Origin of the sequence: Bradyrhizobium sp. CCBAU 25360, from assembly GCF_028128695.1 — a bacterium.
Lineage (GTDB): Bacteria > Pseudomonadota > Alphaproteobacteria > Rhizobiales > Xanthobacteraceae > Bradyrhizobium > Bradyrhizobium ottawaense.
Genome location: NZ_LBJA01000045.1, coordinates 1 through 57,671 on the forward strand (window position 1 = coordinate 1; position 57,671 = coordinate 57,671).

42 protein-coding genes and 2 pseudogenes (1 of these 44 running past the window's edge) are annotated in these 57,671 nt (G+C 62.5%); 31 read left to right on the plus strand and 13 right to left on the minus strand.

Translation table 11 applies throughout. The annotated features are described in order from the left end of the window. From XH81_RS34115 to XH81_RS34130, 4 genes and pseudogenes are all read left to right on the plus strand, one after another. A pseudogene (locus XH81_RS34115) lies at positions 1 to 456 on the plus strand (Ig-like domain-containing protein); the annotation flags it as partial. Positions 457 to 781: 325 nt separating this feature from the next. Beyond that, the gene (locus XH81_RS34120; RefSeq protein WP_049801687.1) at positions 782 to 2,485 is read left to right on the plus strand and encodes a type I secretion system permease/ATPase; all 1,704 of its coding nucleotides are present in this window, start codon (positions 782 to 784) and stop codon (positions 2,483 to 2,485) included. Next, positions 2,482 to 3,798 carry an HlyD family type I secretion periplasmic adaptor subunit gene (locus XH81_RS34125; protein ID WP_028145374.1) on the plus strand — a complete coding sequence of 439 codons (1,317 nt, stop codon included), beginning with the start codon at positions 2,482 to 2,484 and terminating at the stop codon, positions 3,796 to 3,798. The genes XH81_RS34120 and XH81_RS34125 overlap by 4 nt, the downstream gene beginning before the upstream one ends. Before the next feature lie 692 nt (positions 3,799 to 4,490). Continuing rightward, positions 4,491 to 5,066 (plus strand): transglutaminase-like cysteine peptidase, encoded by a 576-nt coding sequence (locus XH81_RS34130; RefSeq protein WP_162832238.1) that lies wholly within the window; start codon positions 4,491 to 4,493, stop codon positions 5,064 to 5,066. 48 nt (positions 5,067 to 5,114) lie between these two features. On the opposite strand, the gene XH81_RS34135 is transcribed toward XH81_RS34130, so the two are convergent. The 3 genes from XH81_RS34135 to XH81_RS34145 all read right to left on the minus strand — a co-directional run bounded on the left by XH81_RS34135 (position 5,115) and on the right by XH81_RS34145 (position 8,057). After that, a complete protein-coding gene (locus tag XH81_RS34135; RefSeq protein ID WP_028145371.1) occupies positions 5,115 to 6,116 on the minus strand; it encodes a methionyl-tRNA formyltransferase in 1,002 nt (333 codons plus the stop codon). After that, a complete protein-coding gene (locus XH81_RS34140) occupies positions 6,113 to 7,081 on the minus strand; it encodes a hypothetical protein (protein WP_049801686.1) in 969 nt (322 codons plus the stop codon). The genes XH81_RS34135 and XH81_RS34140 overlap by 4 nt, the downstream gene beginning before the upstream one ends. Positions 7,082 to 7,217: 136 nt before the next feature. Beyond that, the gene (locus XH81_RS34145; protein WP_080670318.1) at positions 7,218 to 8,057 is read right to left on the minus strand and encodes a 2OG-Fe(II) oxygenase; all 840 of its coding nucleotides are present in this window, start codon (positions 8,055 to 8,057) and stop codon (positions 7,218 to 7,220) included. 278 nt (positions 8,058 to 8,335) lie between these two features. On the opposite strand from XH81_RS34145, the gene XH81_RS34150 reads away from it, so the two are divergent. Beyond that, positions 8,336 to 8,557: a hypothetical protein gene (locus XH81_RS34150; RefSeq protein WP_028145369.1), complete on the plus strand. Its 222-nt coding sequence runs from the start codon at positions 8,336 to 8,338 to the stop codon at positions 8,555 to 8,557. A gap of 38 nt (positions 8,558 to 8,595) precedes the next feature. On the opposite strand, the gene XH81_RS34155 is transcribed toward XH81_RS34150, so the two are convergent. Then, a complete protein-coding gene (locus tag XH81_RS34155) occupies positions 8,596 to 8,940 on the minus strand; it encodes an H-NS histone family protein (RefSeq protein WP_028145368.1) in 345 nt (114 codons plus the stop codon). Between the two features lie 959 nt (positions 8,941 to 9,899). Here XH81_RS34155 and XH81_RS34160 point away from each other — a divergent pair. Both XH81_RS34160 and XH81_RS34170 read left to right on the plus strand, forming a co-directional pair. Then, positions 9,900 to 10,589: a LuxR C-terminal-related transcriptional regulator gene (locus tag XH81_RS34160; RefSeq protein ID WP_049801681.1), complete on the plus strand. Its 690-nt coding sequence runs from the start codon at positions 9,900 to 9,902 to the stop codon at positions 10,587 to 10,589. Positions 10,590 to 11,227: 638 nt separating this feature from the next. Next, positions 11,228 to 11,512 (plus strand): annotated as a pseudogene (locus tag XH81_RS34170) (hypothetical protein); the annotation flags it as partial. Positions 11,513 to 11,604: 92 nt separating this feature from the next. Here XH81_RS34170 and XH81_RS34175 read toward each other — a convergent pair. Beyond that, positions 11,605 to 11,910 carry a hypothetical protein gene (locus XH81_RS34175; protein WP_028145365.1) on the minus strand — a complete coding sequence of 102 codons (306 nt, stop codon included), beginning with the start codon at positions 11,908 to 11,910 and terminating at the stop codon, positions 11,605 to 11,607. Between the two features lie 186 nt (positions 11,911 to 12,096). Further along, positions 12,097 to 12,888 carry a Crp/Fnr family transcriptional regulator gene (locus XH81_RS34180; protein ID WP_038971042.1) on the minus strand — a complete coding sequence of 264 codons (792 nt, stop codon included), beginning with the start codon at positions 12,886 to 12,888 and terminating at the stop codon, positions 12,097 to 12,099. An 826-nt stretch (positions 12,889 to 13,714) separates the two neighbouring features. Here XH81_RS34180 and XH81_RS34185 point away from each other — a divergent pair. The 15 genes from XH81_RS34185 to XH81_RS34255 all read left to right on the plus strand — a co-directional run bounded on the left by XH81_RS34185 (position 13,715) and on the right by XH81_RS34255 (position 34,245). Continuing rightward, entirely contained in the window at positions 13,715 to 18,184 is a 4,470-nt protein-coding gene (locus XH81_RS34185) for a LuxR C-terminal-related transcriptional regulator (RefSeq protein WP_152103147.1), read from the plus strand. A 971-nt stretch (positions 18,185 to 19,155) separates the two neighbouring features. After that, complete coding sequence (locus XH81_RS34190; protein WP_028145362.1) at positions 19,156 to 20,040, plus strand: AraC family transcriptional regulator; 885 nt, start codon at positions 19,156 to 19,158, stop codon at positions 20,038 to 20,040. A 200-nt stretch (positions 20,041 to 20,240) separates the two neighbouring features. Continuing rightward, a complete protein-coding gene (locus tag XH81_RS34195) occupies positions 20,241 to 21,314 on the plus strand; it encodes an ABC transporter substrate-binding protein (protein WP_028145361.1) in 1,074 nt (357 codons plus the stop codon). 60 nt (positions 21,315 to 21,374) lie between these two features. Beyond that, positions 21,375 to 22,199 carry an ATP-binding cassette domain-containing protein gene (locus XH81_RS34200; RefSeq protein ID WP_038974191.1) on the plus strand — a complete coding sequence of 275 codons (825 nt, stop codon included), beginning with the start codon at positions 21,375 to 21,377 and terminating at the stop codon, positions 22,197 to 22,199. After that, positions 22,196 to 23,452 carry a sugar ABC transporter permease gene (locus tag XH81_RS34205; protein ID WP_271596789.1) on the plus strand — a complete coding sequence of 419 codons (1,257 nt, stop codon included), beginning with the start codon at positions 22,196 to 22,198 and terminating at the stop codon, positions 23,450 to 23,452. Before XH81_RS34200 ends, XH81_RS34205 begins: the two co-directional genes overlap by 4 nt. 27 nt (positions 23,453 to 23,479) lie before the next feature. Next, complete coding sequence (locus XH81_RS34210; protein ID WP_028145358.1) at positions 23,480 to 24,208, plus strand: SDR family oxidoreductase; 729 nt, start codon at positions 23,480 to 23,482, stop codon at positions 24,206 to 24,208. A gap of 22 nt (positions 24,209 to 24,230) precedes the next feature. Then, entirely contained in the window at positions 24,231 to 25,856 is a 1,626-nt protein-coding gene (locus XH81_RS34215) for an FGGY-family carbohydrate kinase (RefSeq protein ID WP_028145357.1), read from the plus strand. Between the two features lie 168 nt (positions 25,857 to 26,024). Continuing rightward, the gene (locus XH81_RS34220) at positions 26,025 to 27,356 is read left to right on the plus strand and encodes an extracellular solute-binding protein (protein WP_063615352.1); all 1,332 of its coding nucleotides are present in this window, start codon (positions 26,025 to 26,027) and stop codon (positions 27,354 to 27,356) included. After that, complete coding sequence (locus XH81_RS34225; protein ID WP_080670316.1) at positions 27,353 to 28,390, plus strand: ABC transporter permease subunit; 1,038 nt, start codon at positions 27,353 to 27,355, stop codon at positions 28,388 to 28,390. The genes XH81_RS34220 and XH81_RS34225 overlap by 4 nt, the downstream gene beginning before the upstream one ends. Before the next feature lie 4 nt (positions 28,391 to 28,394). Continuing rightward, entirely contained in the window at positions 28,395 to 29,315 is a 921-nt protein-coding gene (locus XH81_RS34230; protein WP_028145354.1) for an ABC transporter permease subunit, read from the plus strand. 9 nt (positions 29,316 to 29,324) lie between these two features. Beyond that, a complete protein-coding gene (locus XH81_RS34235; RefSeq protein WP_028145353.1) occupies positions 29,325 to 30,086 on the plus strand; it encodes a glycerophosphodiester phosphodiesterase family protein in 762 nt (253 codons plus the stop codon). Next, on the plus strand, positions 30,083 to 31,612 hold the full coding sequence (locus XH81_RS34240; RefSeq protein WP_028145352.1) for an alkaline phosphatase D family protein: 1,530 nt from the start codon (positions 30,083 to 30,085) through the stop codon (positions 31,610 to 31,612). The genes XH81_RS34235 and XH81_RS34240 overlap by 4 nt, the downstream gene beginning before the upstream one ends. A gap of 97 nt (positions 31,613 to 31,709) precedes the next feature. Then, positions 31,710 to 32,657, plus strand: coding sequence for a sugar-binding transcriptional regulator (locus tag XH81_RS34245; protein ID WP_197905462.1), 948 nt, complete (start codon positions 31,710 to 31,712; stop codon positions 32,655 to 32,657). A gap of 149 nt (positions 32,658 to 32,806) precedes the next feature. Continuing rightward, positions 32,807 to 33,826 (plus strand): zinc-dependent alcohol dehydrogenase, encoded by a 1,020-nt coding sequence (locus XH81_RS34250; RefSeq protein WP_028145350.1) that lies wholly within the window; start codon positions 32,807 to 32,809, stop codon positions 33,824 to 33,826. Positions 33,827 to 33,867: 41 nt separating this feature from the next. Continuing rightward, on the plus strand, positions 33,868 to 34,245 hold the full coding sequence (locus tag XH81_RS34255; RefSeq protein ID WP_028145349.1) for an NUDIX hydrolase: 378 nt from the start codon (positions 33,868 to 33,870) through the stop codon (positions 34,243 to 34,245). Positions 34,246 to 34,252: 7 nt separating this feature from the next. On the opposite strand, the gene XH81_RS34260 is transcribed toward XH81_RS34255, so the two are convergent. The 7 genes from XH81_RS34260 to lipA all read right to left on the minus strand — a co-directional run bounded on the left by XH81_RS34260 (position 34,253) and on the right by lipA (position 42,912). Continuing rightward, positions 34,253 to 35,872, minus strand: a complete 1,620-nt coding sequence (locus XH81_RS34260) for an inositol monophosphatase family protein (protein ID WP_063615351.1) — start codon at positions 35,870 to 35,872, stop codon at positions 34,253 to 34,255. A 70-nt stretch (positions 35,873 to 35,942) separates the two neighbouring features. Beyond that, entirely contained in the window at positions 35,943 to 37,247 is a 1,305-nt protein-coding gene (locus tag XH81_RS34265) for an ABC transporter substrate-binding protein (RefSeq protein ID WP_038974189.1), read from the minus strand. 28 nt (positions 37,248 to 37,275) lie between these two features. Next, positions 37,276 to 38,100, minus strand: a complete 825-nt coding sequence (locus XH81_RS34270) for a carbohydrate ABC transporter permease (RefSeq protein ID WP_028145347.1) — start codon at positions 38,098 to 38,100, stop codon at positions 37,276 to 37,278. Positions 38,101 to 38,150: 50 nt separating this feature from the next. After that, positions 38,151 to 39,080 carry a carbohydrate ABC transporter permease gene (locus tag XH81_RS34275; protein ID WP_028145346.1) on the minus strand — a complete coding sequence of 310 codons (930 nt, stop codon included), beginning with the start codon at positions 39,078 to 39,080 and terminating at the stop codon, positions 38,151 to 38,153. Beyond that, on the minus strand, positions 39,077 to 40,243 hold the full coding sequence (locus XH81_RS34280) for an ABC transporter ATP-binding protein (protein ID WP_028145345.1): 1,167 nt from the start codon (positions 40,241 to 40,243) through the stop codon (positions 39,077 to 39,079). The genes XH81_RS34275 and XH81_RS34280 overlap by 4 nt, the downstream gene beginning before the upstream one ends. A 6-nt stretch (positions 40,244 to 40,249) precedes the next feature. Next, positions 40,250 to 41,074, minus strand: coding sequence for a metallophosphoesterase family protein (locus XH81_RS34285; RefSeq protein ID WP_028145344.1), 825 nt, complete (start codon positions 41,072 to 41,074; stop codon positions 40,250 to 40,252). 869 nt (positions 41,075 to 41,943) lie between these two features. Next, positions 41,944 to 42,912, minus strand: a complete 969-nt coding sequence (gene lipA / locus XH81_RS34290) for a lipoyl synthase (protein ID WP_028145343.1) — start codon at positions 42,910 to 42,912, stop codon at positions 41,944 to 41,946. Positions 42,913 to 43,544: 632 nt separating this feature from the next. Between lipA and aceE the strand changes: the two genes are divergently transcribed. From aceE to XH81_RS34335, 9 genes are all read left to right on the plus strand, one after another. Then, on the plus strand, positions 43,545 to 46,232 hold the full coding sequence (gene aceE / locus XH81_RS34295; RefSeq protein WP_085967609.1) for a pyruvate dehydrogenase (acetyl-transferring), homodimeric type: 2,688 nt from the start codon (positions 43,545 to 43,547) through the stop codon (positions 46,230 to 46,232). Between the two features lie 23 nt (positions 46,233 to 46,255). Then, entirely contained in the window at positions 46,256 to 47,824 is a 1,569-nt protein-coding gene (locus XH81_RS34300; protein ID WP_028145341.1) for a dihydrolipoyllysine-residue acetyltransferase, read from the plus strand. An 18-nt stretch (positions 47,825 to 47,842) separates the two neighbouring features. Beyond that, a complete protein-coding gene (gene lpdA / locus XH81_RS34305) occupies positions 47,843 to 49,576 on the plus strand; it encodes a dihydrolipoyl dehydrogenase (protein WP_028145340.1) in 1,734 nt (577 codons plus the stop codon). Between the two features lie 42 nt (positions 49,577 to 49,618). Next, positions 49,619 to 50,962, plus strand: a complete 1,344-nt coding sequence (locus XH81_RS34310) for a dicarboxylate/amino acid:cation symporter (protein ID WP_028145339.1) — start codon at positions 49,619 to 49,621, stop codon at positions 50,960 to 50,962. A gap of 46 nt (positions 50,963 to 51,008) precedes the next feature. Further along, entirely contained in the window at positions 51,009 to 52,181 is a 1,173-nt protein-coding gene (locus XH81_RS34315; RefSeq protein WP_085971591.1) for an acetyl-CoA C-acetyltransferase, read from the plus strand. A gap of 122 nt (positions 52,182 to 52,303) precedes the next feature. Further along, positions 52,304 to 53,029 carry an acetoacetyl-CoA reductase gene (phbB, locus tag XH81_RS34320; protein WP_028145337.1) on the plus strand — a complete coding sequence of 242 codons (726 nt, stop codon included), beginning with the start codon at positions 52,304 to 52,306 and terminating at the stop codon, positions 53,027 to 53,029. 42 nt (positions 53,030 to 53,071) lie between these two features. Continuing rightward, the gene (locus tag XH81_RS34325) at positions 53,072 to 55,348 is read left to right on the plus strand and encodes an NADP-dependent malic enzyme (RefSeq protein ID WP_028145336.1); all 2,277 of its coding nucleotides are present in this window, start codon (positions 53,072 to 53,074) and stop codon (positions 55,346 to 55,348) included. Between the two features lie 50 nt (positions 55,349 to 55,398). Continuing rightward, positions 55,399 to 56,721, plus strand: a complete 1,323-nt coding sequence (locus XH81_RS34330) for an NAD(P)/FAD-dependent oxidoreductase (RefSeq protein ID WP_038946244.1) — start codon at positions 55,399 to 55,401, stop codon at positions 56,719 to 56,721. A gap of 76 nt (positions 56,722 to 56,797) precedes the next feature. Then, positions 56,798 to 57,671: the 5' portion of a cytochrome ubiquinol oxidase subunit I gene (locus XH81_RS34335; protein ID WP_244439114.1), read on the plus strand. 518 nt of this gene lie beyond the right edge of the window; only the first 874 of its 1,392 coding nucleotides appear in the window; its start codon is at positions 56,798 to 56,800; its stop codon lies beyond the right edge, outside the window.

Sequence of the window (57,671 nt, forward strand, 5' to 3'; positions counted from 1 at the left end):
ACGACCTCGGTCGGTTCGGTGACCACGGGAGCCGACGGCAAGTGGAGCTTCCAGACCTCCGACCTGTCGGGCAAGTCTCATGCCTTCACCGCGGAACAGGTCGACACCACAGGTCACGTGGTCGGCACCAGCTCGGGCGCGGCGATGGTCGGCTCGGGCCGCAGCGATACGCTGACCGGCACCACCGGCAACGACGTCATGGTGGGCAAGGCGGGTGCGGATACGTTCCAGTTTGCGTCCAACTTCGGCCAGGACGTCATCAAGGACTTCGCGGCCCGCGGACCTGCTCACGACACGATCGAGTTCAGCAAGAGCGTGTTCGACAGCTTTGCGAGCGTTCTCTCCCACGCGGCCCAGTCAGGCCACGACGTCGTGATCGCGACGGGGAGTGACACCCTCACGCTGAAGAACACGCAGCTCGACAAGCTGAACAGCCACGACTTCCACTTCGCGTAGGATACGGGTCAGCCGCACAAGCTGATACTCAACAACTGCCTCGGGGGATCGCTTGGGGATCCCCCGACAAAGGCATCATTAAAGGGCAGGTGTCATGACTGACGTTGGACGGCGGGGGGTGTTTCCCCCGCCTGCGAATCTTTATCGAATCCCCATTATGCATTTGTCAGGCCTATGGTCGGCCGGGCGCCGGCTGGCGGACGAGGCCGAAGCGCCGACATCGCGGCTCGTCGGCTGGGCAAGGCGCGTGGTTGAAGCCCTTCGGCAACGGATATTCGTCGGCCGTTTCCGGTCGGCGGAGGACTACGAGGAGCCGCACTCAGAGATGTCGGCATTTCTGCGGTCGTGCGGCCGGATATTCTGGGCGCTCGCGGCCTTTAGCGGGATGAGCAATCTCCTCATGCTCACCGGCTCATTCTTCATGCTGCAAGTCTATGATCGGGTGCTGCCCGGGCGCAGCATACCGACGCTGATTGCCTTGCTGGTCCTGGCCGCGGTCCTCTACCTGTTTCAAGGTGGGCTCGACTTCGTCAGAAGCAGGATCAGCGCGCGGGTCGGCCGGTACTTTGATGAACGGCTCGGCATTCGCATTTTCGACGCGCTTGTCCGCTTGCCCTTGAAGACCAGGGCCGATGGCGACGGCTTGCAGCCGGTGCGGGATCTTGATCAGGTCCGCAGCTTTCTTTCGAGCGGCGGGCCGACGGCGCTCTTCGATCTACCCTGGATGCCGATCTATCTCGGCGTTTGCTTCCTCTTTCACTTCTGGATTGGCGTCACTGCGCTGGCCGGCGCGTTGGTGTTGATCGGCATTACCATGCTCACGGAAACCAGGACGCGCGGGCCGGCAAAGGCGTCCTCGCGCCTCGCGGTCTCGCGAACGGCACTCGCGCTCGAGGGTCGACGAAATGCAGAGGTTCTGCAGGCCATGGGCATGCGGCAGCAGGCGGCGTTGCGGTGGCGCGATGTCAACGCGAAGTACCTCGCGGCTCATGAGCGGGCCAGCGATGTAGCCAACAGCCTCGGAGGCGCCTCCAAGATCTTCAGGGCAATCCTGCAGTCGCTGGTTCTTGCCGTTGGCGCAGTCCTTGTCATCAACCAGGAATCGACGGCCGGCATCATCATCGCCGGATCGATCCTCAGCGCGCGGGCGTTGGCGCCCGTCGAACTGGCCATTGCGAACTGGAAAGGGTTCGTCGCTGCGCGGCAGTCGGGACAACGGCTTAATGCTTTGCTGAAGCTTCTCCCCAGCGAGGAAGAACGGCTGGAATTGCCTCCTCCTGTTGACGCTCTCTCGGTCGAGAATCTCTTTATCGGCGCTCCGAACTCGGAGCGGCCTACCGTCAATGACGTGTCGTTCCAATTGCGGCGCGGGCAGGCGGTTGGAATCATTGGGCCGAGCGGATCCGGCAAATCGACGCTGGCACGTGCGCTGGTTGGGGTATGGCCGGGCATTCGAGGCCGGATACGGCTGGACAACGCCGCACTCGACCACTGGTCTTCTGACGCCCTCGGCAAGCACATCGGGTACATGCCTCAGGACGTGGAATTGTTCGACGGCAGCGTTGCGATGAACATCGCGCGGTTCGATCCGCAGGCGACCGCCGCCGCTGTTCTGGAGGCCGCGCATGCCGCGGGCGCGCACGATCTCATCCTCTCGTTTCCGGAGGGCTACGGCACGAAGATCGGCGAGGGGGGGGTGGCACTGTCGGCGGGGCAGCGGCAGCGCATCGGGCTCGCCCGCGCCTTCTACGGCAAACCATTCCTCGTGGTGCTGGATGAACCCTCCTCCAATCTCGACGCCGAGGGCGAGGAGGCGCTGACCGAGGCGATCCTGAACGTGCGCCGTCGCGGCGGGATCGCCGTCGTGATCGCCCATCGTCCGAAGGCGCTTGAAGCCGTCGATCATGTCTTGTGCCTCGGGGAAGGCAGGGTTCAGTCCTTCGGCAAGAGGGAGGAGGTCCTCAAGAAGGTCTTGCGAAATCCCGTGCCGCTCAAGGTGGTCGCGGAAGCTCAAGGAGGCAACCGATGAACGGCCAGCTGGTAGCGCCGGCGATGCAATCCATCCAGCGTTACATGATCGTCGGTATGATCATGTTGGGTCTGGTGACTTTTGGAATCGGCGGTTGGGCGACAACGAGCCAATTGTCGGGCGCGGTGATCGCCCAGGGTGTCGTCGTCGTGGATTCGAGCGTCAAGAAGGTTCAGCACTCCACGGGTGGGATCGTGGGTGAGTTGCGCGTGCGCCAGGGCGATCGGGTCAATGCAGGCGACGTTTTGATCCGCCTCGACGAGACTCAGACGCTCGCCAATGCGACGATCGTCACGAACAGCATCGATGAGCTGCTCGCGCGCCAGTCCCGGCTCGAGGCCGAGCGCGATGGTGCCGAGCAGGTCGTGTTTCCCAAGGTGCTGCTCGACCGAGCCAAGGAGAACAATTCTGAGGCGAGCCGTGCAATCGCTGCGGAGCGGAAGCTGTTCGACCTCCGCCGTCAGGCAAGGAGCGGCCAAAAAGCGCAGTTGCAGGAAAAAAGCGCGCAGCTGGAGAACGAGATCAAGGGCTATACGGGGCAGACCGAGGCCAAGCAGAAGGAAGTCGAATTTATCCGCCAGGAACTGGAGGGCGTGCGTAGCCTCTGGCAAAAGAATCTGGTGCCGATCACGCGGCTCAATTCCCTCGAGCGCGACTCCGCACGCATCGAAGGCGAGCGCAGCCAGTTGGCAGGCATGATTGCGCAATCGAAAGGCAAGATCTCCGAAATCGGCCTCCAGAGCATTCAGATCGACCAGGACCTGCGGACGGAAGTCGGCAAGGACCTGATTGAAACGCGCTCAAAACTCTCCGAACTGGGCGAGCGCAAGACTGCGGCGGTCGATCAATTGCATCGGATCGATATCAGGGCGCCACAGTCCGGCCGCGTCCATGAACTCAGCGTCCACACGGTCGGAGGCGTGATCTCTCCCGGCGAGCAAATCATGCTGATCGTTCCTGATGCGGACTCGCTTGCGATCGAGGTCAAGATCCCACCGAAGGATATCGACCAAGTTTATGTGGGGCAGACCGCGACGATGCGCTTTGCAGCGTTCAACCAGAAGACCACGCCCGAAATCGACGGCGAGGTCAGCATGGTCTCGGCAGATATCACGCAGGATCAGCGCGCCGGCACGAGTTATTACACGGGCCGTATCCTGCTGAAGCCCGAGGAGCTGGCGAAGCTCGGCTCCGCCAAGCTGCTGCCAGGAATGCCGGTCGAGGTCTTCATCAAGACGGCTGGTCGGACCGCGCTATCCTATCTGCTCAAGCCCCTGCACGATCAGGCGGAGCGTGCATTCAAGGAGCGCTGAGCTCGGTGCAAGCCGTAGGCAGCGCTTGACGAAACGCACGCGGGCTGGCGCCCTACACATGGGCGTCAGCGTCTCTGCGCCCACCCCCGCAGCAGATCGCGCGCTCGCCGACCGATCGGCGGGGGCGCGTGCCTGTCGTGCCGCGCTGAGATCACGGGTTGTTCAAGCGATCGCCCGCTCAGCACGTCCATCCGCTTGGCGCGCAGGGCCATCGCGACGACGAAGCCGAGTATTGAAGCTTCGGCTCCCACAATGACGAGCAGCTCAATTGGCATATGAAATCGGTCCGGCCTGCGAGGGCTGTTCTTGCGATTTGAGCATGGCGACCAATTAAATCAATAAAATAATGTTCGGTCCGAATCCGTCCGTCTCGCTCTGGGGCGGCCACGCCTGTCGCCTGTGATTGCACTTCGCGTGGCCCGGATGAAGAGGGCCTGTCTGATCGGGGCTTCTCCATCCATCCGAGTTCCTCGCTTGCAAGCGTCGCCGGCCCTGGTCGTGTCCGTCGCGGTTTAAATGCAGATATTAATTCTGTTTAATCTTGCAAATTAAATTATAATAGTTAATTTAAATAATGACGGATCGCGGCCTGCAGCGTTCGGCTGGGTCGTGCCGCGGCCCGCGTCGATTTGGCATTTGCAGGAGAGCGGCAGGTGCAACGAACCTCAGGCTCGATCGTCGCGACAGCCATCATGATCATCATCGGGGGCGTTCAATGGGCGGGTGCGGCATTGCCGGCCGTGCCGAGGGCCCCCCAAGCGGACCCTGCGCGCATCGAGCTGGGGCGTCCGGCTCTTCCCCCCCTCACTTACACCGCGTTTTGCCTGCGCTATCAGGCCGAATGCCGCCCGCGGCGCTTCTTCCGCGGCGGGCCGATCCGGTTGACCGAGAAGCGATGGGCGGAGTTGCGGGAGGTCAATCGCGCGGTCAATCTGGCGATTGAGCCCGCCCGCAACGAGCTCGGCCTTGCGGGCGAGGCGTGGACCATTAATCCCGCGCGTGGCGATTGCAACGATTACGCGGTGAGCAAGCGCCACGAGTTGCTTCGGCGCGGCTGGCCGGCGCGTGTCCTGCTATTGAGCGAAGTCGTCGTCAGTTCCGGTGAACATCATCTGGTGCTCCTCATGCGTACCAGGAGCGGCGATCTCGTCCTCGACAATCTCACGCCACAGGTTAAGCCCTGGTCGCGGACGCCCTATCGCTGGGTTCGCGTGCAAAGCCCGGGCCGTGACGGGCTGTGGGTCACGATTGGACGAGAGGGGGTATGAGGCACTGGCACGAAAGCCCTGAGCCTTCCTTGGCCAGAGCGTTTGCGTTTACTCGTGAGCGCATTTGAGCCGCTCGAGCGTAGCGAGCCTGTCTTCAAGCGCGACGATCCGGCGAAGAAGATCGAGGCGCGACAGCCCCAGGGTGGCGCGCGTCGATCCGATGGCAGAAGCGGCAGCACATGGTCGCTCGGAGTTGGGAGGAAGGACGCTGAACATGCGCAGGACGCCGTCGCCTGTCAGCACATCCACCCAGCCCTCGGAAGGTGACCGTCCCACGATCCGGCCTGGTACGCGGCCAATATAGCAGGGAGCATCAAGCCGCGGCGACGCGTTGGTGATGATGAGCCGCTGCCCGTCAAGGTGGCTGAAGGCACCTGGAAATGGCGGTGTCAGGCCGCGGATCAGCCGATCGATGGTGTCGGTAGGCTGGCACCAGTCGATCTCTCCATCTTCCGGAACACGGGCGCAGCCATAGGAGGCATTGTCGGTATCTTGAGAAGTGCCTTGGTAGCCGGTGATCGCTCGTACGACGACCCCGCCGAGCTCACGTTCCTGAATCGCGTTGAGGCGCTCGTAGAGCGAGGTGACCGTGTCATTCGCGCCGATCGGAATGGCCTGCTGAAACAGCAGATTGCCGCCATCAAGTTCCGGGATGACGAGGTGAATGCTGATCCCGGCGGTCGTCTCGCCGTTGATGATTGCCCAATTGACGTTGGCACGGCCGCGATAATGCGGCAGAAGCGAATAGTGCACGTTGACGAAGCGACACAATGCGAGAATCTGCGGCGGGATGATCCGATCGAACGAAGAGATCACAACGGCCGCCGGGCGCAGCTCTGCGATCATTTTCTGAAGCTGGTTCAGGTCCTGCATTGCCGCGACCGGGATGCCGCGGTTGTTGGCAAATGCCTTCAACGCGCTCGCGTCGGGCTGGTCCGTTCTCCGGAATATCTGGACCACGCGGCAGTGCGCAGCCAACGAGCGAAGCGCTGCGAAGCCCGTCGGTCCGTCCGCGAGGAGTACGACATCGGGCTGCGGCTGCTCCGTCATGTCACCTCCGGCCATGGTACAAGCTGGGCGAAACCGTCCTCTGTGACGGCACCGCCCCGGCGGACCCACTCGGCCGCGCGCAAGCCGCCGGTCTGCAATCGTATGATCGGCTCGGGGCCGATCTCCGACAGCAGAATGCCCATATGGCCCTGTCCGACTGATTGTGGGGGCCAGACCGCAAGACCATTGGCGGCTAGCACGGCTCGATCGACGTCGCCCCAGAACTGCACTACAACGGCGCCGTCGGGCGCGCACGCGGCCAGATGCGCAGCCTCCGCCCGGCCGATGCGCGGCGAGTCCGTTGGCTGCAACGCGACCACGAAGGCCTCCCATGCGCCAGGATGGACTGCCGCAACACTGTCGAACGTCTCGACGTTCGCCCCCAGGTTCGTCAGCCCGGTGAGCAGGGGGGCAAGGAAGTCGTTGTCGCAGAGCAGGGCGATTTTGTTACCGAGAACCGCCAGCCCGCAATCGTGCAACTGCTTCACGGCGAGCGGGCCAAGGAATGAGAAGACGTCGATGGCGGGGTGTCGCTCGTTGACGCCGACCACCCGGATTTTGCGTCGCGCGCACGCTTCGATATCCAAGTCCTCGCGACGAAACTCCCAGGCCTCGAACATCAAGGCAATCACGGCGTCGCCGCGCAGCTGGTCGATCAGCGCAGCTGTAAGCGGACGGAGGTGGCCACTGTTGGTCACGATGTCGACGCTGTGAAGCACCTCGGGGCTGATCTTTTCCAGAATCTCGATGCGGTCAGCGACGTCTAGGGTGGCTGCGATCTCGAACGTCTCTCGTTTGGCATCTGTCACAGTCCCATGGCGGCCAGGTTTCGTGAATGCGTAGACCTGCTTGGCTCCGGCCATTGCAGCCAAGACTGGGGTGACGGCATAAGCGCCAGTCGCGGCTTCGGTCAGCACAGTCATTCCCGACATGTCCAGTCCCGTTTCAGCGAGGGCGCGTTTCATCAGCATTCGCAGTCGAGCAGGTGAAAAGCCTGGCCTGCGAAGTGCTCTCTTATCCGCATCAGATCGCAATTGCGCGACTGAGGTTCCGGTCGCGGTCATTGATGGGTCCCGCTGTTGCCGCTGGAAGACGCCGGCTTCATGGTGTTCTCGACCGGTGCGCTCTGGATATCCAATCGCGTGCCGCCCGGAGCACGTTGTGGAGCGGATCGGGTAGGAGCGCGCGCACGTGATCCTGCCAGCTCATTTGCTCGATCCCCGGATCTTCGCCGGGTCGCGCTGCCCAATACCGCACGCGGCGTTCGCCCGATGCGACGACACGGCGCGTCGTCGTGTAGTAATAGGATGCGACGGAAAGGCGCATTCGACCGGGGGGACAGGAGACCGGATCCGGAAGGCCGTGGAGAGTGGCACCGTGCGTCTCCCAGAGGATCACGGTGTTGAACCGGGGAAAGATGCGGCATCCGAGCGCCGACATGTCCGCAGGCCACAATTCGAGGCTGCCGCCGTAAGCTTCGGGCCAATCCCGATTGAGATAGATGAGCAGATTGACCCGGTGGAACAGCCCGGTCGTCGGGTGAACCTCGAAATCGCGGTGAATCTTCGTGAAGCCTCCTGGGGGCGTTCGATGAACTCCCGCAAATTTGTGCGTCGGATCGGAATGAAGATCTCGAACGCCGGTGACTGCCGAAATGAATGCTCGAAAGCCGGCACTGTCCACTAGGCTCAGCAGATGCTGAGTGGCCGGCCCCAGTCCGTCCGATACCTCCTGCTTGACCAGGCGATCGGTAGTCGTGGTAATCAGGCGGGCTTCCGGGAGGGCGGCGCATTCGGCCGCGACCATGTCCAACAGCTTCTCGGGAAAGGCATCGTTGAGGACAACGTGCGGCCAAGGTCTTGCAGCTGCGTATTCGGCGCGCAGGGAGCTGGCTCGCGCAAGGAGGCCGCTCAACGAGTGAAGCTGGAAATCAACATGCAATTCCGCAGACTCCGGCTGCAGCGCTTGGAGTCAGGGCCCCCAAGTCCGCCTGCAAATTAAATGTTATTATTAATTGGCTTTGGATTAAATGTCAAAATAAACCGTGAGCTGAATGTTGGGCTCTGTTGCACCGGAGAGTTCAATCTCCGGGCGCCGCCGGCAACGCAATCGTGATCTCCAGTCGCGGAATTCAAATCAGCGATTAACTTATTTAATTTGAGGGTCGACGATTTTGGGTCTACCTTGAGGATTGGGCTGGAATACAGCAGGACGAGCCGATGACCCAATTCGACGCGGAAGGCGATGATCGTCGTGAGTTCTTGAAGACCTGCGGAAAATTCGCCGCTGTTACCCCTCCGACAGTGACCCTGTTGCTCTCCACCTCCCTGACCTCGGCCGCAATAGCCAGTTCAGGCGGCCGTATTGTGCGTGGCAACAATGGCTTCGGCAATGGCGGCGGTGACGGCACCCCCAACGGGAAACAGGACGACAATCGGTAAATTCTGCGGTCCAATGGGCCGTCGCGGTGCGGCTGGGCTCAGCCGGTCCGGCGGCGTCTTTGTGCGGACGAGCGGTCGATCAGGAGATCGGTCAGCTTCTTGCCGGCGCGCAGCTGCGCTTTCAGCCAGCGGGGCTGTTTGCCGCGGCCGGACCAGGTTTCGGACGGGTCTTTCGGGTTCTGGTATTTCGGCAGCACCGGCGGGTAGGGGCGGCGCGGACGTTCCCCGTTCGGGGACGAAACGGCGGTCCCCTCAATCTTGCGCAGCCGCTCTTCAAGCTTGATCTTTTCCGCGGTCATCCTGCGACTGAGAACGGTCGTCACCTCATCGTAAAGCCCCCACAGCTCGGCTGTGGTCAAGTCGACCCAGTCACTTTTCCCCATGGAAGCCGTCCCCAGCTACTTCCGAACCGAAACAGGAGGGGGCATTATCAGGTCATGGCAGGGTTGGGCAAGCGCGATCCGGGCGCGCGGCGGCGCTTGTGTGCAGCGCAGTACTTGGTGCTAGCGGTTAAGACTGTATCTCCGACCGGGCGGTCGCCTCCTGAGCCCCCTCCGTCCGTAAGCCCGTCGCTTGGGCGCGAGCAATCGCTCCTCTGCTTTCAACACGCGATTACGTAAGTTCTGCAATTCTGTGAATTGAACGATGAGGGCCTTATGTGTTTGACGCAAAACTGCCGAAGAATACATGTGACCACCTACTCATTGCCGACGACGAATCCGTGCCAATAATTGAAAAATTGCTGAATTAACGAAATCTGGCCTCAAGCGCGGTAACTGGGACTTCCGTCGGTGCTACACGGGCTACGATCAATCGCAGCCTTGTTCTGTCCTTGATTACCAGCCGTTGCTTTGATGAATAGTAATACTTTCCCTCCTTCCTTCCCGGAGCTAGGCTTCATGAACGGCCTCGCTTCAGTGAAACTTCGTCGAATGTTAGATTTGAATCGTGAATGTCCCTATATATCGTTGGTAATATCCGGCTCTAACTAAGTTAATTGGATGTTGACCATCATGGCACGCCCGCCCGATCAGTGGGCCGATGACATTCTTGGCGTGAATTTTCAGTCCGATGCCATCAAAAATTGTGGATGGAATGTCATTATCCTCGCAAAAAACCGCGGTTTCGAATTTTGCGTTGAGCACCGCATTCTTACGGTGCTGCACGCATTCTCTGGGCGAGTTACGATAGTGTAAGCCATCGAGCGTTGCCGCAAGGTGCCGTCTCAGACTAGGACCCTGCGACGTTATTGACGGAGCTGACTGGATATAACTCCCGCGTCTCAGAAGGAGGGTGGATTAAACGGCTGCAAGAGGGGTTGTTAGCAACAGGCAAGGGAAGCATGCGCCGCATCAGAATTGTCATCGCTGATCGACACCCGATCGTCTTGCAAGGGATTAGGAGCGTTCTTGCGACGCAGCGTGATTTTGTCGTCGTTGCTTCCTGCAGCGATGGCGCGAGCTGTATCGAGGCAATTCGATTTCTTGCGCCGGACGTAGCGCTTGTCGATGCTGCACTGCCCGACTTCAGTCGACAGCAGATGCTCGCTCGTGCGAACGCCGTCGGCCCACGTGCTCCGATTATCTTCTTCACCGGTATTACGGCCGACAGTGAGTTACAAAGGTCGGCCTTGAACGGCGCCTGCATCGTCCTCTCGAAGGATTCGGATGCGGAGATGCTGGTCGCAACCCTGCGGAAAGCTGCCCAGGGCCAAGCTGCGGCTTCGCCGAACAACGGGCACGTCAGCGAGGCCCCCCTGGCCAGTGTGAAGCCTTTGACACAGCTAACTGACCGGGAGCGGCAGATCATGCGGCTCGTATCGGAGGGGCTATCGAACAAGGAGATTGGGCGTCGGTTGAATCTCGCCGACGGTACGATCAAGGTCCACCTTCATCATATCTTCCAGAAGCTGGAAATCAGCAATCGTACGGTTCTCGCGGCATTGGCGATCTCGCGAAGCGAGCTGCATGCAGCGCCAGATGAGCCGGATTCCCTTGGTCTGTTGCGTCAGGATCCAGCCAGCGCGAACTGAGGGGTACGTCTGGCGCGTCTTCGGCAGTATGCGCGAGGGGCGGCCTATCGCGGTGCCAGATGCTCAATCATGTTGAGGCAGGCCCCCTCGGCCTCGGCCAACGTTCGAAAGGGCGAGCCGCCAATCTTGATTGCGGCTTGGTTATTGTGGAGCGGACGCCAACTCGCCAGGTAGCCGGAGCGGCCGTGAAAGCCTGGACCTCCCGGGCTTCCGAAACTGATCACGAACGAGAAGCCGTGGCTGCTCGCACTCCAGATCTCCATGTCCCGGACGGACCGATAGAATTGCAGTGGCATCGCAATGATCCATTGTAGCCGAGCCCGCGCCCGTTAGTTAAATTCAAGTTAACTAAATTAAATGCTCGGGCGCAACTCAAATTGATGCCCCGAGACAGTGCGCCGCAAAAAACCGGGAGAAGCACGGGAAATCGCCGGCTTTCTGTCCGGGTCGCGCACGTTCAGTAACCTCTCACCGGACAAAGAAAATTCTTGGTTGAAAATCTATATTTAATATATAATAATGTAAACGTCGTTTTAAATCGAGGAGGACGCATCGTGACCCGGGACGGCAACGAAGATGACGACCGGCGGGCGTTTTTGAAGACCTGCGGAAGATTTGCAGCCGTGACGCCCCCTGTCATGACGCTGCTTCTGTCCACCTCCCTGACCTCAAAAGCCATTGCACGTTCGGGCGGCCTGCACGGGGCGAAGCAAAGCGACAGCGGGCAGTCGTTCTTTGACAATGATCGCTCGTCCGCGGCAGGGCCGGGGAGTTCCAGCGGCGGATCATCAGGGGGTGGGGGAACACCTGGTGGTCGCTCTGCCGGATCTTCTCATGCCGGAGGGGCATCCGGCGGGGCTGGCGGTAGCGGCGGGGCCGGTGCTGGCGGAGGCAATGCAAAAGGGCCCTTCGCAACCGGCGGCGGCTCTGGAATTCCAAGTGCAAATGGTGGGGTCGATTGCGCAGACGAAGAGAACGAGGAAAAGCGCAAGGCCGATTGCCCTGGAGCTAGTACTCAGATTTCCAGCGCAACCCAATCCAGCCCGTAAGATCTTCTCAGCCCATGAAGGAGACCTATGGGCTGCTGTGCGGCCAAGCCAGGCTGGGCCTTGTGCTCCGACAGGCCAAACGCGAGGCCGAAGGCATATCTGGCCAGCCGAGCGGCCTCCCCGGAGGCTCGATCAGGAGGCGTGTCATGAATACCCGCATTCGAGCGGAGAGTCCTGCGGCCCTTCTTCGAGAGCGTCTCGAAGCGCTTGTCGCCCGGCTCGCAGAACTCGAGAAGCTCAGAGACCGGGTAGGTCGAGAAGAGAATCGTCAACGCAAGCTGTGCAAGGCGGACAGTCCCCCATGCCCGAGCTCAGACCGCGGGCGGTCGTTCCAGCTTCGCACAGGCGAAGCTCATGCCCGTGCTGGTCGGTTGCAATAAATCGCGGTGTAACGAGCGTCCCAAAGCGAATGGACGACCGGAAGGGTGCGTGCGGATGGTTCGCGAAAGCGAACCGGCCTACGAGCCTGTCTTGGCTATTCGGCTACCGGGCGAGCGGGAGGGGGGGCGCGCTGGAGCCCCAGGGATGAGCCCGACCGCGCCGTGCGAGACTATCCGATCGATTCTGCGGCTCATGACCTTGTAGCACTCGCATGCCACGGCTTCGAGCCGCGGCCGATCAATCTCGAGCTGGCCGCGCCGACTGGATTTCAGCGCTCTTGACGCGCGCATTGTGCACACGACATGCGTGACCGTGGTGCGGCGAACGCCGAGCAACTCCGACAATGTTTCTTGCGTCAGCGGGAGCAGGTCACCTTCATTCGCACGATCATGGATGTGAAGGAGCCAGCGCGCTAAGCGCGCTTCGACGGAATGCAGTGCATTGCAGGCCGCCACGTGCTGGAGTTGCGTCAACAACGACATCGTGAAGACCTGCACCATGGATGCGATTGCGGGGCTGCGATGTTGGGCTGCCAGGAATTGCGCAGGTGAGATCTGCAGCGCTGCCCCGGATAGGCGGGCGACCGCGGTCGCAGGCGCGGCGGATGCGCCAAACGCTGACGTCAAACCCACGGCGCCCTCGCGCCCGATGATCGCCGTGGCAACTGTTTGCCCGTTCGGCAGCTCCGTGATCGCGGCGATGGCGCCGCTGAGGGGGAAGAGAAGATGTTCGATCCGATCGCCCGATCGGATGAGCACGGAATTGCGTTCGATCGCGACTTTCCGGAGATGAGGCGCGAGCAAAGCAAAATCCGCTGGCGGCAACGCTGCTAACAAACGATTTTCAATTCTAGTCGCATGGTCCATCATGGGATTGGCTCCCGACGGATACTCGGCACTAGAACTCATGCCGATGTGTCGAGCTGCTCTGCGGCGTTCCAGCTCAACAGCAAGCCAACCGACCACCACAGACATGGTTCCCATGATCAATGGCGAGTACGGGGTGGCCCGACAATCGCATGCCGCGTCGTAGGTATATGGCCCGCTAGTATCCGTGTTGAAGACGAGTTGGGGCGGCATCGCTTCAAGCTGAAGCCGAGTCTCCAGCGCCTTCACGCGCTCGCGCCGCATTGGCGGTGCAGTAAGCTGGGAAGCCTCCTTAACATCGACGAGTTGGCAGTCTCACTCTGCTGGAGGCGTATCGTCCTTCGACATGCTTTCGCTAACGAGTGGCACGCAACGACGCGTCCGCGGGAACGCCGGCCTTGCCCCGCAAGGCCAACACGTGACCCAACGCGGGCTTGGATCGCGCCAGGGTCGTACGAGATAATGACCCCCTCGTGCCAGGGATTGAGATCGTCCAACGTGCCCGCCGGATATTCTCGGAGGCGATCAATCCGATAGGCACGAAGTGCCTCGTTGCCGGTAATGGTCTTGACGCCCCCGCAGCCGCAGCGAACCACGGCACCTTCGGCATACATTTCCACGATCGCCTCGATGTCGCCCGCGCGGTAAATCGCACTGGCCATCGGGTCAAATGATATATTTATCACCTAAATGCCTTAAAAGCTTGCGATTTTAAGTCATTTTTAGCCAGCTAAGCCTCTTTCCCTATTCTATTAATTGTATTTTAATAATCCCGCTTGGCCTCGGCCATATGCCGAAGTACATAGATGGCCGGGCCGAGGCACAGTCCATGTTAGACGTATCTGTGAAGCAGAGACGGATCCGGCTTCTGATCGTAGATCGACAACCGATCGTTCTACAGGGGCTGAAGTCGGTACTCGGGGCACAGCAGGACTTCGACGTTGTCGCATCGTGCAGCGATGGGACAAGGTGTCTCGAAGCAATTCGGAATCTGACACCCGACGTCACGCTTGTTGCTGACAACCTGCCAGATCTGACGGTCCCCGAGATCCTCGCGATTGCGAAAGCTGAGAATCTCTCCACGCGCTTGGTGTTGTTTACCGAATCCGAAGCAGATCACGATCTAGCCGCCGCTATTGCTGCTGGCGCCTCCAGCGTAATCTCGAAGCATGCTTCCTCGGACACTATGCTGCGATTACTGCGCCTGATGACGGAGCGCAGCGTGTCGCGCGAGCAATCCGATCTCTTGCCAGCCGGCCAGGCAGCTGACGGCGGCGGCAAAGTGGAAACGATGCTGGAGCTATTGACGCACCGGGAACTTCAAATTGTACGACTAGTCTCAGAAGGAATGTCAAACAAGGAGATTGCGCGCCAGCTAAACGTTTCCCCAGGGACAGTCAAAGTACACCTATACAACATATTTCAGAAGCTTGAAATTACCAACAGAACTGTGCTCGCTACCCTCGCGTTGTTGCAGCGACCGTCCGGCTTCGGCCTGCTTGCGCTGGCGTTTCTGGCGTTCGCAATTGCGGACGAACTCAAGGCGTCGGAAGCGAACGACGTGGATCCGGACGACGACAGCGTCGGTCGCGCGGGAGAGCATGCCGAATATGAGCCCTGGAAGAGAGCTATTCTCCGACACCTCGTGGCCTGGGAATCCGGCGAGACGTCAACCCAGAGGGACTTCTTTGCCAAGGCGAGCCTGGTCACGAACCCGGCGGAGGCACTAGGAGCGCTGAGCCCGGCAGAGCAATCCGCAGGCTCGAAAACGTGGAAGGACCACGGCCCGGTTGGATCGAGCACGCCCAATCTTCCTACGCCATTACTGCGGGGCACCAGCGACACACAGATCGTTGGAGACCCGACCTCTGAACATCAATTCCCGCGGCTTGCTTCCACTCCGACGTCGATTCACGGAGGGTATGGCACCTTCGCCACTCTAACCGGTGCGTTGATCTACGCACTGAACGACCCCCATCTTGCCGTGCAATCGCATGACCCGGGCAAAGCGCCGATCGACAGCTTCGTGGTGGTCACCGGCGAGAATGCGACTACAAAACTGGCCTCGATAACCGATGCCGATACCAATGATGTAGACGGCTTTCCCCCGGCTTTCCCTTTGCACGATTTGCGCCTGCCTGCCGCGCTTGTGACCACCGGCAACGAACGCGTCGCGGGCGAAGGCGCTTCGAACCAAATGAGTCATGGTGCTGCGGACCACAACCTGCAAGAACCCCATGGCTCACCGGGCTCGGGTCGCGATGCCGGTATTGGCGGAGATGGCCGCGATCAACGGATGGGCGGCGACGTTGGCGAAAACGTTGTTTATCGCTCCCCGATCGATTCCAATTCGACCTCTTCCCACTCTGGCTTCGATTTCGCATCTGGATCGAGCCGGATCAATCTTGCGGCTTTCGGAGCGCTTGCCTGGCTCCATATGACAGCAGCAAGCAAGTCCATACCGCCGCATACCCTCGCCTGGATCTACAATCCCGCAACCAACGAAACGATCGTGTACGTGAATCCGACTGATCGGAGTCTCGATGTCGGAGACCGGGGCCTGCTGGAAATCCATCTGCAGGGGATTGTCTCCATTGCGGAGTCGGATTTCGTCGGCCAGCCGGAAGGCGCGGCTGTCGCGATCACCCTGGATCAGCTCGAAGCGCTGACATCGGCGACCGCAACCGAAGCTGTTCTGAGTGCGGATAGTGCCCATACAGTTATCGGGACGAGCGAGAGCGCGCTCGGGAGCGCGGCAGTTTGGAGCACTCTGACCGACAACGGCTTGACGTTCGGATTCGGGCAGGCTCGGACCGGCTCGGGGGGAGCGACAAGGTCCAGAACCTTCACTAGCGATTCGGTGGCTACAACGGATGAGAGCGATGGTGGGTCCGGCGGGTCGGCTCATGTATCACCGATCGCGCTTGCTCATAGCGCGACGGTCACGGCAGTTGAAAATCTCACATCGAAGAATGAGCCGATCAATGGGGGGGCTGGCTCTAGCAGCGCAGCGGGCGATAACTCACAGCACGCTTCGGAGCCAGGGTCTGCAAAGGCGGCAGCGGAATCGACTGAAGCCGGCTTCATGCAGGGGAATGGCGTCGGCAATGACAACGAGAATCATCCCGCCGCTTCGGGGGCTTCGCGAGGGGCAGCGAAGTCAGCAGAAGCCGATGGTGTGGAACACGGCAATTCGGGGCACTCAACCTCTGGAAAGCCACCGGAAGCAGCCGACCCCGGTGAGCCAGGCGTCGCAAAGGCCGGTAGCGCGGGCGGTAACTCCCAGCACGCTTCGAAGCCACCGGAATTGACTGAAGCTGGCTTCATACGGGGAAATGGCGTCGGCAATGACAACGAGCATCATCCGCCCGCTTCGGAGGCTTCGCGAGAGGCAGCGAAGACGGCAGAAGCCGATGGTGTGGAACACGGCAATTCGGGGCACTCAACCTCTGCAAAGCCAACGGAAGCAGCCGCCCCCGGTGAGCCAGGCGTCGCAAAGGCCGGTAGCGCGGGCGGTAACTCCCAGCACGCTTCGAAGCCCCCGGAGCCGACTGAAGCTGGCTTCATACGGGGAAATGGCGTCGGCAATGACAACGAGCATCATCCCCCCGCTTCGGAGGTTTCGCGAGGGGCTGCGAAGACGGCAGAAGCCGATGGCGTGGAACACGGTAATTCGGGGCACTCAACCTCTGCAAAGCCACCGGAAGCAGCCGACCCCGGCGAGCCAGGCGTCGCAAAGGCCGGTAGCGCGGGCGGTAACTCCCAGCACGCTTCGAAGCCACCGGAATTGACTGAAGCTGGCTTCATACGGGGAAATGGCGCCGGCAATGACAACGAGCATCATTCCCCCGCTTCGGAGGCTTCGCGAGGGGCAGCGAAGACGGCAGAAGCCGATGGCGTGGAACACGGTAATTCGGGGCACTCAACCTCTGCAAAGCCACCGGAAGCAGCCGACCCCGGTGAGCCAGGCGTCGCAAAGGCCGGTAGCGCGGGCGGTAACTCCCAGCACGCTTCGAAGCCACCGGAATTGACTGAAGCTGGCTTCATACGGGGAAATGGCGCCGGCAGTGACAACGAGCATCATTCCCCCGCTTCGGATGCTTCGCCAGGTTCGGCGAAGACGGCAGACGCAGATGGCTTGGAACGCGGCAATTCGGGGCACTCAACCTCTGCAAAACCACCGGAAGCAGCCGACCCTGAGCCTGGCCTCGGTAGCGCGGGCCGCGATAATTCACAGCACAATTCAGAGCCAGGGTCTGCAAAGGCGGCAGTCACAGAGTTGACTGAAGCTGGTTCTACGCAAGGGCACAGTCTCGGTAACGACAACGAGCATCATTTTCCGCCTTCGGATGCTTCGCCGGGTTCGGCGAAGACGGCAGACGCCGATGGTGTGGAACGCGGCCATTCGGGGCACTCAACTCTTGCAGACGCACCTGAAGCAGCTGAGCTCGATGAGCCAAGCGTCGCAACGGCCGGTAGCGAGGGCCGCGGTGACTCACAGCACGGGCCTGCAAAGGCGGCAGCCACAGAGCTGACTGAATCTGGTTCTGTGCAAGGACACAGCTTCGGTAACGACAACGAGCATCATTTCCCGGCTTCGGATGCTTCGCCGGGTTCGGCGAAGACGGCAGACGCAGATGGCGTGGAACGCGGCAATTCGGGGCACTCAACTCTTGCAGACGCACCTGAAGCAGCTGAGCTCGATGAGCCAAGCGTCGCAACGGCCGGTAGCGAGGGCCGCGGTGACTCACAGCACGTTTCAAAACCAGGCCCTGCAAAGGCGGCAGCCACAGAGTTGACTGAGGCTGGCTTCGCGCCGGGAAATGGCGCCGAGCATCAAGCTCCGGTCTTGGATGTTGCGGCAGCGTCAGCCGGGGAAGAACCGACCGTCGTGGAGCATGGCAACTCCGAGCACGATTTACATGGCTCTAAAGACGCACCCGAAGCAGCTGAGATGGTCAAACCGAGCGTCGCAAATGGCGGTGACTCCGGAAACTGGCCGCAGGCTGCGCAACCTGCTGCAACCGCGTTGGACCCCGTACAGCCGGCTAAAGTTGCCTTCGAGATTGGGGGTGCGGAATTGGCGTTTCGCTTCGATAGCTATGCGACTCCTCCCACATTCGGCGCGGTAGTTGAGCTTGATGGCCCGCCAGGTCGGCACGTTCCGCCTGGTCAGGAAGTGGACCTCCACACCATCGGCAAATCGATCCCTGATGCACTGGACGAACACGCGGTCGCCCCCGTTCATAACGTTCCGCATCACGCCGTTGTACCCGCGCCTCATGACTTGCTGATTTGAAGCGTCCCATCGTTACAGATGTGGGAGCCCTCCGCATCCACCGTCCTTGCGGCTCCGCGAATTTCGAGTAACGGCCCGGGAATCGATAGGTATCACATCAGCGGCTTCTTCGAGCCGTTCTTTACGACCAAGCAGATCGGCGAGGGCAGCACGGGGCTTGGCCTGGATCGGCTATCGCATCGTCCGCGAAGATGGCGGTGAGCTCCCTTGCAACGCACGAGCCGGAAGGCGGCGCGACCTTCTGACGTCAATTCTTACGCGCCGTTACCCCCTATGGAGCGACTCAGACAGATCTATTGATCGATGTAGCGTGTCCAAATTTGAGCCCGTCGGTTCACAGTCATTGAGTTCTCGGATCAATGGTTGAACGGACCGTTCTGCTTGGGCGATGGATGTTTATCTTTAGCCGGATAGCTGAGAGAGGCCGCTTTTTATGCTCACTCCATCGGATACCTGGGGCGAAGCCGTTGAATCTTAGGGGTCTTTGTTTTCCGTGGCCCCCATGATGGATCGGACCGAGAATTCAAGTTTTTCAATTGGTTAGACGGCTGCGTGTGCGCGGCGTGTGCACCGAGAGGATCCATAAAAATCCACTCATGATCATTTGTGTGAGCGTACGTTTTGAAGAGCACGGCCGCGGTTGTCGCAGCTCATTCCGTGGGGTGAATGCGAGTGGCAACATTAGCTCAATCACCGTAAGCCTTCCGCGCAATCGTGACCTGCTGTGCGCAACCGCCGCGCGTGTGCGAGACCGCACTTTCGGTCGAGCCGGTGTTGTGAGGCGCCGGACCCGGTTACGGGGCCGCTGTGAGCTGCACATCAAAAAAGTATCAGTTGCACATTGAAATCGTGGTGGCGGGCCCGGATACCGGTCGCTACGATCCCTAACGAGAGGAAGCGCTGAGCAAATTCAGCCGACAAGGGAACAGGGGCGGATCATCAAAAACCGCACCGGCCCGAAGGGAGCGGATATGGAACCGGACCTGGAAGTTGTCCAGATACGGCGCGGCGAGTCGTTCAAGGCGTGGTCGCACGGCTACCCATTCCACACGGTCCGCTGGCATTTCCATCCAGAATACGAGCTGCACCAGGTCGTGGCGACCAGCGGTCGGTATTTCGTCGGCGACTTCATCGGCGAATTCGAACCGGGCAATCTCGTTCTTACCGGCCCCAACCTGCCGCACAATTGGGTGAGCGATCTGCCGGCGGAGACCACCATTCCGCTGCGGGGACGCGTCCTCCAGTTCAGCGAAGAATTCATCGGCGACCTGATAAAGGTCATGCCTGAGCTTTCGGGCCTTGCCTCGCTGCTGGAATTCTCCCGCCGCGGCGCGCTTTTCACCCGCAGCACAAGCGAAGCGGTCGCGCCACTCATGGAGGAGATCGCGACGGCGAACGGTGTGCGCCGGATCGAGCTGTTCCTGATGATCCTGGGAACGCTCTCCCGCGCCCGAAGCGCGCGTCCGCTCTCGAGCCCGAACTATTTGCCTGACCCCTCAGGATACATGTCCGCGGGGATGAACAAGGCGCTCGCCTTCATCCGGCAGAACCTGACGCAGCCTTTCGGTGAAGCCGAGCTTGCGGCCATCGCCGGCCAATCGCAGAGCGCGTTTTCGCGCTCCTTCCGCCGGCACACGGGCATGTCGCTGGTGCAATACGTCAAGCGGCTGCGCATCAATCTCGCCTGCCAGATCTTGATGAGCGACGAGCAGGCGTCGATCACCGACATCTGCTTCGAGGTCGGCTTCAACAATCTCTCCAATTTCAACCGGCAGTTTTTGGCCGAGAAAGGCATGCCGCCTTCGCGCTTTAGGCGATTGCTCGCGCAGAACATCAATTCGGCACGCGCGGCCTAGCCGGCGAAAAAGCAAAGGAGGAGACCACCACGGGAAGAATGACGCGGGCATGCCGATGGCAGCCCGCGACAGGAATCGCTTGTCCAGGAATTCCGCGCGGCTTCGGAGCACCGGCACTCATCGTCGCCGGCGACGGGAGCCGCGAAGGCCCGTCTTCAAGGATCAACCACAGCACTCTAGTTCTGGAAAGGAAAGTCCGAATGAAAAGGTTCTCCCCGAAACATACGGGCACACTGGCCCTGGCCCTGTCGCTGCTTGGCACAACAGCCATGTTCTCGCAGGCCGCAGAGGTGAAGGACGCGACCGTTGCCTTCCTGATGCCGGATCAGGCGTCCACCCGCTACGAACAACATGACTATCCGGGCTTCGCTGCGGAGATGAAGAAGCTCTGCGCAAGTTGCAAGGTGATCTATCAGAACGCCAGTGCTGATGCCACACGGCAGCAACAGCAGTTCAACTCGGTCATCTCGCAGGGCGCCAAGGTGATTGTGCTCGACCCCGTCGACTCGACCGCCGCCGCCTCCCTGGTCAAGATGGCACAGTCGCAGGGCATCAAGGTCATTGCCTATGACCGGCCGGTCCCGGACGCCAAGGTCGATTTCTACGTCTCCTTCGATAACGAAGCCATCGGCAAGGCCATCTCCGAATCGCTCATCAAGCATCTGAAGGCCGCCAACGTCACGGCGAAGGAAGGTGAGGGCGTGCTTGAGATCAATGGATCGCCGACCGATGCCGCCGCGGGGCTCATCAAGAAGGGCATTCACGCCGGTCTCGACAAGAGCGGCTATCCAATTCTCGCCGAATACGACACGCCGGACTGGGCGCCGCCGAAGGCGCAGCAATGGGCGAGCGGCCAGGTCACTCGCTTTGGCAAGAAGATTCTCGGCGTCGTGGCGGCCAATGACGGCACCGGCGGCGGCGCAATTGCCGCCTTCAAGGCCGCTGGCGTCGATCCAGTGCCGCCGGTGACGGGCAACGATGCGACGATCGCCGCGCTTCAGCTCGTCATCGCCGGCGATCAGTACAACACGATCTCCAAGCCCAGTGAGATCGTGGCCGCCGCGGCGGCCCAGGCCGCGGTGAAGTTCCTCTCCGGCGAGACACCCAAGGCGGAAACCACGCTCTTCAATGCGCCGTCGAAGCTGTTCGTGCCGGCGGTCGTCACTCAGGAGAACCTGAAGGCGGAGATCATCGACAAGAAGATCCAGACGGCCGATCAACTCTGCACGGGCCGCTATGCCGCCGGCTGTAAGAAGCTCGGCATCACGCAGTAACTGCGTCCGTCCCGGCCGCTCGCGGCGGCCGGGACGAACGACGAGAGGACGGACTGGCACATGACCACGATCTCGGATGTCGATCACGCGCAGGGCGGACCGCGCAAGCCGGTCTTGAGTCTTCGCGGAATTTCCAAGCATTTCGGCGCCGTGTCCGCCCTGACCAACGTCGATCTCGACGTGCATGCCGGCGAGGTCGTGGCGCTCGTGGGCGACAACGGTGCTGGAAAATCCACGCTGGTGAAGATCCTTGCCGGCGTGCACCAGCCCAGCTCTGGAACGATCGCCTTCGGCGGCGAGCCTGTCACCCTATCCGATCCCGCCGCGGCGCTCGGTCTTGGTATCGCCACCGTGTTCCAGGACCTTGCGCTCTGCGAGAATCTTGATGTGGTCGCAAATATCTTCCTCGGCCGCGAGCTCAATCCGATGCGGCTCGACGAGGTCTCGATGGAGCTCCGCGCCTGGACGCTGCTCAACGAATTGTCGGCGCGGATCCCGAGCGTGCGTGAGCCGGTTGCTTCGCTCTCCGGCGGACAGCGCCAGACCGTGGCGATCGCGCGTTCACTGCTAACCGAGCCGAAGCTCATCCTGCTCGACGAGCCCACCGCCGCGCTCGGCGTCGCCCAAACCGCCGAGGTGCTCGACCTCGTCGAGCGCGTCCGCGCCCGCGGCCTCGGCGTCATCATGATCAGCCACAACATGGAGGACGTCCGCGCGGTCGCGGACCGGATCGTGGTGCTGCGCCTCGGCCGCAACAACGGCGAGTTCGAGCCCGACGCTTCCAACCAGGATCTCGTCACCGCGATCACCGGTGCGGACGAAAACTCGGTCTCGCGCCGCGCCAGCCGGCGCCGGGCCCATCTGTCGCCGGAGCTTGGGCGATGACCGACGACACGCAACAGATTTCGACCGCGCGCCTGCTCGACCGCAGCGACGAGCGGGTCAGGCACGCGGACACGCTCGGCAATACGATCAGCGCCTTTGTGGACCGCGTGCGGTCGGGCGACCTCGGTTCGCTGCCGGTGGTCGTCGGGCTCATCGTCATCTGCACGGCGTTCGAGAGTCTCAATCCTGTTTTTCTGGCGCCTAACAATCTGGTCAATTTGCTGTTCGATTGTTCGACGGTGGGGGTGATCTCGCTGGGCATCGTCTGTATCCTGATGGTCGGCGAGATCGACCTCTCGGTCGGTTCGGTGAGCGGGTTCGCTTCAGCGCTCGTCGGCGTGCTTTGGGTCGGTCAGGATTGGCCCGTCGCTGTGGCGATCGTCACGGCGTTGGTGCTGGGCGCTGCCATCGGCGCGCTCTACGCATTTCTGTTCAATCGCCTGGGGATGCCGAGCTTCGTCTCGACCCTGGCCGGCCTGCTGGGTTGGCTCGGCCTGCAGCTGTATCTGCTCGGCTCCTCGGGCTCGATCAACCTTCCGTACGGATCGCCACTGGTCAATTTCGGGCAGATGCTCGTCATGCCGCCAATCGTGTCCTACGTGCTGGCGGCGGTTGCGAGCCTTGTGATGTTCGTGACCAGCTATCGCACAGCGATGCGCCGGCGGCAGGCGGGGCTATCGGCCAGTTCGCTCGGCCGCATGGTGCTGAAGGCGCTGCTGGTCACCGTCACGCTCGAATTCGTCGTCTATTATCTCAATCTCGGCCGCGGCATTCCGTGGATGTTCGGTCTGTTTGTCGGCCTGTGCGTGGTCATGAACTACGCGTTGACGCGGACCAAATGGGGCCGCTCGATGTCTGCCGTCGGCGGCAATCGCGAGGCGGCCCGCCGGGCCGGCATCAACGTTCGCCGGGTCTATCTGACCGCGTTCGTGCTTTGCTCCACGCTGGCGGCGGCCGGCGGCATTCTTGCCGCGGCGCGGCTGGCATCTTCCAGCCAGCAGGCCGGGACCGGGGATGTGAACCTCAACGCGATCGCCGCCGCGGTCATCGGTGGCACGAGCCTGTTCGGCGGTCGCGGGACCGCCTATTCCGCTCTGCTCGGCGTGATCGTCATCCAGTCCATCGCGAGCGGCCTGACGCTGCTCGATCTCTCCTCGTCGCTGCGGTACATGATTACGGGTGCGGTCCTCGCCATTGCGGTCATTGTCGATTCGCTGGCACGGCGCTCGCGTCTCTCCCATGGCCGAGCTTGAATAACTCGAACAAGAAAAGGACAAGCCTTGGCCCAGGAACTTGCAGGAAAAGTTGCCGCGATCACCGGAGCCGCATCGGGCATCGGTCTCGAATGCGCCAGAGCTTTGATCGGCGCGGGCGCGCGGGTGGTGCTGATCGATCGGGCGGAGGAGGCGCTGAGCAAAGCCTGCGCGGAGCTGGGCGATCAGGCGATTCCGTTACGCATCGACCTCACCGATCCCGAGAGCATGCGAGCCGTGATGCCGCAGGTGCTGGAGAAGGCGGGCCAGCTGGACATCTTCCATGCGAATGCAGGTGCCTATGTCGGCGGTGAGGTGCTTGGCGGCGATCCCGACGCTTGGGACCGCATGCTCAATTTGAACATCAATGCGCTGTTCCGGTCGATCCATGCGGTGCTGCCGCATATGGTCGAACGCAAAAGCGGCGACATCATCGTCACCAGTTCGATCGCAGGTCTCGTCCCCGTCGTCTGGGAGCCGATCTATACCGCCTCCAAGCACGCAGTGCAGGCTTTCGTGCATACGCTGCGCCGCCAGGTCGCCAAACACGGTTTGCGCGTCGGCGCCGTTGCACCCGGTCCGGTCGTGACCGCGCTCATCAAAGACTGGCCCAAAGAGAAGGTCGAGGAAGAAATGGCGGCAGGTGGCTTGATGCAGCCGGTGGAGGTCGCAGAGGCGGTGCTTTTCATGTTGACGCGTCCGAGGAACGTCACCATCCGCGACCTCGTCATTCTGCCGCAGAGCAACGATCTGTAGCTCTCTCCGATTGGCGATCCAGATGACCAAACAATCCGATGACCAACATTTTCTTGGCATCGATGTCGGCACCGGCAGCGCGCGGGCCGGCGTGTTCGATCGCTCGGGCAAGCTCCTTGCGAGTGACAACGCTCCCATCGCACTTTGGCGGGAGCCAGGCGACATCGTCGAGCACTCGAGCGAGGACATCTGGCGTGCCGTATGCCGCAGCGTGCGCGGCGCGGTGGCGCAGGCCGGCATCGCGCCGGACTGCATCGCCGGCATCGGCTTCGACGCGACCTGCTCGCTGGTGGTGCTGGGCGAAGGGGGCGCGCCGCTGCCCGTCGGGCCGTCCGGCGATCCTGCTCGCAATGTCATCGTATGGATGGATCACCGCGCCGCCGATCAGGCTCGCCGGATCAACCAGACGGGCGAGACGGTTCTCGACTATGTCGGCGGAACGATCTCCCCCGAGATGGAGACGCCGAAACTGTTGTGGCTCGCCGAAAACATGCCCGATACGTTTTCCCGTGCGTGGCAATTCATGGACTTGACCGATTTTCTCACCTGGCGTGCGACGGGGAGCCTGTCTCGCTCCATCTGTACCGTGACGTGCAAGTGGACCTATCTGGGCCACGAAAACCGTTGGGACGATCAATTCTTCCGCAGGGTCGGCCTCGGCGTGCTAGCGGACGAGCAGTTCCGGAGGATCGGCACCGAGATCGTGCCCGGCGGAACGAGGCTTGCGGCGGGCCTGACGGCGGAGGCTGCGGCCGATCTCGGACTTGCGACGGGTACGCCGGTCGCTGCCGGCCTCATCGATGCACATGCCGGCGGTGTTGGTACGGTGGGCGCGCGCGGCACGGCGGGCACGGTGCTGACGCGCATGGCCTATGTGTTCGGAACGTCCGCCTGTACCATGACGACCACGCTGGATCCGTCCTTCGTCCCCGGCGTGTGGGGACCCTATTTCTCCGCCATGGTGCCCGGGCTTTGGCTTAATGAAGGCGGGCAGTCGGCCGCCGGCGCTGCCATCGAGCATCTGTTGCAGATGCATCCGCATTCCGCGCAAGCGACGCAGGCGGCACGCCAGAAGCAGCAGACGCTTGCCGATTGGCTCGCTTCGGAAACCGAATCGCGCGGCGGTGACGGAATGATTCCGCAATTGGTCGGCGAGGTTCATGTCGTCCCCGAGTTCCTCGGCAATCGCGCGCCGTTCGCGGACCCCGAAGCGCGTGCGCTGATTGCCGGGCTCGATATGCGCTCGGATCTGGAGAGCTTGCTGGCGCTTTATCTTGCCGGCCTGTGCGGTCTCGGTTGCGGGGCCAGGCAGATCGTTCGCGCCCAGCAGGACAAGGGCATCGCGGTCGATACGATCGTGGTCAGCGGGGGCGCCGCAAAGAGCCGCCTTGTGCGGCAGGTCCTCGCCGATATGACGGGTTTGACGGTGGCTGCGTCGGCATCCCCGGAGGCCGTCCTGCTCGGCTCCGCCATGCTTGGATCAGTTGCATCGGGCGACCATGACAATCTCGGCGAGGCGATGGAGGCGATGTCGGTTCTGGGAGACATCTCTCGACCCCAGGCCGCTCTCGCAGACTGGGCCGATCGGCGCTTTCGAGCTTTCGAGGCCCTGCAGAAGGTCGGTCGGGCAATCAGAAGCGCTTCGTAGCCCATTGCCAGCTGGACCGGGCGTATCCAGGCACGGCTTGCATCCACGTCGGCGCTGCCTGCGTAGGAAAGGGCATTCGCCCCTCTTTCATCATCTCGACACATATGTCATTGTAAGAATACAAATGTATATGACGGGCATTTTTGTCCGGCGAAGGGAGGGCTGCCCATGGGTAGGAAAGTCGCATTCATTGCGGCCTTGTTCGGCGCGTTGGCATTGGTGGGTCCGGCGCAGGCGCGGGTCGAGGTCCAGTGGTGGCACGCCATGAGTGGCGTCCTCGGCGATCGGCTCAATGAGCTGGTCGAGAAGTTCAACAAGTCGCAGGACAAGTACACGATCGTCGCGGTCGCCAAGGGGAACTATGACGAGGTGACCAACGGGGTGATCGCCGCCTATCGCGCCAAGCGGCCGCCGGAGATGGTGCAGATCGCCGAGCGCGGTTACATGACGATGCTGCTTTCAGGGGCCATTGTCCCCGTGCAGGATTTGGTGGAGCAGAAAGGTTACAAGATCGACTTCTCGGACTTCATCAAGCCCGTCGCAAGCTTCTGGAGCTACAAGGGCCGGATGTCGGCGATGCCCTTCAACTCGTCGACGCCGATCTTCTGGTACAACAAGGATCACTTCCAGAAGGCCGGCTTCGACAAGCCGGCCGACACCTGGCAGGAGCTGGAGAAGCAGCTCTACACCATCAAGTCCAAGGGGATCAGCGAGTGCGGCACGGTCCTGCCAGGCGATTTCTACTGGAGCCTGCTCGAGAACTACAGCGCCATCAACAATCAGCCCTACGGTACGCTAGCGAACGGCTTCGACGGGCTCGGCACCGAGTTCGTCTACAACAAGACGAAGGTGGTGTCGCAAGTCGCGCGGCTCAAGAAATGGCTCGATGACGGCGTGATGCAGATCGCGGGTCAGGGCTTCAGTCCGGAACAATTGTTCACGTCGGGGCGGTGCTCGACCTTCGTCAATTCGACCGCCTCGCACGGCAACATCGAGCGCAATGCGACCATCAATTGGAGCGCCACCTTCCTGCCGCACGAGAGCGACATCAATCCGCCTCTCAACAGCACGATCGGGGGTGGGGCCATCTGGGTCATGAAGGGCCACACGCCGGAGCGATACGAGGCCGTCGCAGCCTTTCTGGATTTCGTCGCGCAGCCGGAAACCCAGGTCTGGTGGCATGGCGCAACCGGCTATGTTCCCGCCACCAATCGCGCCTATGCGGTCGCGCGGGAGCGGGGCTACTACAAGGATCATCCGACCAGGGAGATCGCGGTGCTGCAGCTCTCGCGCGGCACGCCGAACGAGAACTCCCGCGGCTTTCGCTTCGGCAACTTCGTGCAGACGATGCTGGCCCAGCGCCAGGAGGTCGAGGCGGTGTTCGCCGGTCAGAAGCAGCCGCAGCAGGCCATGGATGACGCAGTCAAGCGGGGTAACGAGATCCTGCGGCAGTTCGAAAAGCTGAATGCCGGGAAGACTCCGGAAACCGAGCGTCCATGACGTTGCGCCTGTCCATCCCATGGCGCGAGGCACGCGCACCCGTGCTTCATGGAAGGCGCGGGGGTGGTGGGTTCAAGGCCGTGCCGGCGGCAGTCGCCGGCAGCTCGCGTCGGTCGGGCAGAAGGCGGCCGCGTGAGGAGGCCGGACTGAAGCGCGCCAATTTCGGCGACAGTCCGGGCCTGCCGACTTTGCTCTTGCTGCCGCAATTGCTGATCCTGCTGTTCTTCTTCTTCATTCCGTCGCTGCGGGCGCTGATGCAGTCCGTTCTGCTCAGCGATCCGTTCGGGACCAACGTTCAGTTCGTGTGGTTCGACAATTTCAAGACGCTGCTTGCGAGCGGCGACTACCGCCAGTCGATCGCGGTGACGTTCTGGTTCACGGTGGCGCAGAACGTGCTCACATTGGGCAGCGCGCTCGTGCTGGCCTTTGCCACCGACAGGATCGTGCGTGGCCGTTCGGCCTATCGCACGATCATCCTGCTGCCATATGCCATTGCGCCCGCGATCGCCGGCATCCTGTGGGCCTTCCTGTTCAATCCGGCGGTCGGCCCGCTCGCGCAGGTGCTGCACGGGCTCGGTATTGCATGGGACCCCAACCTCAATCCGACCGATGCGCTGATCCTGGTGACACTGGCCGCGTCATGGAAGCACATCTGCTACGATTATATCTTTCTGGTCGTGGGGCTGCTCGCGGTGCCGGTGTCGCTGATGGAGGCTGCCGCCGTGGATGGCGCGGGACCGATCCGCCGCTTCGTCTCGATCGCGCTGCCGATGCTCGGGCCCACCATCTTCTTCCTCACGGTGATGAATTTCATCTATGGCTTCTTCGAAACCTTCGCCATCATCGATGCCGTAACCAAAGGCGGCCCGGCCGGTGCAACCAACATTCTGGTCTACAAGGTCTTCGTCGACGGCTTCGTCAATCTCGATCTCGGCTCTTCGGCTGCACAGTCGGTTCTCTTGATGAGCTTTGCGCTGATCTGCACGCTGCTGCAATTCCGCTACTTCGACCGCAAGGTCAATTACGGGGTCTAGCCGCATGGTGGAACGCTCACCCGTCCTTAACATGCTCTGCCACGCGATCCTGATCGCGGGCGCACTGACGGTCTGCATACCCCTGTATTTCGCGTTCGTGGCCGGCTCGCTCACGGTGGCCGAGGTGCAGAAGGTGCCGTTGCCATGGCTGCCGGGAGGCCAGTTCTTCGACAATCTGCAGCTGGCCTGGAGCAAGGGCAATTTCAGCCGCACCTTCACGAATTCGATTATCGTGGCGCTCGGCATCACGGCCGGCAAGATCGCGGTATCGCTGCTCTCCGCCTTCGCCATCACCTACTTCCGATTCCGCTATCGAATGCTCGCATTCTGGCTGATCTTCATGTCGCTGATGCTGCCGATCGAGGTCCGGATCGTGCCGACCTTCGAAGCCGTGGCAAATGCCGCGCTGCCGCTGCAATGGCTCTTGGATACGCTGCGTGTCGCCGATCTCTGGCGCTGGATCAGCGGGCACGAGGTCGCGATCGCGCTCGAATGGAACATGGTCAACACCTATCCGGGGCTGATCCTTCCGCTGATCGCCTCGGCCACCGCCACGTTCCTGTTTCGCCAATTCTTCCTGACGATCCCGGAGGAGCTGTGCGAGGCGGCGAGGCTGGATGGCGCCTCGCCGCTGCACTTCTTCTGGAGCATCCTGCTGCCGCTATCCGTGCCGAACATGGTGGCGCTCGCCATCATCCTGTTCCTGTTCGGCTGGAATCAATATCTCTGGCCTTTGCTGTTCACGACCGATAAGGAGATGGCAACGGCGGTCATTGCGTTGAAGGGCCTGATTCCCCGCTCCGACAGCGAGCCAGCCTGGAACATCGCCATGAGTGGTGCGCTCCTCACGATGTTGCCGCCGGTGTTGGTCGTCCTGCTGTTGCAACGCTGGTTCATCAAGGGTCTTGTCGACAGCAGCAAATAGGGACTGATCATGGTTTTCATCGCCGGGCATCGCGGCGGACGCAATCTTTGGCCAGAGAACAGCCTGACGGGCTTCCGCAACCTGTGCAGGGAAGGGGTCGACGCAGTCGAGTTCGACGTCCATCAGAGCACGGATGGCGGTGTCGTCGTGATCCATGATCCGCTGCTCGACCGCACCACATTCGAGAGCGGACCGGTGGGCGAGCGCAGCCTGCAACGCTTGACGGCAATGCGTCTTCGTGATGCGGGCGATGAGTGCATTCCGACCTTGGACGAGGTGCTCGACGTGTTCAGCGAAACCACGCTTGAGCTCCACATCGAGATCAAGACGGATGCGCTTGGCAATTCCTATTCGGGCCTCGAAGCGAGGCTGATCGACCAGATCAAGCGCCGGGGCCTGGAACGGCGTGCAATCATCACCTGCTTCGTGCCCGGCGTGATCGAGACCGTGCTCCGGCTGTGGCCGGAGGCGCGGGTGCTCGTTTCGCTCGACCGTCGTTCGGCGGAGATGATGGGCGGAATTGAGCCTGCGCTGACGCGATTGGCCGCCATTCCCGGCTGCATTGTCGCGGTCGAAAAATCACTCCTGGGGCTCGCGTTGCCGCTCGCCCTCAAGGTGCTCGGATCCGAGCGCCTTGGCGCATGGGTGACTAACGAGCCGGAGGATATCGCCTATTGGCTCTCGCAACCGGTGCGGCAGATCACGACCGATCGGCCGGATATCGCCGTGAGCATTCGCCGCAGGCTCGAAACGATGCCGGCGCGCCCATGATTCCCCGCCGCCGCTTTCTCGTGGGATCGCTGGCGAGCGCCGCCTTGGCTGCACCCGCCGGGTTCGTGCGGGGAGCGCCGGTTTCGTTCAGCGCGGATCCGTTCACGCTCGGTGTTGCGTCCGGATGCCCGCGGGAGGATCGCGTCATCCTGTGGACCCGCCTTGCTCCGCAGCCGCTCGAGGGCGGCGGCATGCGGGACGCGGCAGTGGACGTCGAATGGCAGGTTGCGGAGGACGAGGCCTTCTCGCGCATCGCCTCCCGCGGCGTCGTGCGGACGACCGCGGAGCTTGCGCATTCCGTGCATGCCGAGGCGACGGGGCTGCTGCCGGACCGCGTCTACCTGTATCGCTTCCGCGCCGGCCCGGCGCTCAGCCCGGTCGGACGCACCCGAACCGCGCCCGCCAGGGCGGCGCGGCCTTTACGTTTTGCTTTCGCATCCTGCCAGCAATACGAGCAAGGCTATTTTACCGCCTACCGCGACATGGCCGCGCGTGATCTCGACCTCGTCGTACATCTGGGCGACTATATCTACGAGAAATCCTGGGGATCGCGCCACGTCCGCCAGCATGGCGTCGGAATTCCGACGACGCTCGAGGAATTCCGCAACCGCTACGCGCTCTACAAGAGCGATCCCGACCTGCAAGCCGCGCACGCTGCCTTTCCCTGGCTTTCGGTCTGGGACGACCACGAGGTGATGGACGATTATGCCAATGATCGCTCCTATACGGCGCGCGATGCTGCTCAGTTCCTCAAGATCCGTGCGGCAGCCTATCAGGCCTATTACGAGCACATGCCGCTGCCTCCCTCGGCGCGCCCGCGCGGCGCCGACGCCACGATCTATGAACACTATCGCTTCGGCGAGATGCTCGACGTGCTGCTGCTCGACGACCGGCAATATCGCTCGGCATCGGCCTGCGTCGGAAGCGGGCGTCCGACCTGGGTGGCTGACTGTGCGAGCCGGACGGATGAAGCGCGGACAATGCTCGGCGAACAACAGGAACAGTGGCTCGATGCCCGCCTGCGCGACTGTCGCGGCCGTTGGACGATCGTCGCGCAGCAGACATTGATGGCGCAGGACAAGCGGGAAGGGGACGATGGTGCTCACTTCTGGATGGACGGCTGGGACGGCTATCCCAACGCCCGCCGCCGTCTCCTCGATTCGCTCGTGGCGCAACGCCGACGCAATCCGATCGTGATCGGCGGCGACCGTCACGCCTTCTTTGCCGCCGATCTGAAGCATGATTTCGCCCGGCCAGATCGACCGACCATTGCGACCGAGTTCGTCGGCACGTCGATCACCTCAGACGGTCCGAGCGAAGCCAGCGTGCGCAAGGCGCTGGCGGAGAATCCGCATCTGGTCTACGCGCGAGGCGACAAGCGCGGCTATGCGACCGTGGAGCTCGACGCCCGGCGTTGCACTGTGGGATTCGAGGCGCTCGACGACGTCAAGGATGCCGCGAGCGCGGTGCGCCGGCTGACGAGCTTTGTGGTCGAGGATGGCGTGCCGGGCGCGAAGGCCGCATGACGAAATCCGCATCGCAGAGATTTGACGACCAACGAAAGATCGCCTCAAATGCTCCGACGTCTGACTGTGCCTTGGGGCCGCTGCGGGGGGCTGCGCCGTGACTGATCAAACCATCCTGCGGGTCGCTTGGCTCTACTACATGGAGAACCTGACCCAGGCCGAGATCGGCGAGCGGCTGGGGCTGACCCGCGCCCGCGTCAATCGCATGCTGTCGGATGCCCGGCAGACCGGTATCGTCAACATCCGCCTCAACTCCGCCTTTGCGAGCTGCACGGAGCTGGAGCACCGCCTGCGCCGGGAATGCGGTCTGGAGGACGCGGTCGTCATCCCGAGCCCGGGGAATCCCGAGCAGGTCGGCAGCCTGATCGGGATGGCGGCGGGCGCGTATTTATCGAAATTCCTCGAACAGAAGCGGCCGCGCATCATCGGTATCGGATGGGGCGCGACCTTGCGTGAGACCATCCGTTACGTCACGCCGGCGGACTATCCCGAGCTCTCCATCGTCTCCATGATGGGGGGCCTGTCGCGGGGACTCGAGCTCAACACCTTCGAGATTGCGGGCGAGCTCGCGCACCGGCTGCACGCCCAGTGCAGCTATCTGGCCGCCCCGATCTTTGTCAGCAGCCGGCGCTCGCGCGACACCTTCCTGGCCCAGGAGGTCTATCAGGAGGTGCTGAACAGCGTTGAGAAGATCGATCTAGCGCTGTTGAGCATGGGAGATCTGACGCCGCGCTCGCTGCTGATGCGGCATGGGCTGCCGCCGGACGTTCGTGCCGAGCACCTGCGGGCGGCAGGCGCCGTCGGCGACGTCCTGGCGCAATTTCTCGACAAGACCGGCCGGCCCATAGATCACGGCATCAACAGCCGCGCCATTGCGCTGCCGCTCGAGAAGCTGGCGCGCGTGCCGACGTCGATGCTGATCGCCGGGGGGCTCAACAAGGCGCCGATCATCGCCGCGGTGCTGCGCGGGCGGATCGGCAAGGTGCTGGTGACGGACGAGAACACCGCCGTCGCCGCGCTGAAACTGATCGACAAGCAGAAATAGCCGCTTTCTCACAACGAAGAGGGGATCCACGCCTTCGGCACCGAGGGCGCGAGGCCCCGTGCGCGCCGAACGGCGTGCAAAAGCATTTGTCACTTAAGGATTACATATGTAATATGAGGGAGACAACTGCTCAGAAGGATGGCGTCGACATGCGCGCTGCGGTGCTCCAGGACATTCGTGACATCCGCGTCCTCGATATCCCCGAGCCGAAGCCGCTCGCGGAGGACGAACTCATCATCCGCGTCAAGGCTGTCGGCGTTTGCGGCAGCGATTTGCATTCCTATCTCGAGGGCGGAACAACTGGCCCGACCCAAGTCAGGCCGTTCGTCCTGGGCCATGAGTTCTCGGGTGTCCTCACGCCGGACTCGGCGCGAAAAGCGGGGTTCTCGGCCGACGCTTTGGTGGCGGTCGATCCTTCCATTCCCTGCGGCCGTTGCGAATGGTGTCACCGCGGTCACACCAATCTCTGCCCCAACGTGAAATTCCTGGGCTACGCGCCTCACAACGGCGCCATGGCCGAATTCGTCTGTGTGCCCCGATCCGCCGTGCATCTGGTGCCTGACAGCATCGACCCGGCCGGCGCGGCGATCCTGGAGACGCTTGGCGTCGCGATCCATGCGATGGATCTGGCGCGCCCGCGGCTTCTGGAAAGCGTGGCCGTGCTCGGCTGCGGGCCGGTGGGATTGCTGCTCGTGCAACTGGCGCGGCTTGCAGGTAGCGGAAAGATCATCGCGATCGACCCTGTCGAGCAGCGTACTGCACTGGCCTGCGACCTCGGGGCGGACGTGGCGTGCCGCAGCTACGCCGAGGTCGGGGACGCCACCGAAGGCCGCGGCGTCGATCTGGTGATCGAGGCAACCGACTCATCGCACGGCTTCGAGCATGCGGCGCGCTGCGCCCGCATCGGTGGCCGGGTCGTCCTCGTCGGCATCCCGGAGAATAATCAGTACGTCCTCAGCGGCGCGGAGTCGCGTCGAAAGGGCCTGTCGATCAAGTTTTCACGGCGCATGCCGGAAGTTTATCCGCGCGCCATCGCGCTTGCGCAAGGCGGGCAGGTCAAGCTGGCGCCGCTGGCCACGCATCGTTTCTCGCTCGACCAGACGCCTGCCGCGTTCGAGCAGCAGGTCGCGCGGCGCGACGGCATCATCAAGGCAATCATCTGCCCGTAGATTGAGCGCTCTCTCGCAAGTGCTCGGCAGGACGGGTGCCAATGGCGAAATCGTCGAAGCTGGTCGTCGCAAGAAAGGGACGCGTCCTGATGGTCAGACGCAGGCGCGACGGGCTCTGGATGTTTCCCGGCGGCCGAAGGCGAGCAGGCGAGAGCGACAGGAGTTGCCTTCGTCGCGAGATCAAGGAGGAGCTTCCCAAGCTGAAGCTCGGGCCGTTGAAACTATGGAAGGAAGTGAAAGCGAGAAAGAGCCGAACCGGCCGGCGGATGAGTGATGCGATCTTCCTGGCCAAGAAGGTGTCGGGGCGCCTGAAGGTCGGCGACAAGAAGGAGATCGATCGAGCGGTTTGGCGCAAGCCGCGCGGCGCCAGACTGACCCCGACGTCGCGCTACATCCGCGATAAGCTGTTTCCGAGATAAAACTCCGTCATCGCAGCGCCTGGCGCAGGAGAGTCAGCAGTTCCTCATGGATCAATCCGTTGGAGGCGATCTTGTCGAGATCGTCGTTGCGGCACGGGCGCCCCGTCAGTGTCGTGACCTTCCCGCCCCCGGCCCACACCATCGGCAACGCGGCAGCGTGCGAAACGATGTCGGCTTTCAATGAGACAAAGCCGTCCAGGCGACCCGAGGCCACCATCGTCGTCTCGAAGGCGCCCGAGACGACGATACGCACGCCGCGCGCCACTTTGCCGAGCAGTTCGATTACACGCGTCGTCCGCTGGACTTCGTCGGGCGAGAAATGCGAGGTCAGAATCACCGAGACGACCGCATCTGACAGCGAACGCGTCGTGGAGACGCGGGCGGGCACGCCATCGATCGTTGCGCCTGCCCCCGCGAGATAGCGCGCAGTCAGTCCGATCTTGGGAGCGTTGATCAGGCCAAGTTTCGTCTCACCGTCGACCTCGTAGGCGACCGTCACGGAAAACCACGGCAGTCCCTGCGCGTAGTTGATCGTGCCGTCGAGCGGATCGATGATCCAGCGCGCCGCATTGTCCCCTTGGCTCGCGCCGCTCTCCTCGGCCAGGATGCCGGCATCCGGCGTCAGCGCCTTCAAGCCCGCGACGACGACCGCCTCGGAGGCAAGATCCGCCTCGGTGACGATATCGAGCCCGTCCTTGCGCTCTGTGCGTAGCGGCGTGGATTGCATCGCGACCAGCCTGGCTGCAGCCTCAGCAACGACGGCCTCTGCGCGCCATAGCAGCGTTGGAAGGCTCTTGCGCTCCTCGGTTCCCGGATCGTCCCGATCGGGCGCGATGTCGAACGGACGACCAAAGTCTCCGATCGGGACGAGATGGCTGCTGATGCCCATGTCCGGCCGCCAACAGTGCAAGGCAAATCCCGGCGGCTCCTTGATGAAGCGGTTACCGCGACCTGGCCGCAGGTCGAGCGCGACCTGGTGCGCCGTGCTCGGCGCCACATAGCCCACGGTCCCCGCGTAGCGCACCGTGATCGAGCGGTGATAGTGACCGCACAGCACACGTTCGGTGTCCGGATGGTCCTTGATGATTGCGTTGAGCGCTGTAGCGTCGCTGATACCCAGCTCGTCCATTCCGTCGGCTCCGACGAGGAACGGCGGATGATGAATGATAATGACCGTCGGCTTGCTGGGGCCTTCCGCGAGCACTTCGCGCAGCCATTGTTGCCGCGCCGCGCAGAAGGTCCCGTGGATATGTCCGACCTCGACGCTGTCGAGGAAAATCAGCCGGACCGGGAATTCATCCACGACAAAGTTGATGAAGCCGTCGGACGGAAGATAGCGGTGGCGTGGTCGCAGCGACCGTATGAACTGCTCGCGCCGGTCGTGGTTGCCGGGAATGACGAATACCGGCATCGGCAGCCTTGCCAGGCCGGCGGCGACAATCTCGTATTCCTCCTCGAGCCCGCAGTCGGTCAGATCGCCGCTGACCACGACGCAGTCGGGTTGCGGACCGAGGTTCAGCACGGCGTCGATCGCGTCGTGAAACATCGCGTTGGTATCGATGTCTCCGTAAGCTTTCCTGCCATGCGGACGCACATGGAAATCGCTCAGCTGGGCAATGATGAACACGGGAGTCCTGTTCCGGGGAGAAGGGCCTTTAACAGCGCTTGGTCACCTGCTGTGGGCGGCTGTCCGTTGCTTACGAACTCTTCATCAAGGCGTTGCTTTCCTTGACCATGCGATCGAGCCCGGCCTCGGCGGTCGTCTCGCCGCGCATGACGGCATGGATGATCTCGCGCTGCGTGCGCCAGATCTTCACGGACTGTCCGCCCGGATAGCCCTGCCATGGCTTCGCGCGCTCGATCTGCTGCGACACGGTGCGGAAATTCGGGTTCTTGTCGTAAAACGGAGCCAGGAAGTCGGGCCCCGAGGCGCGCAAATTGGTCGGCATGTAGCCCGTGGTCTCCACCACGATTTTCTGCGCTTCAGGTCCGCTCACGAATTTCAGGAACTCCCAGGCGGCCCGCTGCTTCGCCGGATCTTTCGCCGTGATGATTGCCGCGTTGCCGCCGGTGGGCAGCCCACCTTTCTGCTTGTCGTCGATCGGGAAGGTGCAGGTGCGCAAGGTGAACTTGTCGCCGATCAGATCCGTGACCTGGCGCAACCGGGCCGGCGTGTCGGCGAAGATGCCGATTTTCCCGGCGATGAACTGCTGGCGCGAGGAGTCCCAATCGATCAGCGGCATCTTGGCATCGGCCACGAACCGCCGGCAGTGGACCAGAGCCTTCAGCCCGGCATCCTTGCCGAAACCGGCAGTGGTTTCCGACGCGTCGAGCATCTGCCCGCCACCTTGCAGGATCAGGGAACGGAACAGCCAGTCGTCGGGCCAGTCATGGATGTTATAGGCTATTCCGGCGACATCGGGTCCCTTGCTCTTGATGTTGACGGCGAGCGCGATCATGTCCGTCCAGTTGTCGGGCATCCTGTCCGGATCGCCGCCCGCCTCCTTCACGAGCTGCGTGTTGAAATAGATGACCGGCAGCGACGCATTGAATGCGAGGCCGTAGATCTTGCCGTCGACCGCCCCGAGGGCCAGGATTCCGTCGGAATAGTTGGCCTTGCGCCAGGCGGCGTCCTCCTTCTGCAGCAGCGAGGCGACCTCGGTGATCTGGTTGCGTTTCACCAGCGTGCGCACGAGCTCAGCGAGGAGGTGATAACCCGAATAGTAGACGTCGGGCAGCTGGTTGGTGACGGCCTGCCGCAGCATAGTCTGATGACCTTCGTCATAGCTCGCCGCCGGCGCCCGGAACTGGATCTTGATGCCCGACTGCCGCTTCATGAACTCCTGGGCGATCGGCTCATGGAATTTCGCGAAGGCAGGAAAGGCATAAAGGACATCCAGCGTAACGTCCTGCGCGTGGGCCGATCGCGTCAGGAGCGGGCTTGAAAGCGCGGTCGTCCCAACGGCCGCGGCGCTTTTCAGGAGGTCTCGGCGATGCAGCATGACGGTGTCTCCCTAGCGGATGTTGAAGTCATTTGATTCCGGTCATCGTGATGCCGGCAAGGAAATGCCGCCGCGCGATCAGGAACGCGATGACCAGCGGCGCCGTGATGATGGTGGCGCCGGCGGCGAGCGCCCCGTAATTCGAGCCCAACTCGGAATCGGCGAAATACATCATGCCGAGCGGCGGCGTCGCGAGCTTGGTGTCGGAGACGACGATGAGCGGCCAATACAGGTCGTTCCAGTGCGCCACGACAGAGAAGATCGAAAACGCCGCGATCGCCGGCCATGCGCTCGGCACGACGATGCGCCACACGATTTCGAACTCACCGACGCCGTCGAGCCGCGCGGCCTGGATGATCTCATCCGGATAGGACTTGAAGAACTGGCGGAACAGGAAAATCGCGAACACCGACAGGAAGAAGGGCATCATCATCGAGAGGTAGGTGTTGAGGATGCCGAGTTCGGCGAACGCGATGTAGAGCGGGAGCGAGGGCGCCTGGACCGGAATGCAGAGTCCGAGCAGGACCAGCGAAAACAGGATCGGCCGTCCCGGAAACTTCAGCTTGGCGAGCGCATAGGCGCAGGGAATTGCGACCAGCAGCTGGACGACGAGGATTCCGCCGCAGACGATGAGTCCGTTGAGCAGAAAACGCAGCAGTGGCGCGGTGCTCAGGGCAGATTCGAAATTCTGCCATCCGTAGAACTGGCGCGGCCAGAGCCGGAACGTTGCCTCGAAGATCTCGCCCGGCGGCTTGATCGCGCTCGTCAGCATGAAAACGAACGGCAGCAGCATGAAGACGGCGCCGCCGATCAGCACCGCATGGACGAGCGCAAGCGACACGAGGCGCCGCATCCGGATCGCCACCGGCGTCGGCGGGCGAGTGATCGTGGCCGATGTGCGCATCAATAGTGCACCCGTCGGTCGAGGATGAAGGTCTGCAGCACCGAGAACACGAGGGTGAACGCCAGGAAGACCAGCGTGAGCGTCGCCGCATAGCTCATGTGGAAGTACTGAAACCCCTCCAGATAGATGGCATACAGCAGCACCTCGGATGCGCCTCCGGGGCCTCCACGCGTCATCACCGCAACCGTGTCGAAGATCTTGAAGGCGGTGATGAAGGTCGTCACGGTCACGAACATCGTCGTCGGACCGAGCATCGGCCACGTCACTTTCAGGAAGCGGTCAATGGGGTGGCTCGCGCCATCGATATCGACGGCTTCGTAGAGATCGCGGGGAATAGCCGAGAGGCCGGCGAGAAACAGCACCATGTTGAAGCCGACGAGCTGCCAGATGCCGATCGCGGCGAGCGTCGGGATGACGAGGCGCGGCTCGCTCAGGAAAGCTGTCTCCGCGAACCCCAGTCCCTTGAGCGCCTGATTGATGAGCCCCAGGGTCGGGTGCAGCAGGAACTGCCACATCGTGGCCATTGCGATGAGCGTCGAGGTGACGGGGAGAAAATAGATAACCTCATAGAGGCTGCGCGTGCGCTTGCGCTGGTGGATCAGGATTGCGACCAGCAGCGAGATCAGGACGCCGCCGGGCACGACAATCGCCACGTAGAGCAGGGTATTGGTAACCGAGCGTCGAATCACGGGATCCTGTAGCGCCGCGCCGAAGTTCTTGAAACCGACGAACGAGAAGTCGAGCGCACCCAGCTCGTAGTTGGTGAAGCTCAGGAAGGCGAGAGCAGCCAGCGGCGCCAGATTCGTCAGGACCAGCAGGATGAAGGCCGGCGCGGCAAAGCCCAAGCCCGCGAACCGCTCGACCCATCGCTGGCGGCCGGCTGGCGGCGCCGCGTCGAGCGGAGTGACTTGAGCAGCGACCGTGGTCATCGGGCCTCGCTCGCGCGGCGCACATCGCGGCCGGCTGCATTGCGGCTTTCCACCTCGAGGCGGCGGCCGTTGTTGTCGAAGACGTGGCAATCCCGTGGCTCGAAGGCCAGCGGGACTTCGCCCTCGGGGATGGGGATGCTGTTGTCGACCCGGCAGAGCACCGCCACTTCCGGGGAGGCCGCGAGATCGAATTGAAGGATGCTTTCCGAGCCGAGATTTTCGCGGCGCCGGAACCTGCACGTGACGGCGCACGGTCCGCCTCCGATCCGCATTGCTTCCGGACGCACGCCGACCGTCAGTTCCGGCGTCGGCGCGTTGCGGACATCGATCGGCAGCGTCCGGCCGAGCAGCTCGACCTGGCCGCCGGGGCCCACATGGGCCGGAAATAGATTGATCGCCGGACTGCCAATGAACTGCGCGACCGCAGTCGTGGCGGGCCGTTCGTAGACCTCGGCGGGGGTGCCGAGCTGGAGTATGTTGCCGTGATCCATCACGGCAAGGCGATCGGACATCGTCATCGCTTCGATCTGGTCGTGTGTCACGTAGATCATCGTGGCGCCGAGACGCGCGTGCAGCTCGGTCAGCTCGCCACGCATGTGCACACGCAGCTTGGCGTCGAGGTTCGACAATGGCTCGTCCATCAGGAAAGCCTGCGGATGACGCACCATTGCGCGGCCGAGCGCGACGCGCTGCCGTTGCCCGCCCGAAAGCTGTCCGGGGCGGCGGTGAAAGAAGGATTCGATGCGAAGCTGCTCCGCGACGGCCCGCACCTCACGCGCGATCCCGTCCATGACGCGCCTGCGGCGAGGCGACAGTTGACGCATCAAGGGCAGGCGCTCGAACAGGTTGAGGCGCGTCATGGTGAGGGGCAGCGCGATGTTGTCGAACACCGACATGTGGGGATAGAGCGCGTAATTCTGGAACACCATGGCGATTCTGCGCTCGTGAGGCCGCAAATGGTCGACCGAAGTCCCGCCGATCGAGACCGAGCCGCGGTCCTGCGATTCGAGCCCGGCGATGATGCGCAGGAGCGTCGACTTGCCGCAGCCGGAGGGGCCGACCAGCGTCAGAAACTCGCCGTCCGCAATATCGAGGTCGATGTCGTTGAGGACGGCCGTGTCGCCGAAAGCCTTATGGATGCCGCGCAATGTGAGGCCGGCCATCGCAGATCACGCCTCAGCATCGCGCGGTGGATAGACTTCGTGCACGACGTCGTCGATCCAGTAATCGGTGAGGCCGGGCACCGGACGAATGCTCACGTCGATATTTTCGCCGTCGATGTCGTAGACCACCGCCCCAAGCCGTGCAGCGCCGCCCATCGGCGGCGCCAGTTTCTCACCGACCAGAAAGCCGGCCGCCGGCCCCCAAATGTAGTGCGTGCCGTTCAGCCGGATTTCGTGCCAGCGATGCAGATGTCCACTGGCCACGATCTCCACCTGGTAGCGTTGCAGCAGATCGAGAAGGGCGCGGCGCGGCTCCGGCTTGACCGACCAGTAACCGGTGTCGGCCTCGGTCGGTAATTCGATGAACAGCGGCCGGTGGGTGAACCAGGCAAGGCGACGCCCCGCAGCATCGGCCATCGCGGCCTCGAGCCATTCGGTCTGCTGCGCCTCTTCGGGGCCGCCGCCGAAGATCATCGAATTGAGGCCGATCAGGCGCCAACCGTCCACATCGCGTAGCCAGCGGTCGTCGCCGAAGTGGCGGCGAAAGCGATCGAGCCGCTCGCCATTTACCGGCTGATGCGGATTGCCGACCTCGCCGACGTCATGATTTCCCGGAACCGCCACGACAGGGACGCCGAGCGAGGCCAGTTGGGTCGCGCAATATGCTGCGTCGGTTTCCTGATCGGCTGCATCGACCGTCACGTCGCCGGTATGTATGACGAGATCTGGCTTATGCTGCGCGATCCAACGGGCAAGTGGCGCCCAGTTCGCGTCGAAGTGCTGCTTGCTCGGGCTGAGATGCGTATCGGAAATCTGAATAACTCGGACCATGACGCCTCTGCTTTGGGTCGCGTGTCATGCCGTGCGTTGGGCGCGCAGCGGTCTGTCGCTCGAATCGAATGCGCTGCCCCGCGCCGCGCGGAGTGGTCATTGTAGTTGTGAGATCTGAAGCTTCCGGCGCCCTCCCTGGCTGACGATGCCGCTTAAGCCGCTTGTGTCATCTCAATCAACTATACATATGATCTGTCATTGTGACAAATGTAATTCACACAAGACAAGCGGATCATGCGCGGATGTGAGCAACCGGGTGTGTCGTCTGACCAGGGACGGAAACTTCGGTCTGCGCGGTCGCGATTGAATGGCGCAGCGTCTCCGCAACCTGGATTCACATGACCGACCGACATGATCGAAGCCGATATCTCCAAGCTGAGTGCTCGAGGGCCTTTGATGCGTGTCCTATGAGTGGCGTGTGCCCTCTCGCTGAGCGTTTGCGTGACGCGTTCACCGGGACTCCGAAGACGCGATTTCCACTTCCAATTCGTGCATATGTGGTTCTAGAAGAGCCAGGTTGCGGAAGCCTCGTCACACCAGATTTCTTCGTTCCAATCACATCAAGGGTCGGGCAGAGGCGGAATATCTCAGTAAAATTAACGGGTTAGATCGGAAATTTTCCATGGTCCGATGACGGATTGGAGCGAGAGTTCTAGTTCTTCAATCGGTTAGGAAGCGGCGTGCGCACTACGTGTGCACCGGGAGATCAAAGAAAATCTCGAGAGCGCCAACGGACTCCATCCGTTTGAGAGCACGACGAGCGTATATTGCCTGCCAATCCGCTCAGCCTGAGCTACGGCTGTGAATCTGAGCGTCGGTTTGCGCTAGGTGTTGGTTTGTGGAGAAGCGCGATCGAGCCGCATAGATAGCTAAATGCTTCGGCGCTCGCGCAGCTTGCGGAAGTCGTCACCGGCGTGGTGTGAGGATCGCGTCAGTGGCGTGGCCGAGACCATGAGAAATCCCTTGGCATAGGCGGTCTTCCGATAGGCCTCGAATTCATCAGGGGGCACGAAGCGCATCACGGCATGGTGCTTGCGCGTCGGCTGGAGATACTGGCCGATGGTCAGGAAATCGACGTCGGCGGAACGCAGATCGTCCATCAACTGCAGCACCTCGCTGCGGTCCTCGCCGAGGCCGACCATGATTCCCGATTTGGTGAAGATGCGCGGGTCGAGCTCCTTCACGCGTTGCAGGAGTCGGACCGAATGGAAATAGCGCGCACCTGGGCGCACCGCGAGATATTTTGACGGCACCGTTTCCAGATTGTGATTGAGCACATCTGGCCTTGCGGCAACGACCGTCTCGAGTGCGCCGTGCTTGCGCAGGAAATCAGGCGTGAGGATTTCGATTGAGGTCGCCGGGCTCATTGCGCGGATCGCCGCAATTGTGGCTGCGAAATGGGCGGCCCCGCCGTCGGCGAGGTCGTCGCGATCGACCGAGGTCACGACCACATGCTCGAGCCCAAGCTTGGCGACGGCGTCGGCGACCTTGCCGGGCTCGTCGGCATCGAGTGGGTCGGGCAGGCCGGTGCGCACGTTGCAGAACGCGCAGGCGCGCGTGCAGGTGTCACCCATAATCATGAAGGTCGCGTGCCTCTTCGCCCAGCACTCGCCGATGTTGGGACAGCCGGCTTCCTCGCAGACGGTCACGAGCTTGTTTTCGCGCACGATACGTCGCGTCTCGGTCCATTGGGCGGAGCCGGGGGCTTTCACGCGGATCCATGCGGGCTTTTTTTGTAGCGGCGTGTCCGGGCGGTTGACCTTTTCGGGATGGCGCGGCCGATCGGTCCGCAGCTTCGTTCGCGGATCGTCGTTGAGGAAATCAAGTAGCACCGTCATGCGCCCACCCCTTGCGATGTGCGAGAGCCGAACATGGCGGCGGCTCCGCTCAGATTGTGCGACACGTTCCGTCTTGCGCGAGCCGTGGCGTGACAACAACGCCGTCCCGCGCGCGGTCGCCGACATTCAGCTATCACGGTGAAGCACGTCAACATGATTTGTAGTCCCGCGTTGATTCACGCGGTGACCGGGCGCGCTGCCTTACGCGGGCGCTTTCGTTCCCGACGTGCAAGGCCGGTTACCGGCATTGCGCGCGGCATTCGGAACCCTCCATCTGCTGATCCGAGATTTCGGGCGATGCTCTAGCCGGTTTTCCGGAGCTTCAGACGGATCGAGCCCGGATGCATGGGCGGGGGCTCCGACCCGCCCGGTAAAACCGAGCAAGTTGAACGACATCGAAGCGAATGCCGTTCTTTTCGCTGTCTGGCATGAATGCTGCTTAAGCATCTGCCAAAAGAAGCGACAGCTTCAGAACATGCAGCGCGAGGGGACGTTCAGATGCCAGCCAACGCACAACCCATCACCTGAAACGACCGGGACATCACCCGATCGGCATTGCGCGTGTCTGCATGAATGCGGACCGCAATGAACGTTGGCACGCGACTGCGGCTTGGCATGCAATGGAGAAGGTAATGACGATCGCGGACGCTCACGATCAGGACCCGCAGGAAACCCGGGAATGGCTCGATGCCCTGTCGGCGGTCCGGGGCCACCGCGGCAACGAACGCGCAGAGTTCGTCGTCAATGCGATGCTCGACGCCGCGCGACGCGGTGGCCTTCAGATCGAGCAGTCGCTGACGACACCCTATTGCAACACGATCCCGCTGGAGCAGCAGCCGGCGCTGCCGGGCGACCGCGCGATCGAGCACAAGCTTCGCTCCATCATCCGCTGGAATGCGCTGGCGATAATTCTGCGCGCCAACAAGGAGAGCTCGGAGCTCGGTGGCCACATCGCCAGCTTCCAGTCTGCCGCCACGCTCTACGACATCGGTTTCGGCCATTTCTGGCACGCACCGACCGAGACCCATGGCGGCGACCTGATCTTCGTGCAGGGGCACTGTTCCCCCGGCATCTATGCGCGCGCCTTCCTTGAGGGGCGACTGAGCGAGGAGCAGCTCCTCAGCTTCAGGCAGGAGACCAGCGGCAAGGGTTTGTCGAGCTATCCGCATCCCTGGCTGATGCCGGACTTCTGGCAGTTCCCGACGGTGTCGATGGGGCTGGGGCCGTTGATGGCGATTTATCAGGCGCGGTTCTTGAAGTATCTCGAGAACCGCAAGCTGGCCGAGACGTCCAACCGGAAGGTCTGGGCGTTCATGGGCGACGGCGAAACCGACGAGCCGGAATCGCTCGGCGCGATCTCGCTCGCCGGCCGCGAGAACCTCGACAATTTGATCTTCGTCATCAACTGCAATCTCCAGCGGCTCGACGGGCCCGTCCGCGGCAACGGCAAGATCGTGCAAGAGCTCGAAAGTGTCTTCCGCGGTGCGGGCTGGAACGTCATCAAGGTGCTATGGGGCTCGGGTTGGGACCGCCTGCTGGAGAAGGACAAGAGTGGGCTGCTGCTAAGGCTCATGGAAGAATGCGTCGACGGCGAATACCAGGACTTCAAGAGCAAGAGCGGCGCCTACATTCGCGAACACTTCTTTGGCAAGTACGAGGAAACCAAGCAACTCGTCTCTGACATGAGCGACGACGAGATCTGGCAGCTTGCGCGCGGCGGCCACGATCCCGAGAAGGTTTTTGCCGCCTACACCGCGGCCGTGAACCACAAGGGCCAGCCCACGGTCATTCTGCCGAAGACCGTCAAGGGCTACGGCATGGGCGAGTCCGGCGAGGGCCAGATGATCGCCCATCAGGCGAAGAAGATGACGCAGGACGCGCTGCGCGGCTTTCGTGACCGTTTCCAGGTGCCGGTCGCCGACGCGGACCTGGCCAAGGTGCCCTTCCTCCGGCTGCCGGAAGATGGTCCGGAGATGAAGTATTTCCGGGCGCAGCGCGAAAAGCTCGGCGGCTACCTACCACAACGCCGGCGGAAATCCGCGTCCTTGCAAATTCCGCCGCTCTCGACGTTCCAGCGGCTGCTCGAAAACACCGGCGAGCGCGAGATCTCGACGACGATGGCCTTCGTGCAGTTGCTCGGTGCGCTCGTGCGCGACAAGGTGATCGGCAGGCACATCGTGCCAATCGTACCGGACGAATCCCGCACCTTCGGCATGGAAGGCATGTTCCGGCAACTCGGCATCTACTCGTCGGTCGGCCAGCTTTACAGGCCGCAGGACGCCGATCAGCTGATGTACTACCGCGAAGACAAGAGCGGACAGGTCTTCCAGGAGGGAATCAACGAGGGCGGCGCGATGTCGAGCTGGATCGTTGCGGCGACGTCCTACTCGACGAACAACGTGCCGATGATCCCGTTCTACATCTACTACTCGATGTTCGGCTTGCAGCGCGTCGGCGATCTCGCCTGGCTTGCGGGCGACATGCGGGCCCGCGGCTTCCTGCTCGGCGGCACCGCCGGCCGGACTACGCTGAACGGCGAGGGATTGCAGCACGAGGACGGCCACAGCCACGTGCTCGCCGCGACCATCCCGAACTGCATCTCCTACGATCCGACCTTCGCCTATGAGGTCGTGACGATCGTCCGCGAAGGCATGCGCCGGATGTACGAGGCGCAGGAGGACGTCTACTACTACCTCACCCTGATGAACGAGAACTATCCGCATCCCGCGCTTGCCGATGCAGGCGAAGGGGCGGAGGAGGGGATCCTCAAGGGACTCTATCTCCTGAAGAACGGAGGCGAGACCGCGAAGAAGGGCCTCCGCGTCCAGCTTGTCGGGTCGGGCACGATCCTGCGCGAGGTGATCGCGGCCGCCGATTTGCTCAAGGCAGACTTCGGCGTGACCGCTGACGTCTGGAGCGCAACCAGCTTCAACGAGCTACGCCGCGATGGCATGGCGGCGGAGCGCTGGAACCTGCTGCATCCGACCGAGCCGCGTTGCGAGAGCTGGGTGGAATCGCAGCTCAAGGGACATCCAGGGCCGGTCGTGGCCTCCACCGACTACATGCGCAACTACCCCGACCAGATCCGGGAATATGTCCAGGCGGCCGGGCGTCGCTACGTCGTGCTCGGCACCGACGGGTTCGGCCGCAGCGACTACCGCGTGAAGCTTAGAAATTTCTTCGAGGTCGACCGGCACTACGTCGCGGTCGCGGCGCTCAAGGCGCTCGCCGATGAGGGGACGATCAAGCCCGCAATCGTGGCCGAGGCCATCGCCAAATATCAAATCGATGCCGGGCGCGCTGCGCCTTGGACTGCTTGAGCCAGGGAGCCGAGGGCAGAGCGATGAGTGGTCTGATCGACATCAAAGTTCCCGATATCGGCGACTTCAAGAACGTCCCGGTGATCGAAGTATTCGTCAAGCCGGGCGACAAGGTGAAGGCGGAGGACCCGCTGGTTGCGCTGGAATCCGACAAGGCAACCATGGAAGTGCCGTCGCCGCGCGATGGCGTGGTGAAGGCCGTGGTCGTCAAGGTTGGCGACGAGGTCAGCGAAGGCGTGGTGATCGTGCAGTTCGAGGGCGCGGGCGCCGAGCAGGTCGAGACTCGCCCCGTCGTCAGCGCACCGCCGTCGTCGGTTAGCGCGCCGGCCGGTGTCGCCGAGGTGCGCGTTCCGGATATCGGCGACTTCAAGGACGTTCCGGTCATTGAAATCTTCGTCAAGCCCGGCGACAGCGTCAAGGCTGAGGATCCGCTGATCGCGCTGGAATCCGACAAGGCGACGATGGAAGTGCCGGCGCCCCTCTCGGGGACCGTGCGCGAGATCAAGGTCAAGACCGGCGACAAGGTCAGCGAGGGCGCGATCATTCTCGTGCTCGCGACCAGCGATGCGTCCACGACGGCCGCCTCTGCGGCGCCTGCGCCTGCAGCAGTGTCGTCGGCGCCCACAGCGGCTCCCGTGGCGCAAGTCGGCGGGGTCGACGAAAAGGCCTTCGCGCTCGCCTATGCCGGACCGGCCGTGCGCAAGCTGGCGCGCGAGATGGGTGTCGATCTCGGCAAGGTCAAAGGCTCCGGTAGTCACGGCCGTATCGTTCGCGAAGACGTCGAGGCCGTTGCCAAGGGCGGGGCGTCCGCCGCCAAGCCGCAGGCGGCGCCCGCAAGCGGGGGCGGTGTCGGCGGCATCGATCTGCTGCCCTGGCCCAAGATCGATTTCGCAAAATTTGGCCCGGTCGAGCGCAAGGAGCTCGGTCGCATCAAGAAGATTTCGGCAGCCAATCTGCATCGCAACTGGGTCGTCATCCCGCATGTCACGACCCATGACGAGGCCGACATCACCGAGCTCGAGCAGTTCCGGGTCAAGATGAACAAGGAGCTGGAGAAGAGCGGCGTGAAGCTCTCGCTGCTGCCGTTCATGGTGAAGGCAGCCGTCGCGGCGCTGAAGAAGTTTCCGGAATTCAATGCCAGCCTCGACGGCGACACGTTGGTCTACAAGAACTACTGGCACGTCGGCTTTGCCGCCGACACGCCGAACGGCCTGATGGTGCCCGTCATCCGCGATGCCGACAAGAAATCGGTGCCTGACATCGCCAATGAGATGAACGCGCTCGCCAAGCTTGCGCGCGAAGGCAAGATCAAGCCAGACCAGATGCAGGGCGGCACCTTCTCGATCTCCTCGCTCGGCGGCATCGGCGGCATCTATTTCACGCCGATCATCAACGCGCCGGAAGTCGCGATCATGGGCGTGTGCAAGGGATACTGGAAGCAGCATTCGCCTGACGGCAAGACCTGGACGTCACGCCTGACCTTGCCGCTGTCGCTGTCGTGGGACCACCGCGTCATCGACGGTGCGGCGGCCGCACGTTTCAACGTCTATTTCGCCAGCGTGCTCGCCGATTTGCGGCGCGTGCTGTTCTGAGATCGGGAGTAGGGCAGCATGGCTCAGCAGGTCGAAGTGAAGGTGCCTGATATCGGCGACTTCAAGGACGTCGCGGTGATAGAAGTCATGGTCAAGCCCGGCGAGACCGTCGCGGTCGACACCAGCCTGATCATGGTCGAGTCCGACAAGGCGTCGATGGAGATTCCGTCCTCGCATGCCGGCGTTGTCAGGGAGGTCAGGGTCAAGGTCGGCGACAAGGTCAGCGAAGGGGCCGTCATCCTCATGCTGGAAGCCGCGGGCGCCGCGGCCACGCCGCCGCCTGCCCCCGCCGCCGCGGCACCGGCAGCGACTCCTGTCGCAGCATTCCATTCCGGCAAGGCGGATATGGAATGCGACATGCTGGTGCTCGGCGCCGGTCCCGGCGGCTACTCCGCCGCATTCCGAGCCGCCGATCTCGGCATGAAGACCGTGTTGGTCGAGCGTTACGACACACTCGGCGGCGTCTGCCTCAATGTTGGGTGCATTCCGAGCAAGGCGCTGCTGCATACGGCGTCCGTCGTCGACGAGGTCAAGCACCTCCCGGACCACGGAATCTCCTTTGGCGCGCCGCAGATCGATCTCGGCAAGCTGCGTGCGTTTAAGGACGGCGTGATCAAGAAGCTGACCGGCGGCCTTGCCGGAATGGCAAAGGCCCGCAAGGTCGAGGTCGTGACCGGCGTCGGCGCCTTCCTCGACCCGCACCATCTCGAGGTTACCTCGGCAGGCGGCAAGAAGACGATCAAGTTCGCCAAGGCCATCATCGCCGCCGGCAGCCAGGCCGTGAAGCTGCCGTTCCTGCCCGAGGATCCGCGCATCGTCGACTCGACCGGCGCCCTGCTGCTGACATCGATCCCGAAGCGCATGCTGGTGATCGGCGGCGGCATCATCGGGCTGGAGATGGCGACGGTCTATTCGACACTCGGCGCACGCATCGACGTGGTCGAGATGCTCGACGGCCTGATGCAGGGCGCTGACCGCGACCTGGTCAAGGTCTGGGACAAGATGAACGCGCGTCGCTTCGACAAGGTGATGCTGAAGACCAGGACGGTCGGTGGGAAGGCCACCGAGGCCGGGATTGAGGTCTCCTTCGAGGGCGAGCAGGCGCCGTCGGCGCCGAAACTCTATGACCTGGTTCTGGTCGCGGTCGGCCGCAGCCCGAACGGCAAGAAGATCGGCGCCGAGAAGGCGGGTGTCGCGGTGACCGATCGCGGATTCATCGACGTCGACAGGCAGATGCGGACCAACGTGGCGCATATCCTCGCGATCGGCGACATCGTCGGGCAGCCGATGCTGGCCCATAAAGCCGTGCATGAAGGTCATGTGGCCGCGGAAGTCGCCCATGGCGAAAAATCCTATTTCGACGCGCGGCAGATTCCGTCCGTGGCCTACACTGATCCCGAAGTCGCCTGGGCCGGCAAGACGGAGGATCAGTGCAAGGCCGAAGGCATCAAGTTCGGCAAGGCGGTTTTTCCCTGGGCAGCCTCCGGCCGTGCCATCGCCAACGGTCGTGACGAGGGTTTCACAAAGCTTCTGTTCGACACGGCGACGCAACGCGTCATCGGCGGCGGCATCGTCGGCACACATGCGGGCGATCTGATCAGCGAGGTCTGTCTCGCGATCGAGATCGGCTGCGAGCCCGCGGATATCGGCAAGACCATTCATCCGCATCCGACGCTCGGCGAGTCCATCGGCATGGCGGCGGAGGTCTTTGAGGGCCACTGTACCGATCTGCCGCCGCAGAAGAAAAAGTAGGACTGCCCGCGCGGAACGCAGCGAAATGAGGGAGGAGACATAATGTCTGGAGCGACCAGTGCGACGGTCGATAAGAAGGCCGTGACGCAGAAGAAGCCATTTTACCGGGTGCTCTACGTTCAGGTGCTCGCAGCTATCGTGCTCGGCATTATCGTCGGTTGGGTCTCGCCCGAACTCGGCAAGAACGAGTGGATCAAGGCGATGGGCGACGGCTTCGTCAAGCTCATCAAGATGGTGATTGCGCCCATCATCTTCTGTACCGTCGTCTCCGGCATCGCCCATATCTCCGAAGTCAAGAAGGTCGGTCGGGTCGCGATCAAGGCGCTGATCTATTTCGAGATCGTGTCGACGCTTGCACTGGCACTCGGCTTGATCGTCGGCAATGTGGTGCAGCCTGGAGCAGGCTTTCAGGGTCAATCCAACGCCGCTGCTGTCGCGGGTTACGCCAAGCAGGCGAGCGAAATGAGGTCGATCGATTTCGTCCTGCACGTCATCCCGGACACGGTCGTGGGAGCGTTTGCGCAGGGAGAAATCCTGCAGGTCCTGCTGTTTGCAATCCTGTTCGGCTTTGCGCTGATGGGGCTCGGCGAGCGCGCCCATACCGTGCGGGCGTTCATCGATGACGTGGCTCACGCGATGTTCGGCGTCATCTCGATCATTGTTAAGGCGGCCCCGATCGGTGCGTTCGGTGCGATGGCCTATACGATCGGCCGGTATGGTCCGCAGGCATTGGGCAATCTCGCTGGGCTTATCGCAACCTTCTATGTCACTGCGCTCCTGTTCGTCTTTGTGGTCCTTGGTCTGATCGCCCGCTTCGCCGGATTCTCGATCTTCAAGTTCCTCAGATATCTGAAGGATGAATTGCTGATCGTGCTTGGCACGTCGTCCTCGGAGAGCGCGCTTCCGCAGATGATGGAGAAGCTCGAGCGCCTCGGCTGCTCCAAGCCGGTCGTTGGCCTCGTCGTGCCGACCGGCTACTCCTTCAATCTGGACGGCACCAACATCTACATGACGCTGGCGACGCTGTTCATCGCCCAGGCGATGAACGTGCAGCTCAGTTTCGGCGAGCAGTTGACGATTCTCGTCGTTGCCATGCTCACCTCGAAGGGCGCATCGGGGATCACGGGTGCCGGCTTCATTACGCTGGCCGGCACGCTCGCCGCCGTCAGGCCGGAGCTGCTTCCCGGCATGGCGATCGTGCTCGGTATCGACAAGTTCATGAGCGAATGCCGCGCGCTGACCAATCTCTGCGGCAACGGTGTTGCCTGCGTGGTGGTGGCCTGGTGGGAGGGCGAACTCGATCGCGAGAAGCTTCGTGTCGGTCTCGAGCGCGACATCGATCCGACAGACTTCGAGACCGCCGTGGCAGAGGGCAGGGGCATCTAGCGATTGGATTGCGAGAGATTTAACAGACAGACAAGAGGAAATGGTCATGACTGATGTGGTGATTGTGTCCGCCGCGCGAACGCCGGTCGGCTCCTTCAACGGTGCACTTGGATCGCTGACCGCGCACGAGCTCGGAGCCGTCGCGATCAAGGGGGCCCTCGAACGCGCCAAGGTCTCGCCTGAAGATGTCGACGAGGTCATCCTGGGCCAGGTGCTGTCCGGCGGTGAGGGGCAGAATCCGGCGCGGCAGGCCGCCATGGCGGCCGGCATTCCGCAGGAGAAGACGGCGTGGGGCATGAACCAGCTCTGCGGCTCGGGTCTGCGGTCGGTGGCGCTCGGGCTGCAGCAGATCGCCAATGGCGACGCAAAGGTCATCGTTGCCGGCGGCATGGAGTCGATGTCGATGGCGCCGCATCTGTCGCATATGCGTGTCGGCACCAAGATGGGTGACGTCAAATTCGTCGATTCCATGCTGAAGGACGGCCTGATGGACGCCTTCCACGGCTACCACATGGGCGTCACGGCGGAGAACATCGCCGCCAAATGGCAGATCACCCGCGAGGAGCAGGACGCTTTCGCCACCCGCTCGCAGAACAAGGCCGAGGACGCGCAAAAGGGCGGCCGGTTCAGGGACGAGATCGTTCCCGTCACCGTCAAGACCAGGAAGGGCGACGTTGTCGTCGACCAGGACGAGTATATCCGTGCCGGCACGACGCAGGATGCTCTCGCCAAACTTAAGCCCGCCTTCAACAAGGAAGGCTCGGTGACTGCGGGCAACGCCTCGGGCCTCAACGACGGCGCGGCCGCGCTGGTGTTGATGAGCGCGGAGGAAGCCAGCAGGCGCGGCCTGACGCCGCTCGCAAAAATCGTCTCTTGGGCGACCGCCGGCGTCGACCCGGCGGTAATGGGTTCGGGGCCAATCCCGGCCTCGCGCAAGGCACTGGAAAAGGCCGGCTGGAAGGTCGGGGATCTCGATCTCGTCGAAGCCAACGAGGCCTTCGCGGCCCAGGCCATCGCCGTCAACAAGGACATGGGTTGGGATCCCTCGATCGTGAACGTGAACGGCGGTGCCATCGCCATCGGTCATCCGATCGGTGCGTCTGGCGCCCGCGTGCTGACGACGCTGCTGTTCGAGATGCAGAAGCGGGGTGCGAAGAAGGGGCTTGCAACGTTGTGCATCGGGGGTGGCATGGGCGTCGCCCTGACGGTCGAACGGTAGCAGAGAACACCGGCCATAAGCGCCGGAGCAGAATGAACGCGGACGGCACCACACCATCCGCGAACGACAGCGGCTGGCCGTGCGCCGGCAGAAGAATAACCGATCAGGATCAGGAGGAAATCATGTCCAGAGTTGCGGTGGTGACCGGCGGAACGCGCGGCATCGGCGAGGCGATCTCGGTCGCACTCAAGGCGGCCGGCTACAAGGTGGCGGCGAGTTATGCCGGTAACGACGAGGCAGCTGCGAAGTTCAAGAGCCAGACCGGCATCAACGTCTACAAATGGGACGTCTCGAACTACGAGGCCTGCGTCGCCGGCTTGAAACAGGTCGAGGCCGACCTGGGGCCGGTCGATGTGCTGGTCAACAACGCCGGCATCACCAAGGACGGCATGTTCCACAAGATGACGCCAGAGCAATGGTACGCGGTCATCAACACCAATCTGAACTCGCTGTTCAACATGACGCGGCCGGTGTGGGAAGGCATGCGCGAGCGCAAGTTCGGTCGCGTGATCTGCATCTCCTCGATTAACGGCCAGAAGGGCCAGATGGGCCAGGTCAACTACTCCGCTGCCAAGGCCGGCGACATCGGCTTCGTGAAGGCGTTGGCCCAGGAGGGCGCCCGCGCCGGCATCACCGTCAACACGATCTGCCCCGGCTATATCGCCACCGAGATGGTCAAGGCGATCAGTCCGGAGATCGTGGCCAAGAACATTCTGCCCCAGATTCCGGTCGGCCGTCTGGGTGAACCGCACGAGATCGCGCGCGCGGTGGTGTTTCTCGCCTCCGACGATGCCGGCTTCATCACGGGATCGACGATATCGGCGAATGGCGGCCAGCACATGATCTGAGGCCGCATGCCGGCCTCCCGAACCGAAGAATCGAGGAACACGATGGACCAGGATCTCAGGGAAGCCGCACTCGAATATCATCGCCTGCCGACGCCGGGGAAGATCTCCGTGGTGCCGACCAAGGCGATGGCCACCCAGCGCGATCTGGCGCTGGCGTATTCACCTGGTGTGGCCGAGCCCTGCCTGGTCATCGCCGAGGATCCGTTGCAAGCGGACGTGTTGACGGCCCGCAGCAACCTCGTCGCCGTCGTCACCAACGGCACCGCCGTGCTCGGCCTCGGCAATATCGGCGCGCTGGCCGGAAAACCGGTCATGGAGGGCAAGGCGTGCCTGTTCAAGAAGTTCGCAGGCATCGACGTGTTCGACATCGAACTCGCCGAGGAGAATCCCGACGCGCTGATCGAGACGATCGCGCGGATGGAGCCGACCTTCGGCGGCATCAACCTCGAGGACATCAAGGCGCCGGAGTGCTTCTACATCGAGAAGAAGCTCCGCGAACGGATGAAGATACCCGTCTTCCACGATGATCAGCATGGCACCGCGATCATCGCTGCAGCCGCGATCCTCAACGGGCTGAAGCTGGTCAAGAAGGACATCGCCGAGGTCAAGCTGGTCTGCTCCGGCGCGGGTGCTGCGGCGCTCGCCTGCCTCGATCTCATCGTGAGCCTTGGATTGCGCCGCGAGCGCATCATCGTGACCGACGCCAAGGGTGTCGTGTATGCCGGCCGTACCGAAAGCATGGACGACAACAAGGCGCGCTATGCCGTGAAGACGGATGCGCGGAAGCTGGACGACATCATCCAGGATGCGGACATCTTCCTCGGACTGTCGGCCGGCAAGGTGCTGACATCAGACCTGGTCAGGAGGATGGCCCGCGATCCCCTGATCTTCGCGATGGCCAATCCGGTTCCGGAGATCATGCCGGAAGACGCGCTGGCGGTTCGTCCCGATGCGATCATCGGCACGGGGCGTTCGGACTATCCCAACCAGATCAACAACGTCCTGTGCTTCCCGTTCATCTTCCGTGGCGCGCTCGATTGCGGTGCGACCACCATCAACGAGGAGATGAAGCTTGCGACGGTCCGCGCACTCGCAGACCTCGCCCTGGCCGAGGTTCCTGAGGTGGTCGCAACCGCCTACAAGGGCGAGGACCTTCGCTTCGGGCGCAACTATCTCATTCCAAAGCCGTTCGATCCACGTCTCATCGAGATGATTGCGCCGGCGGTGGCAAAGGCGGCCGCCGATACCGGTGTTGCAAGGCGTCCGATCGCCGATATGGACGCTTATCGGCAGAAGCTGAGCCGTTTTGTCTACCAGTCCGGCAATGCGATGCAGCCGGTGTTTTCGGTGGCGAAGGGGAGCGGAAAATCCCTCGTTCTGGCCGAAGGCGAGGATGAGCGCGTGCTGCGGGCAGCACAGGTCATCGCTGACGAGCGGATCGCGAAGCCGTTGTTGCTCGGCCGGCCTGCCACCATCGAACAGCAGATCAAGGCTTTCGGTCTCCGGCTCAGGCCCGGCCAGGACTGCGAGATCATCGATCCGCACGATGCGCAGGTCTATTCCAAATGCGCTGACGTGTATCATGCGCGCAGGAGGCGCGATGGCGTATCGGCGGCCCTCGCGCTGTCGGAGACGCGGAGCAATGCGACGGTGCTGGCGTCGATCCTGCTCGAGCGAGGGATCGGCGATGCGATGCTTTGCGGAGTGATCGGGCGAACCGCCGATCACCTGGCGGCGATCAAGAACGTGATCGGAACGCGGGACGACGTGCGGACGCTCGCCGTAATGCAAATGCTCATTCTCCCGCAGCATCAGCTGTTCATCTGCGACACGCATTGCAATCTCAATCCGACTGCCGAGCAGGTTGCCGACATCGCGCTGCTGGCGGCCGCCGAAGTCAGGCGATTCGGCATCACGCCTCGAGTGGCGCTGTTGTCGCATTCGAGCTTCGGCAGCTCGGCGGTGCCGGAGGCGCACAAGATGCGGGAGGCGCGCACGATCATCCGCGCGCGCTCGCCCGATCTGGCCGTGGAAGGCGAGATGCGCGGCGACGCGGCGCTGTCGCAGTCGGTGCGTGACCACGAGTTTCCCGATTCCGGTTTCGTAGGTCCGGCGAACGTGCTGGTGATGCCCAATCTGGACGCGGCCAACATCTCGTACAATCTTTTGCGGATGGCTGCGGGGCAGGGGCTGACGGTCGGCGGCATTTTGCTCGGCGCGGCCAAGCCCGCCCACATTCTCACGCCATCCTCGACCGTCCGCCGCATCGTGAACATGGCTGCCGTCGCAGCCGCGGATGCGGTGTCGGAGAGAGCCTGATCGGAAGGACACGATTGGGCGGACTGTGAACGCGATCGGGCGAGGCCATCATGAGTGAGGCGCAATCGGGAAAGCTCCGGATCGTGATCGTCGGAGGCGGGGCGGGAGGATTGGAACTCGCGACCCGCCTCGGCGACAAATATGGCCGCAAGGGCAAGCTCGACGTCACGCTGATCGAGCGCAACCGGACGCATGTCTGGAAGCCGAAGCTGCACGAGATCGCGGCCGGCAGCATGGATATCGCTGCCCACGAGGTCGACTATCTCGCGCAATCCTACTGGCACGGGTTTCGTTACCGGATCGGCGAGATGATCGGGATCGACCGGGAGCGGCGTCAAGTGCTGGTGGCGCCCTATCTCGATGGCGAAGGGCGCGAGGTGACGCCGAAGCGGAGCTTCGACTACGATATCCTCGTCATGGCTATTGGCAGCCAGAACAACGATTTTGGCACGCCGGGCGTCGTGGACCACGCGATCAAGCTCGAAACGCAGGTCGATGCCAAGCGGTTCCACGAACGCATGGTCAATGCCTGCATCCGCGCCCATGCCCAATCGTCACCGCTCGGCGAACATCAGTTGAAGGTCGCGATCATCGGCGCCGGTGCGACCGGTGTCGAGCTTGCGGCGGAATTGCACCGGACGACGCGCGAAGTGGTGGCATACGGCCTCGATCAGGTCGATCCGCAGAAGGACATCAGGATCACGCTGATTGAAGCGGCGGATCGGGTGCTTCCCGCATTGCCGGAACGCGTCTCGAAGGAGACGGAGAAACTGCTGCTCAGGCTGGGTGTCAATCTGCTGGTCGGCGCCAAGGTGTCCGTAGTCGGGTCCGACCGCGTCAGCCTGACGGACGGGCGGACCATTCCCGCCGAACTGATCGTCTGGGCCGCGGGCGTCAAGGCGCCCGATTTCCTGAGGGACATTGCCGGGCTCGAAACCAACCGCATCAACCAGCTGGTGGTGCGGCCCACGTTGCAGACCACACGCGACGACAACATCTTCGCCATCGGCGACTGCTCGGCCTGCTCATGGGGCGAGCGGGGCAATGTGCCGCCGCGTGCACAGGCAGCCCATCAGCAGGCCTCGCATCTCTATTCCCAGTTCCCGCGGCATCTGCGGGGCGAAGCGCTGAAGGACTACCGCTACAGGGACTTCGGATCCCTGGTCTCGCTCGGCGAGTTCAGCACGGTCGGCTCGATGATGGGGGCACTGGTGGGCGGCAGCCTGGTCTTCGAGGGGCTGTTCGCGCGGATGATGTACCTGTCGCTCTACAAGATGCACGAATACGCCCTGCATGGTCCGGCCAAGGTGGCGCTCGACACGCTGGCCCGCCTGATCACCCGGCGGACCGAGCCGCACGTCAAGCTTCATTGATTGCGGTCGCGAAGGAGATGGATGTCGTGTCGGCCGTTGCGCACCCGGCGCCGGCTCGAGCCCGGAGGGGATGCTGATGGACGCTGTGCTCCTTGCGCGTATCCAGTTCGCCGCGAACATCACGTTTCATATTCTATTTCCATCGATCTCGATCGCCCTGGGCTGGGTGCTGCTGTTCTTCCGCCTGAAGCATCTGCGCGCAACCGACCCACAGCAGAAGCTGGACTGGCTTCGCGCCTATCGGCTGTGGACCAAGGTATTCGCCCTGACATTTGCGCTCGGGGTCGTCAGTGGCGTCACCATGAGCTTCCAGTTCGGCACCAACTGGCCGGGCTATATGGAGCGGGTCGGCAATATCGCAGGCCCGTTGCTGAGCTATGAGGTGCTGACCGCTTTTTTTCTCGAGGCGGGCTTTCTTGGCGTGATGCTGTTCGGCCACCGCCGCGTCGGCGAAGCGATTCACCTTGGGGCGACCTTTCTGGTGGCGCTGGGCACTCTGATGAGTGCGTTCTGGATCCTCGCCCTCAATTCCTGGATGCAGACACCGGCGGGATACGAAATTGTCGACGGCCAGTTCCATGCACGGAATTGGCTGGAGATCGTTTTCAATCCCTCCTTTCCCTATCGTTTCGTCCACATGGTGCTTGCGTCGTCGCTGACGTGCGCGTTCCTGCTGATCGGGATCAGCGCCTGGCAGCTCCTCAAGGGCGTCGCGACGGCGAGCGCCTCGCGGGTGCTGCGAACCGGGCTCGTGTTCGCGGCCCTGGCCGCGCCGGCGCAGATGGTGGCGGGCGATTTTCACGGGCTCAATACGCTCAAGTATCAGCCGCAGAAGATCGCGGCGGTTGAAGGCATCTGGGAAACCACGCGCGGCGCGCCGCTGCTTCTGTTCGCGATTCCCGACGATGCGACCCGGTCGAACCATTTCGAACTGGCCGTGCCGAAACTCG

Excerpts from the sequence above, each read along its gene's own strand:
- XH81_RS34180 (WP_038971042.1), bottom strand. The coding sequence starts at position 12,888 with ATGATGGACCATGCGACTAGAATTGAAAATCGTTTGTTAGCAGCGTTG.
- XH81_RS34195 (WP_028145361.1), top strand. The coding sequence starts at position 20,241 with ATGAAAAGGTTCTCCCCGAAACATACGGGCACACTGGCCCTGGCCCTG.
- XH81_RS34235 (WP_028145353.1), top strand. The coding sequence starts at position 29,325 with ATGGTTTTCATCGCCGGGCATCGCGGCGGACGCAATCTTTGGCCAGAG.
- XH81_RS34200 (WP_038974191.1), top strand. The coding sequence starts at position 21,375 with ATGACCACGATCTCGGATGTCGATCACGCGCAGGGCGGACCGCGCAAG.
- XH81_RS34140 (WP_049801686.1), bottom strand. The coding sequence starts at position 7,081 with ATGAAACGCGCCCTCGCTGAAACGGGACTGGACATGTCGGGAATGACT.
- XH81_RS34255 (WP_028145349.1), top strand. The coding sequence starts at position 33,868 with ATGGCGAAATCGTCGAAGCTGGTCGTCGCAAGAAAGGGACGCGTCCTG.
- XH81_RS34310 (WP_028145339.1), top strand. The coding sequence starts at position 49,619 with ATGTCTGGAGCGACCAGTGCGACGGTCGATAAGAAGGCCGTGACGCAG.
- XH81_RS34215 (WP_028145357.1), top strand. The coding sequence starts at position 24,231 with ATGACCAAACAATCCGATGACCAACATTTTCTTGGCATCGATGTCGGC.
- XH81_RS34300 (WP_028145341.1), top strand. The coding sequence starts at position 46,256 with ATGAGTGGTCTGATCGACATCAAAGTTCCCGATATCGGCGACTTCAAG.
- XH81_RS34120 (WP_049801687.1), top strand. The coding sequence starts at position 782 with ATGTCGGCATTTCTGCGGTCGTGCGGCCGGATATTCTGGGCGCTCGCG.
- XH81_RS34190 (WP_028145362.1), top strand. The coding sequence starts at position 19,156 with ATGGAACCGGACCTGGAAGTTGTCCAGATACGGCGCGGCGAGTCGTTC.
- XH81_RS34265 (WP_038974189.1), bottom strand. The coding sequence starts at position 37,247 with ATGCTGCATCGCCGAGACCTCCTGAAAAGCGCCGCGGCCGTTGGGACG.
- XH81_RS34270 (WP_028145347.1), bottom strand. The coding sequence starts at position 38,100 with ATGCGGCGCCTCGTGTCGCTTGCGCTCGTCCATGCGGTGCTGATCGGC.
- lpdA (WP_028145340.1), top strand. The coding sequence starts at position 47,843 with ATGGCTCAGCAGGTCGAAGTGAAGGTGCCTGATATCGGCGACTTCAAG.
- XH81_RS34135 (WP_028145371.1), bottom strand. The coding sequence starts at position 6,116 with ATGACGGAGCAGCCGCAGCCCGATGTCGTACTCCTCGCGGACGGACCG.
- XH81_RS34220 (WP_063615352.1), top strand. The coding sequence starts at position 26,025 with ATGGGTAGGAAAGTCGCATTCATTGCGGCCTTGTTCGGCGCGTTGGCA.
- XH81_RS34155 (WP_028145368.1), bottom strand. The coding sequence starts at position 8,940 with ATGGGGAAAAGTGACTGGGTCGACTTGACCACAGCCGAGCTGTGGGGG.
- XH81_RS34280 (WP_028145345.1), bottom strand. The coding sequence starts at position 40,243 with ATGGCCGGCCTCACATTGCGCGGCATCCATAAGGCTTTCGGCGACACG.
- XH81_RS34230 (WP_028145354.1), top strand. The coding sequence starts at position 28,395 with ATGGTGGAACGCTCACCCGTCCTTAACATGCTCTGCCACGCGATCCTG.
- XH81_RS34160 (WP_049801681.1), top strand. The coding sequence starts at position 9,900 with ATGCGCCGCATCAGAATTGTCATCGCTGATCGACACCCGATCGTCTTG.
- XH81_RS34240 (WP_028145352.1), top strand. The coding sequence starts at position 30,083 with ATGATTCCCCGCCGCCGCTTTCTCGTGGGATCGCTGGCGAGCGCCGCC.
- XH81_RS34250 (WP_028145350.1), top strand. The coding sequence starts at position 32,807 with ATGCGCGCTGCGGTGCTCCAGGACATTCGTGACATCCGCGTCCTCGAT.
- lipA (WP_028145343.1), bottom strand. The coding sequence starts at position 42,912 with ATGACGGTGCTACTTGATTTCCTCAACGACGATCCGCGAACGAAGCTG.
- XH81_RS34130 (WP_162832238.1), top strand. The coding sequence starts at position 4,491 with ATGATCATCATCGGGGGCGTTCAATGGGCGGGTGCGGCATTGCCGGCC.
- XH81_RS34330 (WP_038946244.1), top strand. The coding sequence starts at position 55,399 with ATGAGTGAGGCGCAATCGGGAAAGCTCCGGATCGTGATCGTCGGAGGC.
- XH81_RS34285 (WP_028145344.1), bottom strand. The coding sequence starts at position 41,074 with ATGGTCCGAGTTATTCAGATTTCCGATACGCATCTCAGCCCGAGCAAG.
- XH81_RS34185 (WP_152103147.1), top strand. The coding sequence starts at position 13,715 with ATGTTAGACGTATCTGTGAAGCAGAGACGGATCCGGCTTCTGATCGTA.
- XH81_RS34150 (WP_028145369.1), top strand. The coding sequence starts at position 8,336 with ATGACCCAATTCGACGCGGAAGGCGATGATCGTCGTGAGTTCTTGAAG.
- XH81_RS34315 (WP_085971591.1), top strand. The coding sequence starts at position 51,009 with ATGACTGATGTGGTGATTGTGTCCGCCGCGCGAACGCCGGTCGGCTCC.
- XH81_RS34225 (WP_080670316.1), top strand. The coding sequence starts at position 27,353 with ATGACGTTGCGCCTGTCCATCCCATGGCGCGAGGCACGCGCACCCGTG.
- XH81_RS34125 (WP_028145374.1), top strand. The coding sequence starts at position 2,482 with ATGAACGGCCAGCTGGTAGCGCCGGCGATGCAATCCATCCAGCGTTAC.
- XH81_RS34275 (WP_028145346.1), bottom strand. The coding sequence starts at position 39,080 with ATGACCACGGTCGCTGCTCAAGTCACTCCGCTCGACGCGGCGCCGCCA.
- phbB (WP_028145337.1), top strand. The coding sequence starts at position 52,304 with ATGTCCAGAGTTGCGGTGGTGACCGGCGGAACGCGCGGCATCGGCGAG.
- aceE (WP_085967609.1), top strand. The coding sequence starts at position 43,545 with ATGACGATCGCGGACGCTCACGATCAGGACCCGCAGGAAACCCGGGAA.
- XH81_RS34205 (WP_271596789.1), top strand. The coding sequence starts at position 22,196 with ATGACCGACGACACGCAACAGATTTCGACCGCGCGCCTGCTCGACCGC.
- XH81_RS34325 (WP_028145336.1), top strand. The coding sequence starts at position 53,072 with ATGGACCAGGATCTCAGGGAAGCCGCACTCGAATATCATCGCCTGCCG.